This is a genomic window from Microbacterium soli (genome assembly GCF_039539005.1).
Classification (GTDB): Bacteria; Actinomycetota; Actinomycetes; order Actinomycetales; family Microbacteriaceae; genus Microbacterium; species Microbacterium soli.
The window spans coordinates 110,837-168,507 of record NZ_BAABCP010000002.1 but is presented as its reverse complement, the minus strand read 5'-3'; the positions used below and the strand labels follow the sequence as shown (position 1 = coordinate 168,507).

Sequence of the window (57,671 nt, the reverse complement as noted above, 5' to 3'; positions counted from 1 at the left end):
GGGGAAGACGACCCTGGCCCAGGCCATCGCCCGCTCATCCGGACGCCGCTTCATCGAGCTGTCCGCCATCACCGCCGGCGTCAAGGACGTGCGCGAGGTCATGCAGGAGGCGGTGACGCAGCGAGACCTGTACGGCCAGACGACGATCCTCTTCCTCGATGAGATCCACCGATTCACGAAGGCCCAGCAGGACGCCCTGCTGCCGGGGGTGGAGAACGGATGGGTGATCCTCATCGCCGCGACGACCGAGAACCCGTCGTTCTCGGTGATCTCGCCGCTGCTGTCGCGTTCGCTCCTGCTGACGCTGCAGCCGCTCACGGACGAGGACATCGGCGTGCTCGTCGATCGTGCGGTGACCGACGCGCGCGGCCTGGCGGGCGCCGTGACCGTCGCGGCGGACGCGCGCAGTGCGCTCATCCGCCTGGCATCGGGCGATGCGCGGCGCGCGCTGACGGGTCTGGAGGCGGCGGCGGCCGTGGCGGTGTCGCGAGACGAGGGCGATGCCCCCGTGGTCGTCTCCGACGAGGACGTCGCCCAGGCCGTCGACCGCGCCCTGCTCCGCTACGACCGTCAGGGTGATGAGCACTACGACGTCATCAGCGCGTTCATCAAGTCGATCCGCGGATCGGATCCGGATGCGGCCGTGCACTACCTGGCGCGGATGATAGAGGCGGGGGAGGATCCTCGCTTCATCGCGCGGCGCCTGGTCATCTCGGCCTCGGAGGACATCGGGCTCGCCGATCCGCAGGCTCTCGTCATCGCCACTGCGGCCGCGGATGCGGTGGCGTTCATCGGCATGCCGGAGGGGCGCATCCCCCTCGCGGAGGCGACGATCTACCTCGCGACCACAGCAAAGTCCAACGCCGCCTACACCGCCATCGATCGCGCCATCGGCGATGTGCGGGCGGGCGGGTTCGGACGGGTGCCCGTCCATCTGCGCGATGCGCATTACGCGGGTGCGAAGCGGCTCGGCCATGGCAAGGGCTACCGGTATCCGCACGACAGCGACGCCGGCATCCTCGCGCAGCAGTATCTTCCCGACGAGCTGGTCGGGAGGCAGTACTACCAGCCGAAGCAGCTCGGCGCGGAGCGCGACGTGTCGGCCAGGCTCGAGCGGATCAGACGCATCCTCGGCGGAGGATGAGACGATCCGCGCCCCCGGGACACCTCTTGGTGGAGAGGGCGCGCGGGTCGCGCCTGCGAAGGAGGAGCACGGATGCCTGGAATTCGTCGGCGACGAAGTGGCCCCGCCCTTGTGCTCGGAACGATGCTGCTGACCGCCCTGACCGCCTGCGCGACCCCGCCGACCGACGGGCCGGTGCCGGTCGGCGGCGCCGGGCCAGGCGAGCCGGTCACCACCGGCCATGCGGTCACGGTCCTCGACGACGGTGACGGCCCCGAGCTGTGCCTGGGGGCCATGGCGATGTCGTATCCGCCGCAGTGCGGCGGTCCGGCGCTGATCGGCTGGGACTGGTCCGCTCATTCCGGCGATCACGAGGACGCGGCCGGGGTGCGGTGGGGGAGCTTCGTCGTCACCGGCTGGTACGACCCGAAACAGGATCGCTTCACCGTCCGCACCGCCGTGGCGCCCGACGACGCGACGCCTGCTCGCGTCGATGATGCCCTCGAACGGCTCGTCACGCCATGCGAGGCACCGGAGGGAGGCTGGAGCGTGCCGGACCCGGCGCGGACGACATCGACGGCTCTGGACGCCGCGGTGGGCACGGCGATGCGGCTGCCCGGCTACTCCGCCGTCTGGGTCGACCAGTCCCCGAACCCGACGGAGGACCCGGACCGGATGAACGATCCGGAACTGCTGATCCTGAACGTGAAGGTCACGGAGGATGCGGCGGGTGCCGAGGCCGCGCTTCGCGAGCAGTGGGGAGGCATGCTGTGCGTGGCCACGGCAGAGCGCACGGAGAAGGAGCTGATGACGATCGCCGATGAGATCACCGCCGACCACGTCGGCATGCTCTCGGCGGCGCCCGATGGGATCACCGGCACGGTGCGCGTCGACGTCGTCTACGACGACGGGACCGCCCAGCGCGCATACGACCGTGCGTACGGCGCGGGCATCGTGCAGGTCGTCTCCGCACTCACCCCGGTGGACTGACCGCGGTCTGATATCATTGATCGGCTCGAAACCGAGTTTTCGGGCATCCCTCCACTCCTGGAACACTTCTCGACGCGCCCCGGCGTGCGCGACGGGAAGGGGGAACCGAGGCGATACGCCCGCGAGTCGTGAGAGACACGACCGCGTCATGGAAGGAACACTTCGTGGTCACGAAGTCCCAGGACCGCCGCAAGGTCCGTCTCAGCCGTGCGCTGGGCATCCCGCTCACGCCGAAGGCCGCGCGCTACCTCGACAAGCGTCCCTACGCTCCCGGTGAGCACGGCCGCACCAAGCGCAAGGCCGACAGCGACTACGCCGTCCGTCTGCGCGAGAAGCAGCGTCTGCGCGAACAGTACGGCATCCGCGAGAAGCAGCTGCGCATCGCCTTCAACGAGGCCCGCCGCAAGGACGGCCTGACCGGTGAGAACCTGGTCGAGCTGCTCGAGATGCGCCTGGACGCCCTCGTGCTGCGCGCCGGTTTCGCCCGCACCACCGCGCAGGCCCGCCAGCTGGTCGTGCACCGTCACATCCTCGTCGACGGTCAGCTCGTCGACCGCCCGTCCTTCCGTGTGAAGCCGGGTCAGCTCATCCACGTCAAGGCCAAGTCCGAGGGCCTCGAGCCCTTCCAGGTCGCAGCCGCCGGCGGTCACGCCGAGGTCCTGCCCCCCGTTCCGGGCTACCTGGAGGTCGAGCTCGACAAGCTGCAGGCCCGCCTGGTCCGGCGTCCCAAGCGCGCCGAGGTCCCCGTGACCTGCGAGGTGCAGCTGGTCGTCGAGTACTACGCTGCTCGCTGACATCACTCCAGCGGGTCGTCGCGCTCATCATGGCACGCCGACCCGCGCAGGCGAAGAGGCGTCGGGGAATCCCCGGCGCCTCTCGTCGTAGGATGGCGGAATGAAGAATCTGAGCTGGTTCCTGATCGGCGTGATCGGCGGGTTCGTCGTCGCGCACTTCATGAACAAGGATCCCCGGGGTCAGGAGATCCTCGCCGACATCGACGCTCGGATCTCGGAGTTCACCGGCATCCTCGGCGAGGCGTACCGCCAGCAGGAGGCCCGCCTGGCGGATACCTCCGACGACTGAACACGACCCGAATCCCGCCGCGCCCCGAGGGACGCGGCACTTCCACGCAAGGACACCCACGAGCACTATGAGAACTGCGGAGATCGCGCAGCGCTACCTCGACTTCTTCGAGAAGAAGGACCACCTGATCGTCCCCTCCGCCTCTCTGGTCAGCGACGACCCGTCACTGCTGTTCACGGTGGCGGGGATGGTCCCGATGATCCCGTACCTGACCGGCGTCGTCCCCGCCCCGCATCCTCGCATCGCGGATCTGCAGAAGTGCATCCGCACCAACGACATCGAGGAGGTCGGCCGCACGGCGCGCCACGGCACCTTCTTCCAGATGCTCGGCAACTGGTCGTTCGGCGACTACTTCAAGGAAGGCGCGATCCGCTACGCCTGGGAGCTGCTGACCACCTCCGAGTCCGACGGCGGACTGGGCTTCGACGAGAGGGACCTCTGGGTCACCGTCTACGAGACCGACGACGAGGCCGAGGCGATCTGGCGGGATGTCATCGGCCTGAAGCCCGAGCGCATCCAGCGTCTCGGACGCGCGGACAACTACTGGAACACCGGCCAGCCCGGCCCCGGCGGACCCGACTCGGAGATCTTCTTCGACCGCGGTCCGTCGTACGGGAAGGATGGTGGCCCCGCCGCCGACGACACGAGGTTCCTGGAGATCTGGAACCTGGTGTTCATGCAGGACCTCATCGACAACATCCGCGGCAAGACGGAGTTCGACATCACGGGCGAGCTGCCCATGAAGAACATCGACACCGGCATGGGGCTGGAACGCGTCGCCTTCCTCAAGCAGGGCGTCGAGAACATGTACGAGACCGACCAGGTGCGTCCTGTGCTGGACCGTGCCGTCGAGCTGTCCGGGCGCCCGTACGGCGCCGTGCACGAGGACGACGTGCGCTTCCGCGTCGTGGCCGATCATGTGCGCTCCTCGCTCATGCTGCTCTCCGACGGTGTGCGCCCCTCGAACGAGGGCCGCGGCTACATTCTGCGGCGGCTGATGCGACGCACAGTGCGAGCCATGCGCCTGCTGGGCGTGGACGAACCGGCTTTCCCCGAGCTTTTCCTGGCGTCCAAGGAGGCCATGAAGACCGCCTACCCGGTGCTGGAGAAGGAGTGGGCGACGCTTTCGGCGTCGGCCGCCGCCGAGGAGGAGACGTTCCGTCGCACGCTGGCGCAGGGCTCGACGATCCTCGATCTGGCGCTGGACGAGACCAGAAAGGCCGGTGGCTCCACACTCAGCGGCTCCGAGGCCTTCCTGCTGCACGACACCTACGGCTTCCCGATCGACCTCACGATGGAGGTCGCCGAGGAGGCGGGCCTGGACGTGGACCGTCCCGCCTTCGACGAGCTGATGCGTGCGCAGCGCGAGCGCGCCAAGGCCGATGCGCGCAGCCGAAAGCGCCAGCGCGCCGACGTCTCCGTGTATCGTGACCTCCGCGCGGCGGGGGAGACCGTCTTCGCGGGCTACACCGACCTGCGCACGGATTCCCGCATCCTCGGCATCATCGTCGACGGCGTCCCCGTCCAGCAGGCGACCGAAGGTCAGGTGGCGGAGGTCATCCTCGCCGAGACCACCCTGTACGCGGAGTCCGGCGGCCAGGTCGCCGACAAGGGCACCATCGTCGGTGCGGGCTTCGAGCTCGATGTGCTCGACGTGCAGCGCCCCGTCCCGGGGCTGATCAGCCACACCGTGCACGTGGACTCCGGTGGCGTGGCCGTCGACGACCGCGCCACCACCGTCGTGGACGCGGCCAACCGGCACGCGGCGCGCCAGGCGCATTCCGCCACACACCTCATCCACGCCGCACTCCGGGACACGCTCGGGAAGACGGCCACGCAGGCCGGTTCGCTCAACCGCGCCGGCTACATGCGCTTCGACTTCACCTGGTCGCAGCCGTTGTCTCCGGAGACCCGCTCGGAGATCGAGGACATCGCGAACCGAGCCGTCGACGACGCCCTCGAGGTCACCACGCGCGTCGTCTCGCTCGATGAGGCCAAGGAGGCCGGCGCGATGGCGCTCTTCGGGGAGAAGTACGGTGATGTCGTGCGCATGGTCGACATCGGCGGTCCATGGTCCCGTGAGCTGTGCGGAGGCACTCATGTCTCCACCAGTTCCGAGATCGGCCTGGTCAGCGTCGTCGGCGAGTCGTCGGTGGGCTCGTCGAATCGACGCATCGAGGCGTTGGTGGGTCAGAACGCGTTCCGCGAGCTGGCCGCGGAGCGCACGATCGTCTCACAGCTGTCGGCGGCGCTGAAGGCTCCGCGGGATCAGCTCGCAGCGCGCATCGAAGAACTGCAATCCCACTTGAAGGCCGCGGAGAAGCGCATCGCCCAGTTCGAGGCGAAGGAGCGCGCGGGCCGGGTTCCCGCGCTCGCGGACTCCGCCGTGCACGCGGGCTCGTACCGGGTCGTCGCCACCTCGCTGGGCGAGGTCGGCTCCGCCGACGACGTGCGCACTCTCGCGCTGAGCGTGCGGGAGCGGCTCGGATCCGAGGCGGCGGTCGTCGCCCTCGGCGGCGTCGCGGCGGGGCGTCCCGTCGTCGTCATCGCCACCAATGATGCGGCGCGTGCATCCGGGGCGAAGGCGGGCGCTCTCGTCCGACTCAGCGCCGGGGTGCTCGGCGGCGGCGGCGGCGGCAAGGACGACGTCGCCCAGGGCGGCGGCACCGATGCATCCGCCCTGGAGGCCGCGCTCGAGGCCGTGGTCACGGAGCTCACGACAGCGTGATCGGATTCCGTCGCGGTGTGCGTCTCGGCGTCGACGTCGGGAAGGCTCGCGTCGGGATCGCCCGCGTCGACACCGATGGGATGCTCGCGGTGCCGGTGGAGACGGTGCCCCGTGCGAGGTCGCCGATCGACAGGATCGCCGAGATCGTGCAGGAATGGTCGCCGATCGAACTCATCGTCGGTCTGCCGGTGAACCTGCGCGGCGAGGAGACCGGATCCACGACGGATGCCCGCGACTTCGCCGCGCAGCTGGCGAGGAGAACCCGTCTGCCGGTGCGCATGATCGACGAGCGGCTGAGCACCGTCACCGCGCATGCCGCGCTGCGCGCCTCGGGAAGATCCCAGAAGAACTCTCGTAGCATCGTCGATCAGGTGGCCGCGGTCGTGCTCCTCCAGCACGCGGTGGACATCGAGAAGAACACCGGAAGACCCGCCGGTGAGTTGATCGACCTCCCCGAGGAGACGGTTCCCGATGTCTGATCCCGACACGCACCCGCAGACGGACGGGCTCGGCGACCTCTTCGACGACCTGCCCACCGCCGCTTCCCGGCCCGCTCACCGGTCCCCGCGCAGCGAACCCCCCGCACCCGGCTCCCGCCGTGCGATCCGGGAGGCGCGCGAGGCGGCCACCGCCGCGGAATCCGCTTCCCGGCCCGATGCCGCAGACCGAGCACGCGAAGAGCCGCCCACCACCGGCCCGAGCCCGTCCGACGCTCCGTACGGTCGGGAGTCGGCATCCGCGCCGGACACGGCGGGTGCCGAGGATCTCGACGTGCACGCCTCGCTGGAGGCCCTCTTCGCCCCTGAGCAGACCGCTCCCGCGCCACGACGGCGCAAACGCAGACGGGGATGTCTGATCGGGCTCCTCGTCGTGCTCGTCGTGCTCGGCGGGATCGCCGCCGGCGGAGCATGGGTATATCACACCTACAAGCCGCAGATCGACGAGGTCATGGGCTGGGGCGAACCCAAGGACTACGAGGCGGGGCAGGCCACCGGAGAGGCCTTCATCACGATCAAGCAGGGCGACACGGGCTCGCCGGTGTCCACGGCCCTGTACGAAGCGGGCGTCACCAAGACCGACCGGGTGTTCTACGAGTACCTCTTGAAGGAGCACCCGAGCGTGACCTTCTACCCGGGCGTGTACCGACTGCAGAAGATGATGACCGCCGCGGACGCGCTGGCCGCCCTCGAGGATCCGGCCAACCGCATGGAGAACACCGTGCGCATCCCGGAGGGGAGCACCGTCGAGTCCTCTCTGCCGCTCATCGCCGACGGCGTGGGGATCCCGCTCGAGGAGCTGCAGTCGGCCGTGTCGGATCCGTCGGCGTACGGCGTCGACGCCGAACGACTGGACGGCTGGCTGTTCCCGGCCGTCTACGACTTCGACCCGGACGTCACCGCGGAGGACGTCATCGCGCGCATGGTCGACCGCACCAGGGAGTCGTTGCGCAGCGCGGGCGTGGCGGACGCCGATGCCCAGCGCATCCTCACGATCGCCTCCATCATCGAGCGCGAGGCGCGCACACCCGACTTCGGGAAGGTCTCCCGCGTGATCCAGAACCGTCTGGACACGGGCATGAAGCTGCAGATGGACTCCACCGCGCAGTACGGCTACGGCGAGCTCCACGCCGGGAAGGCCAGCACTTCCAAGGAGGCCCAGCACGACCCGAACCCGTGGAACACCTATTACGTGACCGGTCTGCCGGAGACTCCGATCGCGAATGCGGGCGATGCCGCCATCGACGCCGCCATGCACCCCGTCGACGGACCATGGCTGTACTTCGTGACCATCGACTTCAGCACGGGTCAGACGCAGTTCTCCCAGACGCTGGCCGAGCACGAGCAGGGCATCGAGAAGATGCGCGCGTGGTGCCGCGGCAACCCCGGCTACCAGGGATGCTGATGGCGGACGTGACACCGACCGACGGGCGCCGACGACTCGCCGTCTGGGGCGACCCCATCGGACACAGTCGATCACCGGCCCTGCACCGAGCCGCCTACCGGCAGCTGGGACTGGACTGGGAGTACGCAAGAGCGCAGGTCGATGCCGCGGGGTTCGCTGCGTCCCTCGCCGCACTCGACGGCACGTGGCGGGGGCTGTCGCTGACCATGCCTCTCAAGGAGGCCGCGCACGCCGCAGCCGACCGGGTCGACGCGCACGCCCGGCTCACGGGCGCCGTGAACACACTGCTGCTGGGAAAGCGGGTTCTGGGATTCAACACCGATGTCGGCGGCATCGTCGACGCCTTCCGGCACGCGGGGATCGACGGTGTCGGATCGGTGCGGATCCTCGGCGCCGGCGCGACGGCGGCATCCGCCCTGGTCGCGGCCGGTGAGCTGGGCGCACGTCGTGCGGAGGTGCGCGCGAGGCGCCCCGAGTCCGCGGAGCGGATGCGACGCATCGCCGGGGAGCTGGGGATGCCGATCGCCGTGGCGGCCTTCCACGAACCCGCGGATCCCGTCGACGCGACCATCGCCACGCTGCCCAGCGGCACGGTGCTGGACACCGGGATCGCTGCTGCGATGGGCACTCGGGGAGGCGTGCTGTTCGAAGCCGCCTACGCGCCGTGGCCGTCCGCACTGGCGGCGGGGTGGGCCTGCGGCCCCATCATCTCCGGGTTCGAGATGCTGCTGTACCAGGCGGTGCGCCAGATCCGCATCTTCCTGCACGGCACCCAGGACCGCGCGCTGCCGGATGAGGACGTCATCGTTGCTCTCATGCGCTCGGCGACCATGGAAGACTAGAGCCATGCTCCGCGTGCTCACGGCCGGTGAATCCCACGGCCCCGAACTCATCGCCATCATGGAGGGCCTTCCCTCCGGAGTCACGGTCACCGCCTCTGCCATCCAGGCCGACCTTCAGCGTCGCAAGCTCGGCTACGGGCGCGGCTCGAGGATGAAGTTCGAGCAGGACGAGCTGTCGATCTCCGGCGGGGTCCGGCACGGGCTCTCGCTCGGCAGCCCCATCGCCCTGCGCATCGGGAACACCGAGTGGCCCAAATGGACCGAGGTGATGAACCCCGCGCCCACCGAGCTGACCGAGAAGTCCCGCGGGCGCGGCGCGGCACTCACCCGGCCCCGGCCCGGCCACGCAGACCTCGTCGGAATGCAGAAGTACGACTTCGAGGAGGCGCGCCCGGTCCTGGAGCGCGCGAGTGCTCGGGAGACCGCCGCACGAGTGGCGCTGGGCGCCGTCGCGCGGGCGTTCCTCTCGGAGCTGGGCATCCGGCTGGTCAGCCACACCCTCTCGATCGGCCCGATTCGGGTCCCGGAGGGCTCGGCCCTGCCGACGCCGGATGACGTCGGTGCACTCGACGCGGATCCGCTGCGGTGCTTCGACGCGGCGACGTCCGCACTGATGGTGGCCGAGGTGGACGCAGCCCGCAAGGACGGCGACACGCTCGGCGGGATCGTCGAGGTGCTGGCGTACGGCCTGCCGCCCGGGGTCGGCTCTCACGTGCACTGGGACCGAAGACTGGACGGCCGTCTCGCGCAGGCGCTCATGAGCATCCAGGCCATCAAGGGCGTCGAGATCGGCGATGGCTTCGAGACCACGCGTCGGCGCGGCTCCGCCGCCCATGACGAACTCTTCGAGACCGACGGCGGCATCACCCGAGGCTCCGATCGCGCCGGCGGCACGGAGGGCGGCATGACCACGGGGACGGTGCTGCGCGTCAGGGCGGGCATGAAGCCCATCGCGACGGTCCCGCATGCTCTGCACACGGTGGACATCGCCACAGGGCAGGATTCGACCGCGCACCACCAGCGCTCGGACGTGTGCGCGGTACCCGCCGCCGGTGTCGTCGCGGAGGCGATGGTGGCGATCGAGCTGGCGAACTCCGTGCTGGAGAAGTTCGGCGGCGACAGCGTGGGGGAGACCCGTCGCAACCTGGAGGGGTACCTGGCGGCGATCCCCGAGCGGCTGCGCACGGCGCCCGCCTCCGAGGCGGCGCTGCTCGCTCATGATGAGCTCTCCTGAGCCGTCGACGCTCGTGCTCGTCGGCCCCATGGCCGCGGGCAAGACGAGTGTCGGCCGCAAGGTCGCGCGACTGCTGAAGGTGCCGTTCATCGACACGGACAAGCGCGTGGCCGCAGCGCACGGGCCGATCCCTCAGATCTTCGCCGAGCACGGGGAGGTGCGGTTCCGAGAGCTGGAACATGCGGCTGTGGCGGAGGCTCTCGCGGAGGGCGGCGTGGTTTCGCTGGGCGGCGGAGCGGTCACGGATGCCGGCACCCGGCTGCTGCTCACCCGGCATCCGGTGGTGTTCCTCACGGTGGATGCGGAGGCCGTCGCGCACCGCATCGCCGGCCCGGGCCGACCGCTGCTGGCCGGTGAGACCGACCCGCTCGAGCGATGGCAGACGATCTTCGACGCACGCCGAGCCTGGTACGAACAGGTCGCGGACCTCACCGTCGACACCTCTCGCACACCCATGCGAGCACTGGCGGAGAGGATCGCGGCATGGAGGAAGGAACAGCAATGACCGCGGAGACCATCAGCGTCACCGGACAGGCCCCCTACGACATCATCGTGGGGCGGGACATCCTCGACAGGGTCCGCACGGCCCTCGATCCCGCGGTCGCGAAGGTGCTCGTCGTACACCCCCCGACCCTCGCCGACCGCGCCGCCGAGCTGCGCGATCGCCTCATGACGGACGGCTCGCTGCAGGTGCTGCTGGCGGAGATCCCCGATGCCGAGGCGGGAAAGCGCATCGAAGTGGCGGCGTTCTGCTGGCAGGTGATGGGTCAGGCGGACTTCACCCGCACGGACGCCGTGGTCGGATACGGCGGCGGTGCGGTCACGGACCTCGCCGGGTTCGTCGCCGCCACCTGGCTGCGAGGCGTGCAGGTCGTGCAGGTCCCCACCACGGTGCTGGGTCTGGTCGACGCGGCCGTGGGCGGCAAGACCGGGGTCAACACGAGCGAGGGCAAGAACCTCGTGGGTGCGTTCTGGGCGCCGCGCACCGTCATCGGCGATCTCGACGAGCTCAGCAGCCTCAGCGCCAATGAGGCGACAGCCGGATACGCCGAGGTCGTCAAAGCCGGCTTCATCTGGGCACCGGAGATCCTCGACATCATCGAGACGGACCCCGCGCGGGCCGTGGACCCCACCACGGACGAGTTCCGTCGTACGGTGGAGCTGGCGATCCGGATGAAGGCCGAGGTCGTCTCCGACGACTTCCGTGAGGCGGGCCTGCGGGAGATCCTCAACTACGGCCACACCCTCGGTCATGCCATCGAGCACGCCGAGCGCTACCAGTGGCGCCACGGTGCGGCCGTCTCGATCGGGATGATGTACGCCGCGGAGCTGTCCAGGCTGGTCGGCAGGCTGTCCGACCCCGCGGCGGAGCGCCACCGCTCCGTGCTGGAGTCGCTGGGCCTTCCCACCTCCTACCGGGCGGGCGCCTGGAAGGCGCTCCTGGCGACCATGCAGCGCGACAAGAAGGCTCGTGGCGGCATGCTGAGGTTCGTGCTGCTCGACGACCTCGCGAAGCCCACCGTGCTGCAGGCGCCCGACGAGTCACTGATGTTCGCCGCGTACCAGGAGATCGCGGCATGAACGTCCGTCGCCTCCTCCTGGTGAACGGCCCCAACCTCAATCTCCTCGGTACGCGCGAACCGGAGGTGTACGGCACGGCCACGCTGACCGACGTGGAGAAGCTCACGGCAGAGACGGCGGCGGCGCTCGGCTACGAGGTGCGCGCAGTGCAGAGCAATCACGAGGGTGTGCTCATCGACACGATCCACGCCGCCCGCGAGGACTGCACGGGCATCGTCATCAACCCCGGTGGGCTGACCCACACCTCGGTCTCGCTGCGCGACGCGCTCACGGGCGTGGGGATGCCGTTCGCGGAGGTCCACATCTCCGACGTGCACGCACGCGAGTCGTTCCGGCACTTCTCCTATCTGGAGGACGTCGCCGCTGTGCGCGTGATCGGCGAGGGCGTCGACGGCTACGCGCACGCCGTGCGGGAGCTGATCGCGCTCATCGACGCGTGAGGACAGCGGCCAGGGCTTCCCGACGGGATGCCCGCCAAGGTCCGGACGGGCGAGGGTCGACCCGTCGAACCGGCCGAACCCCGGGATCCGATAGAATCGACTCTCGGTCGCTTCTCTGCGCGCATCCGCGCCCGACCGCGGAACCTTCGAAACGAACGGACTCTCACCAGCATGGCATCCACTGCAGACATCAGGAACGGCGTCGTCATCAAGATCGACGGACAGCTCTGGAGCGTGGTGGAGTTTCAGCACGTGAAGCCGGGCAAGGGCGGTGCGTTCGTGCGCACCAAGCTGAAGAACGTCGTCACCGGCAAGATCGTCGACAAGACCTACAACGCGGGCACGAAGATCGAGATCGAGAACGTCGACCGCCGTGACTTCCAGTACCTGTACACGGATGGCGACAGCTATGTGTTCATGGACCAGGAGGACTACGACCAGATCAACGTCCCCGCCGCCACGGTGGGCGACGCCGCGAACTTCATGCTGGAGAACCAGCAGGTCCAGATCGCGCTGAACAACGGCAACCCGCTGTACATCGAGCTGCCGGCCTCGGTCATCCTCGAGGTCACCTACACGGAGCCCGGTCTGCAGGGCGACCGCTCCTCGGCGGGCACGAAGCCCGCCAAGCTGGAGACCGGCTACGAGATCCAGGTGCCGCTGTTCCTCGAGCAGGGCACCAAGGTCAAGGTGGACACCCGTACGGGCGACTACCTCGGACGCGTCAACGACTGACGTCGGCGACCGACTTTGAGCGCACGCACCAAGGCGCGCAAGCGCGCCCTCGACATCCTCTTCTCCGCCGACGTGCGCGGGGAGGAGCTGTCGGTGTCCCTCGCGGCGGCGGCGGAGCGCGCGGCCAACGAACCCGCCAGACTGAGCTCGTGGCTGTACGCGCGGGAGATCGTCGACGGCATCATCGATCACCGTGACGAGATCGACGAGCAGATCACCACGCACAGTCGCGACTGGCGACTGGAGAGGATGCCCGCCGTCGACCGGGCGCTGCTGCGCATCGGCACCTGGGAGCTGCTGTTCAACGACGAGGTGCCCACCGCGGTCACGATCGACGAGGCCGTGGAACTGGCCAAGAGCCTCTCCACAGAGGACTCCGGGGCGTTCGTGCACGGCGTCCTCGCGCGTATCGATCGTTCCCGCTGACTCGCGCGGACACGTGCAGGCCGACCCCGCCGACGTCACACCGTACGTACTCGGCCCTGAAGCCCGTCACCGTCCTCGGCGGATGTCGGAGCCCCGCGGAAGGATGCGCAGATGAGCATTCCCCGGCCCAGCGCCCAGCAGCTGCGCAGGCTGGCGGGCGACGGCGGTTACCAGCGCGGGCTCGACTACGCCCGCCGCGGTCGGGTCAAGCACGTCTCCTGGGACGCCGTCTCCGAGACGCTCACGGCTGAGGTGTACGGCGGTGCGAGCACCCCCTATCTCTGCCGCGCGCAGTTCCGCGGCGGCCAGATCCTCAGCACCAGCTGCACCTGCCCCGTGCCGGGCGCGTGCAAGCACCTCGTCGCCGCCATGCTCGTCGCGCCCGCCAGGGAGGCGGAGGAACAGGCCGTCACGCAGACCCGCAGGGACACCCAGCGCGCGGCCTGGCGCAGCCTCGTCCCGGTGACCCGGCCCGCCGACGCGCTCGTCCCGCTCGCCCTCGGCGTCGAGCTGCGCGTACGACCGCCGCGCACACGGGATCGATGGGGTGCCGCGCCCGCCCGCACCGCCACTCCACGTGCACTGGTCCGCGACCACGGCGAGGTGCAGCTGGCCGTCCGGCCCCTCCTGCGCAGCACCTCCACGGGGAAGTGGATCCACGGCGACGTCACGTGGGACGCGCTGCGTCGCCCCGGCACCCGCTTCGACCCTGCTCAGGCCCGCTGGTTCGTCGACTTCCTCGCCATCGCGCGCGACTCGCTGCTCTCCGGCACGGCCACCGAGTGGATCCCCCTGGACCGGGTCGAATCCCCGCTGATCTGGCAGCACCTGCATTCGCTCGGAAGCATCGGCGTTCCCCTCGTGGCAGTGCAGAAGCACACCACGGTCCGGCTGGCGGACACCGTCACGGCGGGGATCCGAATCGCGGACGACGAGCACGGCGGACTGCGAGTCGGGGCCGACATCCGCTTCGACGGGGAGCAGGCGCCCACGGCATCGGTCCGGCCGGTGGGGATGAGCGGCGTCTACCGCTGGGAGGTCGTCGGCGCGGCGATCGAGGTCACCCTGGCGCCCGTGGCGCTGAGCGCACCCGTGCGCGCGGCCATCACGGCCGCCGAGGACATCGAGGTGTCCGCGGAAGATCGCGATCTGTTCCTCACGGAGGCGTACCCCTCCATCGCCCGGCAGGCGCCCGTCACAGCCGCGGACGGGCTGGAGCTGCCGGATCCGGTCAGACCCGAACCCGTGCTTCGGGTCCACTTCGGCGCCGATGACCGCCTCGAGCACCGCTTCGAGTGGGAGTACCGCGGCCAGGGCGCTGTCCCGCTGACGGTCGGTGAGCCGGTGCCGGCGGACCATGCGTTCCGTGATGCGGAAGCCGAGCTGCAGGCTCTTCACGAGCTGGAGCGCATCTGGGCCTCGGCCACGGACCAGCCCTTCGAGGCGCGGGGCGTGCACCTGGGCGTCGCCACGGCGGAGTGGGCGACGACGGTGCTGCAGGCCTTCGAGGCCGGCGATGTGCGCGTCGTCGTCACCGGCGGGCGCAAGGAGTACCGTGAGCTCGCCGGTGCGCCGGAGATCACCGTCTCCACCGTCGACTCTCCGGACCCGGACTGGTTCGACCTGGGCGTGATCGTCAAGATCGACGGGGTGTCGATCCCGTTCACCCCGCTGTTCACCGCGCTCAGCATGCGGCGCACCAAGCTGCTGCTCGTGGATGGGAGCTGGTTCTCGCTGGCGCATCCCGCACTGCAGAGGCTGCGAGAGCTGATCGACGAGGCCGCCCACCTCGCCGAGTGGGAGACCGGACCGCGGATCAGCCGTTACCAGACCGCGCTGTGGGCCGACTTCGAGGACCTCGCCGATCAGTCCGAGTCCGCTGTCGCCTGGCGTGCGCTGGTCGAGGGCCTCCGCGACGTGGAGCATGTGCCTTCCACGGACATCCCCTCCGGCCTGCAGGCGCGGCTGCGCCCGTATCAGAAGCAGGGCTTCGACTGGCTCGCCTTCCTCTGGTCGCACGGGCTGGGCGGCATCCTCGCCGACGACATGGGCCTCGGCAAGACGCTGCAGCTGCTGTCGCTCATCGTGCACGCCCGCGAACAGGGGGAGCGGCGCCCCGTCCTCGTGATCGCTCCGACGTCCGTGCTGGGCACCTGGCGCAGCGAGGCCGCGCGGTTCGCACCGCGGCTGCGCGTCACGCTCATCCAGGGCACTGCCGCTCGGCGCGACGAGCGGATCGCGGATGCGGCGCGCGACGCCGACGTGATCGTCACGTCGTACACGCTGCTGAGACTCGACGACGACGAGTACGCCGACGTGGAGTGGGCGGCGGTCGTGCTGGACGAGGCCCAGTTCGTGAAGAACCCCTCGACCAAAGCGCACAGGGCCATCGCGGGATTGCGGGCCCGCGTGAAGATCGCCGTCACCGGCACGCCCCTGGAGAACAGTCTCACCGACCTGTGGGCGCTGTTCTCGCTGACAGCTCCGGGCCTGTTCCCCTCGGCACGCAGATTCCGCGAGGAGTACGTGCAGCCCATCGAGAAGGGCAGGGTGCCGGAGACCGAGGAGGGCGGCGACTACCGCCGGCGCAGATTGGAGCGACTGCGCCACCGCATCCGACCGCTCATGCTCCGCCGCACGAAGGAACTCGTCGCCGCCGACCTGCCCGACAAGCAGGTGCAGGAGGTGTTCGTCGACCTCCTGCCCGCGCACCGCGCCCGATACGACGCCGTCCTCCAGCGCGAACGGCAGAAACTGCTGGGGCTGCTGGCGGACCTGGACCGCAACCGGTTCATCGTGTTCCGCTCGCTGACGATGCTGCGGATGCTCGCCCTCGCTCCGGGACTGATCGACGAGGCCGACACCGCCATCCCCTCCGGCAAGCTCGACGTGCTCGTCGACCGCGTGCGCGAGCTGCAGGAGGAGGGCCACCGCGCGCTGGTGTTCAGCCAGTTCACCAGCTTCCTCGACCTCGCCGCGCGGCGGCTGACCGACGCCGGCATCGACCATGCGCGCCTGGACGGGGCCACGCGTCGTCGCGGCGACGTCGTCGACGAGTTCCGGGCAGGCGCGCAGCCCGTGTTCCTCATCAGCCTGAAGGCCGGCGGCTTCGGTCTGACCCTCACGGAGGCCGACTACGTCTTCCTCCTCGACCCGTGGTGGAATCCCGCGGCCGAGGCGCAGGCCATCGACCGCACGCATCGCATCGGCCAGGACCGCCGCGTGTTCGTCTACCGGCTCATCGCCGCCGACACCATCGAGGAGAAGGTGCTGGCGCTGCAGCAGCGCAAGGCACGGCTGTTCACGGCGGTGATGGATGACGAGGCACTGTTCTCCCAGGCCCTGACCGCCGACGACATCCGCGGGCTCTTGGAGAGCTGAGCGGCACGAGCCGATCGATCCGGTCGGCGCACAGCATCCGATCGATACAATCGTCACTGTCCACAGCAGGAGGAGAGACATGCGGATCACTGCGCTCGGTCACGCCGGGATGTTCATCGAGACGGCGGGCGGCAACGTCATCTGCGACCCCGTGATCGGCCCGTCCTTCTTCGGCTCCTGGTTCCCGTTCCCCGACAACCGGGGCCTGGACTGGGAGCGCTTCGGTCGCGACGCCGACTTCCTGTACATCTCGCACCGTCACCGCGACCACTTCGACCCGCGGGCGCTCGAGGCCTACATCCGCAAGGACATCGAGGTGCTGCTGCCGGAGTACGTCACCGACGATCTCGAGGACGACATCCGCGCACTGGGATACGAGAACATCTTCCACGCGCCCGCGGGCGAGGTCTTCCACCGCGGCGATCTGAAGCTCATGATCACGCCGCTTCGGGCACCCAGTGACGGCCCCATCGGCGACTCCTCGCTGAGCCTCGACGACGGCACGGCATCCATCCTCAACCAGAACGACTCGCACCCGCTCGATCTGGACGCACTGCTCTCGTTCGGCAAGCCGCAGGCCTACTTCACGCAGGTGTCCGGAGCGATCTGGTGGCCGATGGTCTACGACCTGCCGCAGGACTCCAAGCAGAATTTCGCCAGGCTCAAGCGCGAGGCGCAGAACAAGCGCGCCCTGTACTACATCGAGAAGGTCGACGCCCCGCACGTCTTCCCGTTCGCGGGTCCGCCGATGTTCCTCCGCGAGGAGCTGTTCAAGTACAACGGCACGGGGCTCGACGACGACGCGATCTTCACCGACCAGAAGCAGTTCCTCGCGCACTTGAAGGAGCAGGCGCCGCAGTACAACGGGCACGTGTTCGTGCCCGGCACGCAGGTCGACGTGAACCACGGGGAGCTGACCGTGACGCAGACGCTGTACACCGACGCGGAGATCGACCGCATCTTCGACGACAAGTGGGCGTACCTCGCCGAGCAGAAGGCCACCCGCCAGCAGGAGATCATCGATGAGGAGGCCACCAGAGCGGAGGTCATCCCTCCGTCCGAGATGCTCGCCGCCATCAAGGAGTGGTGGGAGCCGCTCATCAAGAAGTCCCGTACGATCCGCCTCGGCGTCGGCGGCAACGTGCGCTTCCGCATCGGCGAGTTGGACATGGTCGTCGACTTCCCCCGAGCGAAGGTGCGCGAGTACGCGGGGGAGGAGTGCATCTACTGGTACACGATCCCCGCCGATCTCGTCTCGACCAACATCCGCGACCACGAGATCGACTGGTCGAACTCGATCTTCCTCTCCATGCAGTTCTCGGTGGGTCGCAGCGGCAAGTTCAACGAGTTCCTCACCACGTTCCTGAAGTGCCTCTCGGTCGACCGCATCGAGTACGTCGAGAACTGGTACCAGGAGCAGACCGACCAGACCGAGGACGCCGAGATCGGCGACTGGGTCGTGCAGCGCCGCTGCCCGCACCTGCGCGCCGATCTCACCCGCACGGGGAAGATCGATGAGAACGGCGTGCTCACCTGCAGCATGCACGACTGGAAGTGGGATCTGAAGACCGGGCGCTGCCTGACCACCACCGGACACCCCATCCGGGTCTCGCAGTGCCCGCTGACCGACGAGGCGCTGCGCGCCGGCTGAGTCGCGGCATCCGCTTCTCCGCTTCCGCCTCTCCCGTTCACCGTCACCGGGAACAGGAGATCGCGCGAGAACAGGACCAACTCGTGGCATCCCGTCCTGTGCTCGCCGAATCTCCTGTTCTCGTGCACGCCCTTCTCGGGGCGGGGCTGCGCAGCGTCCCGACAGGGTCCGGCGGAGCGAGTAGAATCAACGCATCACCCATCCTTTAAGCCCGTCCCGTGAGGCGGAGAAGGGAAGTGGCTGTTGTCTGCACGCACTGTGCTGCAGGAAGCCGACATCACACGCGCGCTGACGCGCATCGCCCACGAGATCCTCGAATCCAACCGCGGGGCGGACGGGCTGGTCCTGCTCGGCATCCCGACCCGTGGGGTGACTCTGGCCGATCGTCTCGGAGCGATCGTCTCCGGCATCGCGCAGACGGAGATCCCGGTGGGCTCCCTGGACATCACGCTGTTCCGCGACGATCTGTCCCGGCACCCGACCCGCGCGCCCAAGCGGACCGAGATCCCCGAGGACGGCATCGACGGGCGGACGGTGGTGCTCGTCGACGACGTGCTGTTCTCCGGGCGCAGCATCCGCGCCGCCCTCGACGCCATCCAGTCCGTGGGCCGCCCCTCGGTCGTCCGCCTGGCGATCCTCGTCGATCGTGGGCACAGGGAGTTGCCCATCCGCCCCGACTTCGTGGGCAAGAACATCCCTTCAGCGCGCACGGAGCGCGTGAACGTGCGGCTGCGCGAGCTCGACGGCGCCGACGAGGTGACGATCGAATCATGAGGCATCTGCTCGATACCCGCGCCCTCGACGGGGAGAGCGCTCTGCGCATCCTCGATGTCGCCGAGGACATGTCCGACACGCAGTCACGTCAGGTCAAGAAACTGCCGACGCTGCTGGGCAAGACCGTCGTGAACCTCTTCTTCGAGGACTCCACTCGCACGCGCATCTCCTTCGAGGCGGCCGCGAAGCGCCTGTCCGCGGATGTCATCAACTTCGCCGCCAAGGGCTCCAGCCTCTCCAAGGGGGAGAGCCTGAAGGACACCGCGCAGACGCTGCAGGCCATGGGGGCCGACGCCGTCGTCGTGCGCCACTCCGCTTCCGGCGCACCTCGCACGCTCGCGACGAGCGGCTGGATCTCCGCGGGCGTCGTCAACGCGGGCGACGGCACCCACGAGCATCCCACGCAGGCGCTGCTGGACGCGTTCACGATCCGCAGGCGCCGCTTCGGCGCCACCAGCCGCGGACACGACCTGACAGGCACGCGGGTGGTGATCGTGGGGGACGTGCTGCACTCCCGCGTCGCACGCTCCAACGTCTGGCTGCTCTCCACGCTGGGGGCGGAGGTGAGCCTGGTCGCTCCTCCCACGCTCGTGCCGCAGAACGTCTCGCAGTGGCCGGTGCGGGTGCTCTACGACCTGGATCAGGCGCTCGCGGAGGAGCCCGACGCGGTCATGATGCTGCGCATTCAGGCCGAGCGCATGCATGCCGCATATTTCCCCACTGAGCGGGAGTATTCCCGACTCTGGGGTTTGGACGCATTGCGCGCGGCGACGCTGCCGGAGAGTAGCATCATCATGCACCCCGGCCCCATGAACCGCGGCCTGGAGATCTCATCCGAAGCCGCCGACTCCGCGCGCTCCACGGTGCTGGAGCAGGTCGCGAACGGCGTGTCGGTGCGCATGGCTGTGCTCTACCTGCTGCTGGTGGGAGAGCGTGACGACGAACGAGGGGAAGTGAAGTGAATCAGACCCTCGTCATCACAGGCGCCCGGCTGCTCGGAGACGACAGCTCCGACATCGTGATCGAGCGCGGCGTCATCACCGAGGTCGGGACCGGCCTGACACGCGCCGGAGCGCGTGTCATCGACGCAGCAGGGCTCGTCGCGCTCCCCGGGCTCGTCGACCTGCACACGCACCTGCGCGAGCCCGGGTTCGAGGCGTCCGAGACCGTGCTCAGCGGAACCCGCGCGGCCGCCGCGGGAGGCTTCACCGCCGTGTTCGCGATGCCCAACACCCAGCCCGTCGCCGACACGGCCGGCGTCGTCGAGCAGGAGCTCGCGCTCGGCGAGGCCGCGGGCTACGCCACCGTGCAGCCCATCGGCGCCGTCACGGTCGGCCAGAAGGGCGAGCGACTCGCCGAGCTCGGCGCCATGGCCGGGTCCCGCGCGCGCGTGCGGGTGTTCAGCGACGACGGCTTCTGCGTCTGGGATCCGCTGATCATGCGCCGGGCTCTCGAGTACGTCAAGGCGTTCGACGGCGTCATCGCCCAGCACGCGCAGGATCCCCGCCTGACCGCAGGAGCGCAGATGAACGAGGGCGTCGTGTCCGCCGAGCTGGGGCTGGCCGGCTGGCCGGCCGTCGCCGAGGAGTCGATCATCGCCCGCGACGTGCTGCTCGCGCAGCACGTCGGGTCCCGCCTGCACGTGTGCCACCTGTCCACGGCGGGCTCCGTCGATCTCATCCGCTGGGCCAAGAAGCGCGGCGTGCGGGTCACGGCCGAGGTCACCCCGCATCACCTGCTGCTGACCGACGACCTGGTCCGCGACTACGACGCCCGGTTCAAGGTCAACCCGCCGCTGCGGACCGCCGAGGACGTGCTGGCCGTGCGCGAGGGACTCGCGGACGGCACGATCGACATCGTCGCCACCGACCACGCCCCGCATCCGGCCGAGAATAAGGCCTGCGAATGGCAGGCGGCCGCCAACGGCATGGTGGGGCTGGAGAGCGCGCTCCGCGTCGTGCACCAGTCCATGATCGCCACCGGCCTGCTGGAGTGGAGCGACGTCGCACGCGTGCTCAGCACGGCGCCGGCACGGATCGGCGGACTCGAAGGATTCGGCTCGCTCGAGGTCGGCGGCCCTGCGCACATCACGCTGTACGACCCCGACCTCCCCGGCGTCTTCACCGAGGCCGACCTGCACGGCCGCAGCCGCAACTCGCCCTATCTCGGCCGAGAGCTGCCCGGGCGCGTGCAGTGGACGATCCATGCCGGCGTGCCCACGGTGGAGGACGGCGTGCTCGTCGAGCAGCTCGACGGAAGGAGCGCGGCCCGGTGAGCAGAGAAGCGGCGGTGCTCATCACCGTGGCCATCGCGGTGCTCATCCTCGTGGCCATGTTCATCGGCTGGCGGCGACGACTGCGACGCGACGCCGCGCTGGAGGCTCCGCTCGGCGTGCCCGAGCACACGGAGGTCGTCGCCCGGCACGAGGTGCTCTACGTCGCCACCACGGCGCACGACCAGCCTCTCGAGCGCATCGCGATGAAGCCGCTGGCGTATCGCGCACGCGGTGAGCTGGCGCTCACCGACAGAGGAGTGGCCTTGAGCCTGGACGGATCCCCGACCGTGTTCATCGCATCCTCGACCCTCGTGACGGTCGACCTGGCGACCGTCGCCATCGACCGTGTCGTGGAGACCGACGGGCTGATCCGCCTGGTGTGGCGGGTCGCCGACGGCGTCCTCGTCGATTCATTCCTGCGCACGGTGTCCGTCGGCGCGCAGCAGATCCTGCCGGAGCTGGCGCGGCTGAGCGCCGGCACGGAGAACGGAGAACAGTCTTGATCGGTTCCATCAGCGTGGCGCAGTCCCCGCAGGCATCCGCCGTGCTCGTCCTCGAGGACGGCACGAGGTACAGCGGGCGAGCCTATGGCGCCACCGGCACCGCACTGGGCGAGGTCGTCTTCGCCACGGGCATGTCCGGCTACCAGGAGACCCTCACGGATCCCTCCTACGCGGGCCAGATCGTGCTGCAGACGGCCCCCCACATCGGCAACACCGGCATGAACCACGAGGACAACGAGTCCGGCCGCATCTGGGTGGCGGGCTACATCGTCCGTGATCCCGCACGGCGCGTGTCCAGCTGGCGTGCGGAGGAATCCCTCGACGATGCGCTGGTACGCGACGGCATCGTCGGCATCAGCGGCATCGACACGCGCGCGCTCACCCGCCGCATCCGCTCGGAAGGGGCCATGCGCGGGGGGATCTTCTCCGGCCCGGATGCCGGGCTGGATGCCGACGAGCAGCTGCGCCGTGTCGTGGAGGCGCCCGAGATGGCGGGCCGGAACCTGTCGGCGGCGGTGTCCGTCACCGAGGTGCGCGTGATCCCCGCCACGGCGGAGCGGATCGGGAACCTCGCGGTGCTGGACCTCGGGATCAAGCAGTCCACCCTCGACAACCTCGCGCGGCTCGGCTTCGACGTGCACGTGCTGCCGCAGTCCGCGAGTTTCGCCGACATCCTCGCCACCGATCCGGTGGGCGTGTTCTACTCCAACGGTCCCGGCGACCCGTCCGCGTCCGATGACCAGGTGGCCGTGCTGCGCCAGGTGCTCGATGCCCGGCTGCCGTACTTCGGCATCTGCTTCGGAAACCAGCTGTTCGGCCGCGCGCTGGGTCTGCAGACCTACAAGCTCGCGTTCGGGCACCGGGGCATCAACCAGCCCGTGCTGGATCGGACCACGGGACAGGTGGAGATCACCGCGCACAACCACGGCTTCGCCGTGGACGCGCCGCGCGAGGAGACTTTCGACAGTCCGAACGGCTACGGTGCGGTCGAGGTCAGCCACATCGGCCTCAACGACCAGGTGGTGGAAGGCCTGCGCGCCCATGACATCCCCGCCTTCTCCGTGCAGTACCACCCGGAGGCGGCCGCAGGCCCGCATGATGCCCACTACCTCTTCGCCAGGTTCCGCGACCTGGTCCTCAGTTCTCTCGGCACCGGCCAGGAGCACACCTCAGAAGGAGACGCCAAGTAATGCCGAAGCGCGACGACATCGCATCCGTCCTGGTCATCGGCTCCGGCCCGATCGTCATCGGCCAGGCCTGCGAGTTCGACTACTCGGGCACCCAGGCCTGCCGCGTCCTCCGCGAGGAGGGCGTCCGCGTGATCCTCGTGAACTCGAACCCGGCCACGATCATGACCGACCCCGACTTCGCCGACGCCACCTACATCGAGCCGATCACCCCCGAGGTGATCGAGACGATCATCGCGAAGGAGCGGCCGGATGCCATCCTGCCGACCCTCGGCGGTCAGACCGCGCTCAACGCGGCCATGGCGCTGCACGAGCGGGGAATCCTGGAGAAGTACGACGTCGAGCTCATCGGAGCCAGGGTGGACGCCATCCGCAAGGGCGAGGACCGTCAGATCTTCAAAGAGCTCGTCATCGCGGCCGGCGCTGACGTCGCCGCCTCCCGCATCTGCCACACCATGGACGAGGTGCTCGCCGGCGCCGAGGAGCTCGGCTACCCGCTGGTCGTGCGTCCGTCGTTCACGATGGGCGGCCTGGGCTCGGGCTTCGCCTACGACGAGGAGGATCTGCGCCGGATCGCCGGTGCCGGCCTGCACGACTCACCGACCCACGAGGTGCTCCTGGAGGAGTCGATCCTGGGGTGGAAGGAGTACGAGCTCGAGCTCATGCGCGACACCGCCGACAACACGGTCGTGGTCTGCTCCATCGAGAACGTCGACCCGGTCGGCGTGCACACCGGCGACTCCATCACCGTCGCACCGGCGCTCACACTCACCGACCGCGAGTACCAGAAGCTGCGGGACATCTCCATCGACATCATCCGCGCCGTGGGCGTGGACACCGGCGGGTGCAACATCCAGTTCGCGGTGGACCCGGCCAACGGCCGCGTGATCGTCATCGAGATGAACCCGCGCGTGTCGCGCTCCTCGGCACTGGCGTCCAAGGCCACCGGGTTCCCGATCGCCAAGCTCGCCGCCAAGCTGGCGCTGGGCTACCGTCTCGACGAGATTCCCAACGACATCACCGGTGTCACGCCCGCGAGCTTCGAGCCGACCCTCGACTACGTGGTCGTCAAGGCGCCCAGATTCGCCTTCGAGAAGTTCCCCGCCGCCGATCCCACGCTGACGACCACCATGAAGTCGGTCGGCGAGGCGATGGCCATCGGCCGCAACTACACGACGGCGCTGCAGAAGGCGCTCCGCTCACTCGAGCAGCCGGGCTCGTCGTTCCACTGGGGAAGGGAGGACAGGTCGGTCGAGGAGCTCCTCGAGATCGCGAAGACCCCGGCCGACGGTCGGATCGTCGTGCTGCAGCAGGCGCTGCGCAAGGGCGCGACGATCGAGCAGGCGTTCGACGCCACGGCGATGGATCCCTGGTTCCTCGACCAGATCGTGCTCATCAACGAGGTCGCCGACGCCGTCGCGACGGCGTCGGAGCTGGATGCGCAGACACTGCGCCACGCCAAGGAGCACGGCTTCTCCGACGCCCAGATCGCGCAGCTGCGCGGCATCGCCGAGCCCGAGGTCCGCGGCATCCGTCACGGTCTCGGTCTGCGTCCGGTCTACAAGACCGTCGACACCTGCGCGGGGGAGTTCCCGGCGCTCACGCCGTACCACTACTCGAGTTACGACCTGGAGACCGAGGTGACGCCGTCCGAGCGCACCAAGGTCGTCATCATCGGGTCGGGCCCGAACCGCATCGGACAGGGGGTCGAGTTCGACTACTCGTGCGTGCACGCCTCCTTCGCGCTGTCGGATGCCGGGTTCGAGACCGTCATGGTCAACTGCAACCCGGAGACCGTCTCCACCGACTACGACACCTCGGACCGGCTGTACTTCGAGCCCCTCACTCTCGAGGACGTCCTCGAGGTGCTGGACGCCGAGTCCCGCAGCGGGAAGATCCTCGGCGTGGTGTGCCAGCTGGGCGGACAGACGCCGCTGGGCCTGGCGAAGGGCATCGAAGCCGCCGGCTACACCGTGCTCGGCACCAGCCCCGAGGCCATCGACCTCGCCGAGGAGCGGGAGCTGTTCTCGCGCCTGCTCGACGCGGCGGGACTCGTCGCTCCGCGCAACGGCACGGCGATCGACGTCGAGGGCGCTGTGCGCATCGCCGAGGAGATCGGCTACCCGGTGCTGGTGCGGCCGAGCTTCGTGCTCGGCGGACGCGGCATGGAGATCGTGTACGACACGCCGTCGCTGCGCGAGTACTTCGTGCGCACGGCGGGCAACGTCATCATCGAGGAGGGCAAGCCCCTCCTCGTCGACCGCTTCCTCGACGATGCGATCGAGCTCGACGTCGATGCGCTCTACGACGGGACCGACCTGTACATCGGCGGCATCATGGAGCACCTGGAGGAGGCCGGCATCCATTCCGGCGATTCCAGCTGCACGCTCCCGCCGATCTCTCTGGGTCGCACGGAGGTGGAGCGCGTGCGCCGCGCGACCCTCGCGATCGCGGAAGGCGTGGGCGTGCGCGGACTGCTGAACGTCCAGTTCGCGATCAGCGCCGGCGTGCTGTACGTCATCGAGGCGAACCCCCGGGCCAGCCGCACGGTGCCGTTCGTGTCGAAGGCGCTCGGAGTGCCCATGGCCAAGGCCGCGAGCCGCGTCATGGCCGGCGGCACCGTCGCCGAGCTGATCGCCGAGGGCATGCTGCCCGCGCAGGACGGCTCCAAGGTGCCGCTGGGCGCCCCGATCGCGGTGAAGGAGGCCGTGCTGCCGTTCAAGCGGTTCCGCACCGAGGACGGCAAGGTCGTCGACTCCGTGCTCGGCCCGGAGATGCGCTCCACGGGCGAGGTCATGGGCATCGCCGCGGACTTCCCCACGGCCTTCGCCAAGAGTCAGGCCGCCGCGTACGGCGGCATGCCCACCTCCGGAACGGTGTTCATCTCGGTCGCCGACGTCGACAAGCGCGATGTCATCCTGCCCGCGCATCGACTGCAGCAGCTGGGCTTCTCGCTCATCGCCACCGAGGGCACCGCCGAGATCCTCGCCCGGAACGGCATCGACGTGGCCCTGGCCGCCAAGTTCAGCGACGCGCAGGAGGCCGGTGAGCGCAACATCGTCGACCTCATCAACGACGGTGAGATCGACATCGTGGTGAACACTCCCAGCGGTGGTGCCGCCCGCGCGGACGGCTACGAGATCCGCGCCGCCGCCGTCGCGGCCGACAAGGCGCTGTTCACCACGATGGCGGTGCTGGGCGCAGCTGTCAGCGGCATGGACGCGGCCGGTGAGGGCTTCACCGTCCGCAGTCTCCAGGAGTATGAGCTGGACAGGCGGGCGGCGCTGTGACCGAACCCTTCGGCGCCCGTCTGCGCGCAGCCCTCGATGCCCATGGGCCGCTGTGCGTGGGCATCGACCCGCACGCCGCGCTGCTGGAGCAGTGGGGCCTCGCGCAGAGTGCGGAGGGCCTGCGCTCCTTCGGGCTCGCCGTCGTCGAGGCGGCGGCGAGCCGGGTCGGCGTGGTCAAACCGCAGGTGGCGTTCTTCGAGCGCTTCGGCTCCGCGGGCTTCGCCGCACTGGAGGATGTGATCGCGGCGGCTCGTGCCGCAGGCCTGCTGGTCCTCTCCGACGCGAAGCGGGGCGACATCGGCTCCACCATGGCCGGATACGCGTCGGCCTGGCTGGTCGCCGGCTCACCGCTGGAATCGGATGCCGTGACGGTCAGTCCCTATCTCGGACCGGAATCGCTGCGGGAGACGATCACCACGGCCGTCCGGGAGGGGAAGGGGGTGTTCGTGCTCGCAGGCACCAGCAACCCTGAGGCGGCGGCCCTGCAGACCGCGCGGACCGTCGATGTCGCAGCGGCCGACGACCAGACCGTCGCCGGCCGCGTGGCGCGCGACGTGACATGGGCCAACGGCTCCGAGGCGTTCGAGGGCGACCTCGGACCGGTGGGGCTCGTGATCGGCGCCACTGTCGATCGCATGGGGCTGGGCTTGAGCGACGACGTGCTCGGCGGCGCGCCGATCCTCGCTCCCGGGTTCGGCGCACAGGGCGCCGTGCCGGAGGATCTGCCCACGCGCTTCGGTTCGGTCGCCTCCCAGGTGCTCGCGAGCGAGAGCCGCAGCATCCTCAGCGCCGGGCCCGCGTCCATCGCGGCGAGGATCGCCGAACGCGCCGCACGTTATCAGGAGGTAGTCCGTGTCTGAAGGTCGGGGCGTCCCCGAAGTCGATCGTGCAGCCGCATCGCGTCGCGCGGTGGAACGACGGCGCGGACGGGCGTCGCTCAAACGCGATCTGTCGACACGGGTCACCGCTCCCCAGGAGATCCTGAGGCGGGCGATTCAGGATGCCGATTCCGATGCCGCCACCCTGCGGATCACCGACTTCCTCATGGCGCTGCCCGCGATCGGAGCGGGGAAGCGGGACCGCATCCTGGAGGAGCTGCACATCTCACCGGTCAAGCGTCTGGGCGGTCTGGGTGTGCGCCAGCTGGCCGCGCTGTCGACATGGCTGGACAGCCGTTTCCCCCCTCGTCTCGCACGACCGGGCCGCAGCCGACTGCTCGTGCTCGCGGGCCCGACGGCGGTCGGCAAGGGCACCGTCGCGGCGCGCATCCGGGAGACCCACCCGGAGATCCGACTCTCCGTGTCCGCCACGACAAGGCCTCCACGCCCGGGCGAGGTGGACGGCGTGCACTACTACTTCGTCGACGATGCCGAGTTCGATCGGCTCATCGCCGAGGACCTGCTCCTCGAGCATGCCGTCGTGCACAACCGGTACCGCTACGGCACACCGCGCGGCCCCGTCGACGAGGCGCTGGACGCGGGCGCGACCGTGCTGCTGGAGATCGATCTGCAGGGCGCTCGCCAGGTGCGGGCGGCGGAGCCGTCCGCCACGCTGATCTTCCTGCTCCCGCCGTCCTGGGACGAACTGGTGCACAGGCTCGTCGGCCGGGGCACCGAGGACGCCGAGGAGCGGGCCCGTCGGCTGCGCACCGCGCGCACTGAACTGGCCGCCCAGAACGAGTTCGATCACCTCGTCGTGAACGCCGACGTCGCCACCGCCGCCCGAGAGGTCGTAGAATTGGCCTCGGGTCCCGCGCGCTGAGCGCTCCCGGAGCGCGTACCGGCGACATCCAGACCCATCACCGACTTCGCGGCACACCGTCAGCAGACGACATCGCCGCCTGACCAGGAGGTCCACCATGGCCGGAACCAATCAGGGCATCATCGATCCGCCCATCGACGAGCTGCTCGAGCGCGTCGAGTCCAAGTACGAGCTCGTGATCTACGCGGCCAAGCGCGCCCGTCAGATCAACGACTACTACTCGGACCTGCACGAGGGCAATCTCTTCGACAACGTCGGCCCGCTCGTCGACTCGTCCGTCGAGGACAAGCCGCTCACGATCGCGCTCCACGAGATCCACGAGGACAAGCTGCGCATCCGCCACGCGGAGTGACCTCCCACATCCTGTGAGCCGCCGGCGTCCACACGTGGATGTCGGCGGTTTCCTGCACACTGGCGTCGAGCCCGACCGGGCTCGACGCGATTGATCCGCTTTGGAGCACCGATGAGCGCATTGCGCCTGTTCACGTCCGAATCCGTCACAGAGGGGCACCCTGACAAGATCTGCGACCAGATCTCCGACAGCATCCTCGACGGTCTGCTGACCGTCGATCGCGGTTCGCACGTCGCCGTGGAGACCATGGTCACCACCGGTCTCGTGCACGTCGCGGGCGAGATCCGCTCGGACGGGTACGTGGACATCCCCACGATCGTGCGGGATGTCGTCAACAGCATCGGGTACACCTCCAGCGACACCGGCTTCGACGGCTCGTCCTGCGGTGTGAGCGTGTCCGTGGGGGAGCAGTCCCTCGACATCGCCCACGGAGTGGACCGCGCGCAGGAGCAGCGGGACGGGGGATCCACGGATCCGCGCGACGAACTCGGAGCGGGAGATCAGGGCATCATGTTCGGTTTCGCCACGAACGAGACCCCGCAGCTCATGCCCATGGCGGCTTGGACCGCGCACCGCATCGCGGAGCGACTGACCCAGGTGCGCCGTTCCGGTGAGCTTCCGTTCCTGCGCCCCGACGGCAAGACCCAGGTGACGCTGGGATACGAGGGCAACACGCCCAGAACCATCGACGCGGTCGTGCTGTCCACTCAGCATCGCCCCGAGATCTCCCAGGACGAGCTGAAGGCCCTCGTGCGCGAGAAGGTCATCGATCCCGTCCTGCTGCAGACGGGGCTGGATCTGGCCCCGGAGCTGAAGTACTACATCAATCCTGCCGGCCCCTTCGTCAACGGCGGCCCGAAGGGGGACGCCGGGCTCACGGGTCGCAAGATCATCATCGACACCTATGGCGGCGCCGCGCGGCACGGGGGAGGCGCGTTCAGCGGCAAGGACCCGTCGAAGGTCGACCGCTCGGGCGCCTACGCGATGCGGTGGGTGGCCAAGAACGTCGTCGCCGCGGGGCTGGCGGAGCGCGCCGAGGTGCAGGTCGCGTACGCGATCGGCGTGGCACGACCCGTCGGACTCTACGTGGAGACGTTCGGGACCGGCGCGGTCTCCGACGACGTCATCACCCACGCGATCGATACGGTCTTCGATCTGCGTCCGCAGGCCATCATCGAGGAACTCGACCTGCTCCGCCCCATCTACGCCCAGACCGCGGCGTACGGGCACTTCGGCAGAGACCTGCCGGACTTCACCTGGGAGCGCACCGACCGCGCCGACGAGCTGCGCCGCGCCGCCGGCGTCTGAGTGCGGCATGTCCACGTTGCCCGGGCACGGAGCGGGACGACGCATCGCGCGCGTTCTCATCGACTCGCCGCTCCCGCAGCTGGACAGGCTGTTCGACTACGCCCTCCCGGAGGAGCTCGGCGAGGCGGCGCCGGGGGTGCGGGTCAGGGTTCCGCTGCGCACGGCCGGCCGCGTGGTCGACGGCTACATCGTCGAGCTCGGCGAGGAGCGTGACGGCTCCCGTCCGCTGTCCGACGTCGACAGCATCGTGTCTCCCGTGCCCGTCCTGCCTGCGCGGCTGCACAGGCTCGCCCGCCGCGCGGCCGACCGCGCAGCGGGATCGGCATCCGACATCCTCCGCCTGGCGATCCCCAAGCGACAGGTGCGGGTGGAGAAGTCCTGGCGGCCGCCAACGTCGTCACCTCGTCCGGAGACGGATGCCGTGCGGCGGGCCGACGACATCATCTCGGCGTACGACGGACTCCGTGACGTGCTCGCCACGGGCGGCAGGGCGGCGGTGGAGGCGATCCCGCTCCAGCAGGACGATCATCCCGGGTGGGCGCTGCTGATGGCGTCCGCCGCCGCCCTGCAGCTGGCGCAGGGCCGATCCAGCGTCCTCGTGGTGCCCGACCATCGCGACGAGGACCTGCTGATGGCGGCACTCGCGACGCTGCTCTCCGATGACGCCGTGGTCCGTCATGACGCCAGACAGACGAACCCCGATCGCTACCGGGCGTTCCTGCGCACCCTCAGCGACGTGCCGTGCGTGGTGGTGGGGAACAGATCGGCGGTGTACTCCCCGGTGCACGCCGGGCTCGTGGCGATCTGGGATGACGGGGACCCGCTCCTGGCGGAGCCGCTGGCGCCCTATGTGCACGCACGGGATGCGGCACTGCTGCGCCAGGAGGACGAGCTGGGAGCTCTGCTGCTCGTCGCTCATGCGCGGTCCACGGACGCGGCGCGCCTGGTCGCGAACGGCTGGCTGTCCGAGATCACGGCGACGCGCCGCGTGACCCCTCAGGTGCGGTTGAGCACACCGCAGGAGCTCGAACGTGCGGCGACCAGGCGGGTGCCCTCCAGCGCGTTCGCGACCGCGCGAGCGGCGACATCCGAGGGGCCGGTGCTCGTCCAGGTCGCGAGACCGGGTTTCGCTCCGACGCTGGTGTGCGCCGGCTGCCGTGCACCCGCGCGCTGCGTGCACTGCGGCGGCCCGCTGGGCGCCGCCCGCCGGGGCGCCGTGCCGGTGTGCGGCTGGTGCGGGCGTTCGGCGAACTCCTGGCGATGTGCGCACTGCTCATCCGATCAGGTGCGACTGGCGTCCTCAGGCACGGAACGGACAGCCGACGAGCTGGGACGAGCGTTCCCCGGTGTCCGCGTGATCGTCTCCGACGGCACCCACCCCGTGCAGCGCGTCGATGCCCGCCCCGCCCTCGTGGTCGCCACGCGCGGCGCCGAACCGTTGGCGTCCGGCGGCTACCGCGCGGTCATCCTCCTGGACGGGGTGCGCATGCTGCAGGCTCCCGAGCTGCGCATCGCCGAGGCGTGTCTGCGCTGGTGGACGAACGCGGCCGCGCTGGCCGCGCCGGGCGCTCCCGTCCACCTCGTGGGAGTGGACGGTCCTGTCGCCCGGGCCCTCGCCACCTGGTCGCAGGCCGCCTACGCGCGCACCGAGCTCGAGGCGCGTCTGCCGCTGCGGATGCCCCCGACCGTGCGTGTCGCGCAGATCGAAGGACGACCGGCATCGGTCCGCACGGCGCTCGACGCACTGAGCAGCGCGGGACTTCCGGCCGACGCGGTGCTCGGTCCGCTGCCGGTCGGCACTGAGGGGCGCGTGCGCGCACTGGCGCGCTTCGGCTACGCCGAGGGCCGGCGCGTCGCGGAGACGCTGCGGGCCGTCGTGATCGCCGACGCCGCCCAGGGCCGACGCGGAAGGGACCGACACCGCGTCTCCCTGTCCGTGCACCTCGATATCCTCGAACCGGAGCTCTGACGAGCGACCCGATCACCGATCGCACTCGGCAGCACGTCACACGAGAGGGAGTCCTTCATGCGCCTCGTCTTCGCCGGCACGCCGGCCGCCGCCGTGCCGACCCTGCGCGCCCTCGCGACTCGGCATGAGATCGTCGGCGTCGTGACGCGCCCCGACGCCCCCCTCGGACGCCGGCGCGTCCTCACGCCGTCGCCCGTCGCGGCGGCGGCCGAGGAATCGGGACTGCCCGTCATCAGGGCCGCACGCCTCGATGAACCCGCCACCGAGGCCGTCTCGCGTCTCCGCGCCGAGCTCGGGGTCATCGTCGCCTACGGCGGCATCGTCCGCGAACCCCTGCTGTCCCTCCCCGAGCACGGCTGGATCAACCTGCACTTCTCCCTGCTGCCCGCCTGGCGCGGAGCGGCGCCCGTGCAGCGCGCCCTCATCGCCGGCGACGCGGAGCTGGGTGTGAGCGTGTTCCAGCTGGTCCCCGAGCTCGACGCGGGCGATGTGTTCGCCGCCCGGCCCGTCGCCGTACCCGCAGACGCGACAGCCGATGACGCCCTCACGCTGCTGGCGGGTGAAGGCGCGGCCCTGACCGCCGACGTGGTGGACGCCATCGCCGCGGGCACCGCTTCCGCGACCCCGCAGCAGGGGATTCCCACTCTCGCACCCAAGCTGCGACTCGAGGACGGCCTGCTGGACTGGACCCAGCCGCTGGATTCCGTGTACGCGCGTTACCGCGGCGTGACACCGGAACCGGGCGCGCACACCACCCTCGCCGGTGCGCGATTGAAGATCCTCGCGGCCGCGCCCGCCGACGCGTCCGTCGCGCCCGCACTCTCGCCCGGCGAGATGCGGGGCGAGAAGACCTCGGTGCTCATCGGGACGGCGACGGGTGCGCTCGCGGTCACCAGGGTCCAGCCGGCCGGCAAGGGCCCGATGAGCGCGGCGGACTGGTGGCGCGGACTGCGCACCGCAGCATCCGTGCGGGTCGGATCGTGAGCTCCGCACGCGGCATCCAGCCCGCACGATGGGTCGCGTACGACGTCCTGCGGGCGGTCTCCGACGATGACGCCTACGCCAATCTCCTGCTGCCGGGGCTGATCGGACAGGCACGTCTGAACGCTCAGGACGCCGCCTTGGCGACCGAGCTCACATACGGGACTCTGCGCCGCCGAGGCAGCTATGACGCGGTCATCGCGGAGGCCGCCGGCCGACCTGTGGCGGAGATCGACCCTCCGGTGCTGGATGCGCTGCGCCTCGGGACGCATCAGCTGCTGGGCACCCGCGTCGCGTCTCACGCGGCGGTCAACGAATCCGTGAACCTCGTGGCGGCGGAAGTCGGCCGCGGCGCGGCCGGCTTCGCGAACGCCGTCCTGCGCCGCATCAGCCGGGATGACGCGGATGCCTGGCAGGAGCGCGTCGAGCGTCTGGCGCGCTCCGACGACGAACGGCTCGGGTTGCGCACCGCGCACCCGGTGTGGGTGATCCGGGCCCTGCGCAGGGCACTGGCGGCCGAGGGGCGGGCCGGCGAGCTGGATGCGCTGCTGCAGGCCGACAACGCCGCCCCCGAGGTGACCCTCGTGGCGCTGCCGGGGCTCGCCGAGCCGGGGCGTCCCGCGCGCCCGTATGCGCCGACGGCGTTCGGCTCCCCGGGCGGGGATCCTCGCGCCGTGATCGACGAGTCCGGCGGACTGATCCGCGTGCAGGACGAGGGTTCCCAGCTCGTGGCCCTGGCCCTGGCGGGAGCCGCACCGGTGCGGTCTGGGGAGCGCTGGCTCGATCTCTGCGCCGGACCCGGCGGCAAGACCGCGCTGCTCGCGGCCGTCGCGCATCGCGACGGCGCACGGTTGGAGGCCAACGAGGTCATCCCGCACCGAGCCGATCTGGTGCGGGACGCCGTGCGCCCGCTGCCGATCGAGGTGCCCGTGCACGAGGAGGACGGACGGGAGTTCGCAGCGCGGCATCCGGGCGCCTTCGACAGGATCCTCCTCGACGCGCCGTGCACGGGGCTGGGAGCGCTGCGCCGACGCCCCGAGGCGCGCTGGCGGAAGACCCCGGCGGACGTCCCCGAGCTCGTGACGCTGCAGACGCAGCTGCTGGAGGCCGCACTCGGGGCCCTGGCACCCGGCGGGATCGTCGCCTACGCCACCTGCTCGCCGCACCTCGCCGAAACCTCGGGTGTCATCGCGGAGGTGCTGCGCGACCGCGACGACATCACCGCCCTGGACGCGCGAGCCGTGGTCTCGGACATCTCCTCGGCCCCCATCGACCTCGCCGATGACGGCACGGGTCGCGTGCAGCTGTGGCCGCATCGCCACGGCACCGACGCCATGTTCCTCGCGCTCCTGCAGCGCACATCCCCGGAAGGACGACAGTGAATCTGCCCGACTCGCCCCGCATCAATCCCAGCATCCTCGCCGCCGACTTCGTCAACATGCAGGCGGAGCTCGCGCGCATCGCGACAGCCGACTTCGTGCACGTCGACGTCATGGACAATCACTTCGTCCCGAATCTCACCTTCGGTCCGCAGATGGTCGAGCGCATCCAGGCCACCAGCCCCATCCCGCTCGATGTGCACCTCATGATCTCCGATCCGGATCGCTGGGCCCCCGGCTACGCCGAGCTCGGCGCGGCGAGCGTCACCTTCCACCTCGAGGCCGCGACCGAGCCCGTCGCCCTCGCGCGCAGGCTCCGCTCCATCGGGGCACGCGCGGGCGTCGCCATCAAGCCCGGCACGGCGGGCGAGGAGCTCTACGACATCATGGGGGAGTTCGACCAGATCCTCGTCATGACCGTCGAGCCGGGCTTCGGCGGACAGGGCTTCATGCCCGCCACGATGCCGAAGCTGCGCGCGCTGCGGGACGAGGCCGCCCGTCGCGGCTCCGACGTATGGCTGCAGGTGGACGGCGGGATCTCCGACGCGACGATCGAGCAGGCCGCACGGGCCGGGGCCGACACCTTCGTCGCCGGTTCTGCCGTGTACGGCGCGGATGACGTCGAGGCGGCCGTCACCCGGCTTCGAGAGCTCGCAGGAAAGGCTAGCCTGGAAGCGTGAAGACATTCGACGAGCTGTTCGCCGAGCTCCAGAACACCATCGCGACCCGCCCCGCCGGATCGCGCACGGTCGAGGAGCTGGACCGAGGCGTGCATGCAATCGGCAAGAAGATCGTCGAAGAGGCCGCCGAGGTGTGGATGGCCGCGGAGTACGAGACGCTCGACGCCGCCGCTGAGGAGATCTCCCAGCTGCTCTACCACCTTCAGGTGATGATGCTCGCCAAGGGGCTGAGCCTGGAGGACGTCTACCGACATCTGTGAGCGCGTCCCGCTCCGACCGCTCGAACAGAAGGACATCCATGCTGCGCATCGCCGTTCCGAACAAGGGCTCGCTCTCCCAGACAGCCGCCGACATGCTCGCGGAGGCCGGCTACGCCGGTCGCCGCGACCCGAAGACCCTGCACGTCATCGACGCCGACAGCGACGTCGAGTTCTTCTACCTCCGTCCGCGGGACATCGCCACCTATGTGGCCTCCGGTGCCCTGGATGTGGGGATCACCGGGCGCGACCTGCTGTGCGATGTGCGCCAGGAGGACGCCCGCGAGATCGAGCAGCTGGGCTTTGCCCGCTCGACCTTCCGCTTCGCGGCCCCGCCCGGCCGGTACTCCTCCGTCGAGGACCTCGAGGGCGTCCGTGTCGCCTCGGCGTATCCCGGTCTGGTCGACGACTTCCTCCGCCGTCATGGCGTCAACGCCACGCTGGTGCCCCTGGACGGGGCCGTGGAATCCGCCGTGCAGCTGGGCGTCGCCGACGTCATCGCCGACGTCGTCGAGACCGGCACGACCCTCCGGCAGGCCGGGCTGGAGATCTTCGGACCGGTGATCATCGAGTCCGAGGCCGTCCTCATCAGCAGGCCCGGCGATGCGCCGGGCACGGAGCGCCTGCTGCGCAGGCTGCGGGGCGTGATGGTGGCACGTCGGTACGTGCTGCTGGACTACGACCTGCCCGCGCGTCTGGTCGACCAGGCCACGGCCATCGCGGGCGGACGTGAGTCCCCGACGATCTCCCCGCTGCGCGACCCGGAGTGGGTGGCCGTGCGGGTCATGATCCCGCGCAAGGGCATGAACCAGGTGATGGACGACCTGTACGCGCTGGGGGCGAGAGCCATCCTCGTCACCGCGATCCACGCGGCGAGGCTCTGATGGCTGTCGCCGCGCGCGTCATCCCGTGCCTGGACGTGGCCGCGGGCCGCGTCGTCAAGGGCGTGAACTTCAAGGACCTGCGGGACATGGGCGATCCCGTCGAGCTCGCCGCCCACTACGCCGCACAGGGCGCGGACGAGATCACCTTCCTCGATGTCACGGCCACCGTCGACGACCGCTCGACGACCTTCGACGTGGTGCAGCGCACCGCAGAGCACGTGTTCGTCCCCCTCACCGTCGGCGGGGGAGTGCGCAGCGTCGAGGACGTCGCGCGACTGCTGTCGGTCGGCGCGGACAAGGTCGGTGTGAACTCGGCCGCCATCGCGCGCCCCGAGCTGATCGACGAGATCGCCGACCGCTTCGGCGCGCAGGTGCTCGTGCTCTCCCTCGACGTCAAGCGCGCCCCGAGCACCGCATCCGGGTTCGTCGTGACCACCCACGGCGGGCGCGCCGAGACGACCCTCGACGCCGTCGACTGGGCGCGTGAGGCCATCGAGCGCGGAGCAGGCGAGCTGCTGGTGAACTCCATCGACGCCGACGGCACGAAGAACGGCTTCGATCTGGAGCTCGTGGGCCTCATGCGGGAGGCCTCCGCCGTGCCGGTGATCGCCTCCGGCGGCGCCGGGGACGTGTCGCACTTCGCACCGGCCGTGCAGGCGGGTGCGGATGCCGTGCTGGCGGCCAGCGTGTTCCACAGCGGTCAGCTGACCGTCGGAGACGTGAAGGACGCGCTGCGCGCGGAAGGCGTGGTGGTCCGGTGAGCACCGTGGACGCCGACCTCGCGCGCGTCGCCTGGAACGGCGACGGACTCGCACCCGTCGTCGTGCAGCAGTTCGACACGCGCGAGGTGCTCATGCTGGCCTGGATGGACGCTGAAGCGCTGCGGCGCACTCTCACGGGCGGGCGCGCCGTGTACTGGTCCCGATCGCGCCGCGAGTACTGGCGCAAGGGCGACACGTCCGGCAACACACAGGAGGTGCGCGGAGTCTCCGTCGACTGCGACGGCGATACGATCCTCCTGACCGTCGACCAGCACGGACCTGCATGCCACACGGGCACCCGCACCTGCTTCGACGGTCGCGGGCTCCGGCTCGGGAGCGACGGAGGCGAGCGAGGATGATCCGACGTGCACGCCTGTGCGCCGTGCTGGGCTTCCTCCTGGCCGGCGGCGTCGGCGTGATCTCCGCCACCCAGACGTGGATCTCCGTCACCCGGACGGACGGCGGCGAGCCGCTGCTCGTCCCCGGAGCGGACGCCATGCCGCTGCTGACGGCCCTCTCACTGGCGGTGCTCGCACTCGGCGCGGCGCTGTCCATCGCCGGGACCGTGCTGCGCCACGTGCTCGCCGGGCTCGGGATCCTCAGCGCCGTCGTCCTCGCGACGGGCACGTTCCCGATCATGATCGACCCACCGCTCTCCACAGCCGCATCGGCGCTGACCGCGGCCACCGGACTGAGCGGTGAGACGACGCTGCGATCCATCGTGGACGACCTGCAGCCGGGCGGCTGGCCCGTCGCCGCGCTGTGCGCCTGGGTGCTGCTGCTGGCGTCCTCGGTGTTCGTGCTGGTCACCGGCCGCAGGTGGCGAGTCGGCAGCAGACGCTACGAGCAGCTCTCCGACGGCCGACACACCGACGCCGGGCCGTTGGATGCCGTCGATTCCTGGGACGAGCTGTCGCACGGCTCGGATCCCACCGGACCATCCAGATAGAATGGACGCATCGCCGACCTCCCGGAGGAGAACATGACCAACCCGATCGCCGATCCCGGACACGGACACTCGCCTGCAGCCTGGACCGCCGTCGTGATCATGCTCGTCGGCTTCGCCGCGGGCACCGTCTTCTTCTGCTTCCCCGACGGGTCGGGCGCGGTGGGCGTCTGGATCTCGGGGGCGGTCATCGTGCTCGGCGCGATCACCGGCTGGATCCTCGCCAAGGCTGGCTGGGGCGTGAAGGGCCCGAAGTACACCCCGAAGGCGCACTGATGATCCTCGCCGACCTGACGGCCGGCGCTGTGGAGGATGCCGAACGACGGGCTCTCGCCCGGCCCCTGGCCGAGGTGGAGCGCGCCGCAGGCGCTCAGCCGCCCGCGCAGGACGTCCTGGCGGTGCTCGCTCCGTCCGACCGTGTGAAGATCATCGCCGAGGTCAAGCGCGCGAGCCCGTCTCGTGGCCGCCTGGCGGAGATCCCGGACCCCGCGCTGCAGGCCGCACTGTACGAGCAGGGCGGCGCCAGCGCCATCAGCGTGCTGACGGAGGAGCGCCGGTTCAGCGGGAGCCTGGCCGATCTCGAGGCCGTTGCGAACCGGGTCTCAGTGCCCGTGCTGCGCAAGGACTTCATCGCGACCCCGTACCAGGTCTTCGAGGCGCGGGCGGCGGGAGCGGATCTCGTGCTGCTCATCGTCGCGGGTCTGAGCCGCAGCATGCTGGGGGAGCTTTACGCGCTCGTGCACGACCTCGGGATGACACCGCTGGTGGAGACGCACTCCGCCGACGAGCTCGAGGTCGCGCTGGACCTCGGCGCCGACCTGATCGGCATCAACGCCCGTAATCTGAAGACCTTCGAGCTGGACCGGGACCTGTTCTCCCGGCTCTCCGAGCGGATCCCGGACAGCGCGATCCGTGTGGCGGAGTCGGCGGTGCTCGCGCCGGACGACGTGCGTCGGTACCGCGAAGCGGGAGCGGACGTCGTGCTCATCGGGGAGGCGCTGGTCACCGGCGACCCCGTCGCGACGCTGCAGGGCTTCCTCGCCGCCGGGGACATCCCGGTGCGCCGGGCATCCAGTGAGCATGCGCCGCGCTGAGCGGCCGAAGGGAATCGATGTGGGACTGCGAGATCAGCAGGGGCCGTTCTACGGCGAGTACGGCGGAAGGTACATGCCGGAGTCGCTCATCGCGGCCATCGACGAGCTGACGACCGCCTATGAGGCGGCGCTGGTGGATCCGGGCTTCCGCGCAGAGCTGTCGACGCTGCTGCACTCCTACGCCGGGCGTCCGTCGCCCATCACCGAGGTGCCGCGCTTCGCCGAGCACGCCGGAGGAGCCCGGATCTTCCTCAAGCGCGAGGACCTGAACCACACCGGATCGCACAAGATCAACAACGTGCTCGGCCAGGCCCTGCTGACCAGGCGGCTGGGGAAGACCCGCGTCATCGCGGAGACCGGAGCGGGCCAGCACGGCGTCGCCACGGCGACAGCGGCCGCGCTGTTCGGGCTGGACTGCACGATCTACATGGGCGAGGTCGACACCGAGCGCCAGGCGCTCAACGTCGCCAGGATGCGCCTGCTGGGCGCTGACGTGGTCGCGGTGAAGACCGGATCCCGCACCCTCAAGGACGCCATCAACGACGCGTACCGGGACTGGGTGGCCACCGTCGAGACGACGAACTACGTCTTCGGCACGGCCGCCGGGCCGCATCCGTTCCCGGCCATGGTGCGCGACTTCCAGAAGATCATCGGCGAGGAGGCGCGCGAGCAGCTGCTGGCCGAGGCCGGCAGGCTGCCGGATGCCGTCATCGCCTGCGTGGGCGGCGGCTCCAACGCCATCGGGATGTTCGACGCCTTCCTCGACGACGAGGGTGTGCGGCTGTACGGCGTGGAGGCCGCTGGTTCCGGCGTCGACACGCTCAAGCACGCGGCATCGATCGAGCGGGGCCGCCCCGGCGTGCTGCACGGCGCGAAGACGTACGTGCTGCAGGACGAGGACGGGCAGACGGTCGAGTCGCACTCGATCTCCGCCGGGCTGGACTATCCGGGCGTGGGTCCCGAACACGCCTGGCTGAGCGACATCGGTCGTGCGCAGTACATCCCGGCGACTGACGACGAGGCCATGCAGGCGCTGCGGCTGCTCAGCCGCAGCGAGGGCATCATCCCCGCCATCGAGTCCGCGCACGCGCTGGCCGGCGCCCTGCGCATCGGTCGCGAGCTGGGCCCGGATGCCGTGATCGCCGTCTCCCTGTCCGGGCGCGGCGACAAGGACATGGACACCGCCGCACGATACTTCCACCTGTACGACGAGGAGGACGCGTCGTGAGCCGTGTCGAGGATGCCATCCGCAAGGCGCACGCGGCGGGTCGGGGCGCGTTCGTCGGATACCTCCCCGTCGGATTCCCTGATCTGCAGACCAGCATCGACGCCGCCCTGACGATCGCGCGCAACGGCGCGGACATCATCGAGCTCGGGCCGCCCTACTCGGATCCCGTCATGGACGGCGAGGTCATCCAGCAGGCTACCCAGCACGCCCTCGCGCACGGATACCGCACCCGCGACCTGTTCACCGCCGTGGAGGCGATCACCTCGCAGACCGATGTCCCGGTGGTCGTCATGACCTACTGGAATCCCGTGCTCCAGTACGGTGTCGACCGCTACGCCGATGACCTCCTCGCCGCCGGCGGCGCAGGGCTCATCACCCCCGACATCACGCCGGAGGCCGCAGGGGAGTGGATCTCCGCGAGCACCCGGACGGGACTGGACCGGATCTTCCTCGCCGCTCCGACCTCGACCGATGAACGCCTCGACCTGGTCATCTCCTCGTCCACCGGTTTCGTGTACACCGTCTCGACCATGGGCATCACCGGAGAGCGGGCCGCCCTGGACCAGGCGGCACGCACTCTCGTGCAGCGCATGCGCGCACGGGGAGCACGATCGGCGTGCGTCGGCATCGGCATCTCCAACGCCGAGCAGGTCGCCGGCGTGATCGAATACGCCGACGGCGCCATCGTCGGCACCGCACTGGTGAAGGCGCTCCGCGACGGCGGACTCGACCAGCTCGCACACACCACCCGGGCCCTCACCGGCGGCACGCCGTCGGCGAGATTCGACACAGGAAACTAGACTCTCACTCATGTCCCTCGCGCTTCACGGCCTCACCGCCACCGTGCCCGCCAGCATCCCGAGCCCTCCGGCCAGCACATTCCCGGTGTTCGGACTGACGATCCACTACTACGCGCTGTGCATCATCGCCGGCATCATCGTGGCGGGGCTGATCGCCAACCACCGGCTCACCCGACGCGGTGCGGAGAAGTGGATCGTCATCGACATCGCGATCCTCGCCGTGCCCCTGGCGATCATCGGGGCGCGCATCTTCCACGTGCTCACCCACCCCGGCTTCTACTTCGGGGTGGGGAGCAATCCGTGGAACCCCTTCGAGCACGGCTCGGTGTGGGCGATCTGGGAGGGTGGCATCGCCATCTTCGGCGCCCTCATCGGCGGGGCGATCGGTGCCTGGCTCGGCTGCCGGTGGACCGGCATCCGCTTCTCGGCCTTCGCCGACGCGCTGGCGCCGGGACTGCTGCTCGCCCAGGCGATGGGACGCTTCGGCAACTGGTTCAACCAGGAGCTGTTCGGCCTGCCCACCGACCTGCCCTGGGGCCTGCAGATCGATCCCGCCAACCCCGCCTTCCCCCCGGGGCTCGCAGCCGACACCCTGTTCCACCCGACGTTCCTGTACGAGGTCGTGTGGAACGGTCTGGGCGTGCTCGTGCTGCTCTGGCTCGGCCGCAGATTCACGCTGCAGTGGGGCAGACTGTTCGCCTGCTACCTCATCTGGTACAGCGCCGGGCGCGTCGTGTGGGAGTCCATCCGCATCGACCCCAGCGAGGTTCTCCTGGGGCTGCGCAGCAACGTGTGGGCGGCGATCATCGGCGTCGCGGTCGGCATCGTCATCCTCGTCGTGCAGGGGCGTCGTCACACCGGCGTGGAGCCGTCCGCGTACAGGGACGGCCGACAGCCCGCCGAACCCGTTGTAGACTCTGAGGACGATTCCCACGGTTACGTCGATCTGAGCGAGCCTCCGGCCGACGACATCGACGCAGGAGCAGCCGCCACGAGCACCGCTCCCTAGAGCGGACGCGTCATCGACTCTCGGCGTCCCGCAGCGTTGTGATCCATTCACACTGAACGAGCGGGCCAGCGCTGTCCCCGGTTTCACTCGACACTGAGGACGGTGACTGGTGTACTTCCAGCCTCCCTATGGCGCCTCCGGCGCATACCCCCCTGAGCAGGGGCTCTACAACCCCGCCTTCGAGAAGGACGCCTGCGGCCTGGCCATGGTCGCGACGCTTCGCGGGGAACCAGGCCACGACATCATCGCGCTGGCGCTTCAGGCACTGCGCAACCTGGAACACCGCGGTGCCATCGGCTCGGACGCCGGCACCGGCGATGGCGCCGGCATCCTCACGCAGATGCCGGACGCGTTCCTCCGGTCGGTCACCGACTTCGCGCTTCCCCCGCTCGGCGAGTACGCCGCAGGCCTCGCGTTCCTCCCCCGGGAGTCGAGCGCCCGCCGCGAGCAGAAGGCCGGGATCGAGCGCATCGCCGCGGACGAGGGCCTCAGCGTCCTCGGCTGGCGCGAGGTCCCCACCGCCAACGAACATCTCGGCAGGCTCGCCGACGAGGTGCGCCCGGCGTTCGAGCAGCTGTTCGTCGCCGCCCGCGGCGGGGCCTCCGGCCTCACCCTGGAGCGCCTCGCGTATCGACTGCGCAAGAGAGCCGGCCACGAGCTGGGCGCCTACTTCGTCTCACTGTCCGCGCGCACCCTCTGCTACAAGGGCATGGTGACGACGCTGCAGCTGGAGCCGTTCTACCCCGATCTCCAGGACGAGCGGTTCGTCTCGGAGCTGGCCGTGGTGCACTCCCGGTACTCGACCAACACGTTCCCGTCCTGGCCGTTGGCCCAGCCTCTGCGGATGGTCGCGCACAACGGCGAGATCAACACCGTCAGCGGGAACCGGAACTGGATGCGCGCACGCCAGTCGCAGCTGGAGTCCGAACTCCTCGGGGACATCACCCCGCTGCTGCCGATCTGCACCGAGGGGGCGAGCGACTCGGCATCCTTCGACGAGGTGCTGGAACTGCTCACGCTCACCGGACGCAGCCTGCCTCACGCGGTCATGATGATGGTGCCGGAGGCGTGGGAGAAGCAGCGAGATCTGGATCCCGATCTGCGTGCCTTCTACGAATACCATGCCGCGCAGATGGAGCCCTGGGACGGCCCCGCCGCGCTGATCTTCACCGACGGCGTGCAGGTGGGCGCCACCCTGGACCGCAACGGGCTGCGTCCCGGACGGTGGACGGAGACCACCGACGGACTCGTCGTCATCGGCAGCGAGACCGGAGTCCTGGACTTCGCCCCCGAACGCATCAAGCGACGCGGACGCCTGCGTCCCGGACGCATGTTCCTCGTCGACACCGCGCAGCACCGCATCATCGAGGACGAGGAGGTCAAGCGCGACCTGGCATCCCTGCATCCCTGGCAGGAATGGCTCGACGAGGGCGCCGTGCGCCTGGCGGATCTGCCCGAGCGGGAGCACATCGTGCATCCGGAGGCCTCCATCACGCGCCGTCAGCGCACGTTCGGCTATACCGAGGAGGAGGTCCGCATCCTGCTCACGCCCATGGGGCAGCACGGCGCGGAGCCGCTCGGGGCGATGGGCACCGACACCCCGATCGCCGCGCTGAGCGAGCGCCCCCGCCTGCTGTTCGACTACTTCGTCCAGCAGTTCGCGCAGGTGACCAACCCGCCGCTGGACGCCATCCGCGAGGAGGTCGTCACGAGCCTGCGCCTGGGACTCGGCCCCGAGCGGAACCTGCTGGACTGGGGGCCCGAGCACGCACGCACCGTGAGTCTGGACTTCCCGGTGATCGACAACGACGAGCTGGCGAAGCTCCGGCACATCGATCGGGCCCTGCCCGGTCGCTCCAGTGCCACCATCCGCGGTCTGTATCACTTCGACGCAGGGCCGCACACGCTGCAGGAGCGCCTCGCGCAGATGTGCGAGGAGGCGGATGCCGCCATCGAGCGCGGCGCCGAGCTGCTGATCCTCTCCGACCGGGACTCCAACAAGGATCTGGTCCCGATCCCGTCGCTGCTCATGGTCGCCGCCGTGCACCACCACCTGATCCGCCGGGAGAACAGGATGAAGGTGGGTCTCGTGGTCGAGGCCGGCGACGTGCGCGAGGTGCACCACGTCGCGACGCTCATCGGGTACGGCGCATCCGCCGTCAACCCGTACCTCGCCATGGAGACCGTCGAGCACCTCGTGCGCACCGGCTGGATCACCGGGATCTCCGCTGATCAGGCCGTGCACAACGTGATCCATGCACTCGGCAAGGGTGTGCTGAAGATCATGTCCAAGATGGGGATCTCCACCGTGTCCTCCTATGCGGGCGCGCAGGTGTTCGAGGCCGTCGGGCTCAGCCAGGAGTTGGTCGACGCGTACTTCACGGGCACCCTGACGCGTCTGGGCGGCATCGGCATCGAGGACGTCTTCGCGGAGAACCAGGCCCGCCACGACTTCGCCTATCCGGAGGACTCCGCCGCCCGCGCGCATGAGCGGCTGTGGACCGGCGGCGAGTACCAGTGGCGTCGCGACGGGCCTCCGCACCTGTTCAACCCCGACACCGTGTTCCGGCTGCAGCATTCCACGCGCACGCGCCGGTACGACATCTTCCGGGAGTACACCCGGCTCGTCGACGACCAGTCGAAGGAGCTGAAGACCCTGCGCGGACTGTTCGAACTGCGCACCGGAGAGCGTCCGCCCGTGCCATTGGACGAGGTCGAGCCGGTCAGCGCGATCGTCAAGCGCTTCTCCACCGGGGCGATGAGCTACGGCTCCATCTCCCAGGAGGCGCACGAGACGCTCGCCGTCGCCATGAACAGCCTGGGCGCCAAGTCCAACACCGGCGAGGGCGGCGAGGATCCCGACCGGCTCGTCGACCCGCGTCGTCGCAGCGCCATCAAGCAGGTCGCGTCGGGACGGTTCGGCGTCACGAGCCAGTACCTCACCGAGGCCACGGACCTCCAGATCAAGCTGGCTCAGGGCGCCAAGCCGGGGGAGGGCGGCCAGCTGCCTCCGCAGAAGGTGTACCCGTGGGTGGCCAGGACCCGTCACGCCACACCCGGGGTGGGGCTGATCTCGCCCCCGCCGCATCATGACATCTACTCGATCGAGGACCTCAAGCAGCTCATCTACGACCTCAAGCGGGCCAACCCGAAGGCGCGGATCCACACCAAGCTGGTCAGCCAGTCCGGCATCGGTGCCGTCGCCGCGGGTGTCGCCAAGGCGCTCAGCGACGTCATCCTCGTCGCGGGCCACGACGGCGGCACAGGGGCGAGCCCGCTGAACTCGCTCAAGCACGCGGGCACACCGTGGGAGCTGGGACTGGCGGAGACGCAGCAGACGCTCATGCTCAACGGCATGCGCGACCGTGTCGTGGTGCAGGTCGACGGCCAGCTCAAGACCGGCCGCGACGTCATCATCGGCGCGCTGCTGGGTGCGGAGGAGTTCGGCTTCGCCACGACGCCCCTCGTGGTCAGCGGCTGCATCATGATGCGGGTCTGCCACCTGGACACCTGCCCCGTGGGCGTCGCGACGCAGAACCCGCTGCTGCGGTCGAGGTTCACGGGCAGGCCCGAGTTCGTCGTCAACTTCATGGAGTTCATCGCCGAGGAGGTCAGAGAGCATCTCGCCGCGCTGGGCTTCCGCAGTCTCGACGAGGTCATCGGTCGGACCGACCTGCTGCGCGTGGACGCGGCCGTGCATCAGTGGAAGGCCGCCGGCCTCGACCTCTCTCCGATCCTGCATGGCCCCGCGTTCCCCGCCGGGGAACCGCGCAAGAGCGTGCGCGGCCAGGATCATGAGCTGGGCAAGCACTTCGATTCGGCGCTCATCGCGCTCTGCGGCGACGCCCTCGATCACGGCGAGCCGGTGCGGATCGACCTTCCCATCCGAAACACCGACCGCGCGGTGGGCACGATGCTCGGCCATCACGTCACGACCGCCCACGGTGCCACAGGGCTGCCGAGGGAGACGATCGACATCACGCTGCGCGGAACGGCGGGACAGTCGTTGGGCGCCTTCCTGCCCGCCGGCATCTCGCTGCGCCTGGAGGGCGATGCCAACGACTATGTCGGGAAGGGCCTCTCCGGCGGAGACATCGCGATCCGACCGCCCCGCGGAGCCGTCTTCGCTCCGCATCGCAATGTCATCGCGGGCAATGTCATCGGTTACGGTGCGACGGGCGGCAGCCTGTTCATCTCGGGAATCGTCGGGGAGCGCTTCCTCGTGCGCAACTCCGGCGCCACCGCCGTGGTGGAGGGCGTGGGCGACCACGCACTGGAGTACATGACCGGTGGCACCGCGGTGCTGCTGGGCCGTGCTGGACGCAACCTGGGTGCCGGCATGTCGGGGGGCGTCGCGTACGTGCAGGGCCTGCGGGAATCGCAGGTCAACGCGGATGCGCTGGCATCGGGAGAGCTCCGGCTCCTCGAGCCGGACGATGACGACGTGGCGCTGCTGCGGCGTCTGCTGACCGAGCATGTCGAACGGACCGGCTCGCCGCTGGCATCCGAGCTGCTGGCCGATGTGGCGGGTCTCCGCGCCGCGTTCGTCAAGGTGCTGCCGCGCGACTACGCGGCCGTGCAGGAGATCCGTCGAGAGGCGGAGGCCGTCGGGGAGGACCCTGACGGTGAGGGTGTCTGGAACCGGATCCTGGAGGTGACCCGTGGCTGATCACAAGGGTTTTCTGAAGACGACGGAGCGTGAACTGCCCGCGCGCCGGCCGGTTCCCGTGCGGATCATGGACTGGGAGGAGGTGTACGAACCGACCGACCACGACATGCTGCACCGGCAGTCCGGCCGCTGCATGGACTGCGGCGTGCCGTTCTGCCACTCCGGGTGCCCGCTGGGCAATCTCATTCCGGAATGGAACGACCTGACCTGGCGCGGCGAGGGCCGCGCGGCCAGTGACAGGCTGCACGCCACCAACAACTTCCCGGAGTTCACCGGGCGGCTGTGCCCGGCGCCGTGCGAGAGCGCCTGTGTGCTGGGGATCAACCAGCCTCCTGTCACGATCAAGCGCATCGAGCAGACCATCGCCGACGACGCCATCGACAACGGCTGGGTGCAGCCGCAGCCCCCGCAGCGCCTCACCGGTCGGACGGTGGCCGTGGTCGGGTCCGGGCCGGCGGGACTCGCGGCCGCTCAGCAGCTCACCCGCGCCGGGCACACCGTCGTCGTGTACGAGCGCGACGACCGCATCGGCGGGCTGCTGCGCTACGGCATCCCGGACTTCAAGATGGAGAAGCATCTCGTCGACGGACGCGTCGCGCAGATGGAGGCCGAGGGCACGCGCTTCCGCACCGGCGTCGAGATCGGCACGGACATGTCGTGGGCCGAGCTGCGCGCCCGTTACGACGCCGTGCTCGTCGCGACGGGCGCGACCGAGCCGCGCGACCTGCCGATCCCCGGCCGTGACCTGCCGGGGGTGCACTTCGCGATGGAGTACCTCGTGCAGGCCAATCGTGTGGTCGCCGGCGACGAGGTCCCGGAGCAGATCAGCGCCGCGGGGAAGCATGTCGTCGTCATCGGCGGCGGCGACACCGGATCGGACTGCATCGGCACCGCTCACCGGCAGGGTGCGCTGAGCGTCACCAACCTCGCCATCGGTCGCAGACCCGCCGACGAGCGCACCGAGCAGCAGCCCTGGCCCACGCATCCGAACCTTTTCGAGGTGCAGTCCTCGCACGAGGAGGGCGGCGAACGGACGTACCTCGCCTCCACCGTGGAGTTCCTCGCCGACGAGCACGGTGCGCTCCGCGCACTGCGCGTGGCCGAGACGAGCTTCGTCGACGGACGACGGGTGCCGCGCAGCGGCACCGAGCGGGAGATCCCCGCCGATCTGGTCCTGATCGCGATGGGCTTCACGGGGCCCGACGCGGACGTCCTCGGCACGGACGCGCCGGTGACCGGGCGCCGCGGCCTGTACCGCCGCGACGGCCGTTTCGCATCCACGCAGCCGGGCGTGTACGTCGCCGGCGATGCCGGCCGCGGACAATCCCTGATCGTGTGGGCCATCGCGGAGGGCCGTGCTGCCGCGGCGACGATCGACCGCGACCTGCGAGGCTCGACCTCGCTGCCCGCCCCGGTCTCTGCAACGGATGTCGCACTCCGTGTCCGGCCCGCGTAGGCTGGTCGCGGCGACATCGCCGAATCCCCCCTTCACCCTTCCCACCCTGGAGATGCCGTTGAGACGCGCGAAGATGGTGGCCACGCTCGGGCCTGCGACCTCGACCTATGAAACGGTCCGTGCATTGATCGAGGCCGGCGTCGACGTGGCCCGGCTCAACCTCAGTCATGGCGATTACGCGGTGCACGACGCGAACTACGCGAACGTGCGCCGCGCGGCCGACGATGCGGGGCGCGCCGTGGCGGTGCTGGTCGACCTGCAGGGGCCGAAGATCCGCCTGGGCAGGTTCGAGGACGGCCCGTACGAGCTCGCCGTCGGCGACATCTTCAAGATCACCACGGAGGAGATCACCGGAAACCGGGAGATCTGCGGCACGACGTTCAAGGGCCTTCCTCAGGACGTCAAGCCCGGTGACTTCCTGCTCATCGACGATGGCAAAGTGCGCGTCCAGGTCGTGGACACCGACGGCACGGTCGTCACCACCCGTGTGGTCGTCGCCGGTGCCGTGTCCAACAACAAGGGCATCAACCTGCCCGGTGTCGCCGTCAACGTCCCCGCTCTGAGCGAGAAGGACGAGGCGGACCTGCGCTGGGGGCTTCGCACGGGGGCCGACCTCATCGCGCTCTCCTTCGTGCGCAACGCCGCCGATGTGGATCGGGTGCACGAGATCATGGCGGAGGAGGGCGTCCGCGTGCCCGTCATCGCCAAGATCGAGAAGCCCCAGGCCGTGGAGGCACTGGAGGAGATCGTCGACGCGTTCGACGGCATCATGGTCGCTCGCGGGGACCTGGGCGTCGAGCTGCCGCTCGAGGCCGTGCCCATCGTGCAGAAGCGCGCTGTCGAGCTGGCGCGCCGGATGGCCAAGCCCGTCATCGTCGCCACGCAGATGCTCGAGTCGATGATCTCGAGTCCCGTGCCCACCCGCGCGGAGACGTCCGATGTCGCCAACGCCGTCCTCGATGGTGCGGATGCCGTGATGCTGTCGGGCGAGACCAGCGTGGGGGAATACCCGGTCGTGGTGGTCGAAACCATGGCGCGCATCATCGAGTCCACCGAGGAGCACGGTCTGGAGCGGATCTCCCCGCTGACGAACAGGCCGCGCACCCAGGGCGGCGCCATCACGCTCGCGGCCCTGGAGGTCGCGGAGTTCGTCGAGGCGAAGTTCCTGTGTGTGTTCACGCAATCCGGTGACTCCGCCCGCAGGCTCTCGCGTCTGCGCTCACGGATTCCCATGCTGGCGTTCACGCCCGAGCCCGGCATCCGCCGTCGCATGGCGCTGACCTGGGGCATCAGCTCGACGCTGGTCGACATGGTGCAGCACACCGACAGTATGTTCCACCAGGTGGACGAGTACCTGCTCCGCACCGGTCTGGCGCAGGAGGGCGACCGGGTGGTCGTCATCTCCGGATCTCCTCCGGGGATCGTGGGCTCCACCAACGACATCCGCGTCCACAAGGTCGGGGATGCCGTCGGCGGGGCGGCGCCGGTGTACAAGAGCGGCGTCTGAGAAGCGCGATCGAGGGGCGGGCCCGCACGGCCCGCCCCTCGATCGCGTCCGGGCAGGGGACCCTGCGGTGCCGGACCGACGCGCTCGGCCCGGCACCGCGGATGCGGTAGGGTCGATCCGGGCCGGCGTGGCGGAATGGCAGACGCGGAGCACTCAAAATGCTCTGTCCGAGAGGGCGTGTGGGTTCGAGTCCCACCGCCGGCACATGCGTGGGGGACGGCGCCCGGAGGGTGTCGTCCCCCACGCATTCCCATGGAGAGGGACTCGAACCGCGGGCGAAGCCCGCATTGCGAAGCATCGGACTCGAAGCAGGATCGACCCCGATAGTATGTATCCGTGACAGAAGAACAGGCTGAGCAGTCCACGGCATCCGTCCCGCCGCGACGAGTCGTCGTCGCCGAGGACGAGTCGCTGATCCGACTCGACATCGTCGAGATCCTGCGCGACAACGGCTTCGACGTCGTGGGGGAGGCCGGTGACGGCGAGACCGCGGTGCAACTGGCGACCGAGCTCCGTCCCGATCTGGTGGTCATGGACGTGAAGATGCCGCAGCTCGACGGCATCAGCGCCGCCGAGCGGCTGCACAAGGCGAACATCGCCCCCGTCGTGCTGCTGACCGCGTTCAGCCAGAAGGAGCTCGTCGAGCGCGCCAGTGAAGCAGGGGCACTGGCGTACGTCGTCAAGCCGTTCACCCCCAACGACCTGCTCCCGGCGATCGAGATCGCCCTGGCGCGACACGAGCAGATCATCACGCTCGAGGCCGAGGTCTCGGACATGGTCGAGCGTTTCGAGACCCGCAAGCTCGTCGACCGTGCCAAGGGACTGCTCAACGAGAAGATGGGCCTGACCGAGCCGGAGGCGTTCCGTTGGATCCAGAAGGCGTCGATGGACCGGCGTCTGACCATGCAGGACGTCGCGAAGGCCATCATCGAGCAGCTCGCACCGAAGAAGTGAGACCACGGCCGGTCGACACCACGCGCTGACCCGACCGGCCCCGTTCCGACTCCCGAGGGCTCGGATGCACGGCATCCGAGCCCTCGATGTCCATTCGCCTCAGGCGGGGATGTCGCGGATCGTGTTCGTGATGCGGATGGTCGAGCAGCGTCTGCCCTGCTCGTCGCTCACGACGATCTCGTGCACGGTCATGCTCCGACCCAGATGCAGCGGCGTGCACACGCCCGTGACGACTCCGGAGGACACGGACCGGGTGTGCGTGGCGTTGATGTCCACCCCCAGCGCGACACGACCGGGCCCGGCGTGAAGTGCTGCCGCCACGGAGCCGAGGGACTCACCCAGCACCACATGTGCGCCGCCGTGGAGCAGGCCGACAGGCTGCGTGTTGCCCTCGACGGGCATGGTGGCCACGCATCGCTCGACGGTGAACTCGGTGAAGACGATGCCCATCTTCTCCGCCAGCGCCCCCATGCCGTACTCGGTGATCCACTCGGGGATCGCCGACTGCACCTGATCCGCCACACATCCTCCTCGGCAGGTGTCCGTCACTCTCGTTAGGCTTGCACCGTGACGGACTCCGAAAAGCCTACTCTCATGGTCGTCGACGGCCATTCGCTCGCATACCGGGCGTTCTTCGCCCTGCCGGTCGAGAACTTCACGACCAGGGACGGGCAGCACACGAACGCCATCTACGGATTCCTGTCGATGCTCGTCAACCTCATCAAGGCGGAGAAGCCGACGCATCTCGCGATCGCCTTCGACACCTCGCGGCACTCGTTCCGTACCGACGAGTATCCCGAGTACAAGGCCACTCGCTCGGAGACGCCGCAGGAGTTCCGCGGCCAGATCCCACTGCTTCAGGACTGCCTGACGGCCATGTCCATCCCGGTGCTGACGAAGGAGGGCATCGAGGCCGATGACATCCTCGCGACGCTCGCCGCGCAGGGCTCCGCGAAGGGCTACGACGTCCTCGTGGTCTCCGGCGACCGCGACAGCATCCAGCTCGTCAACGATCGGGTGACGCTGCTGTACCCGTCGGTGCAGGGCGTGTCGCAGCTGAAGCGTTATGATCCGGCGGCCGTCCAGGAGCGTTACGGCGTCCGGCCGGAGCAGTACCCCGACGTCGCGGCGCTCGTCGGTGAGACCAGCGACAATCTCCCCGGCGTGCCCAAGGTGGGGGAGAAGACGGCAGTCAAGTGGCTCGCCCGGTTCGGCACGCTGGACGAGATCCTCGCGCGCGCCGATGAGATCAAGGGCGTCGTCGGCGGGAACCTGCGCGAGCACCTCGACGACGTCCGCCGCAATCGCCGACTCAATCGCCTGCTCGACGACGTGGAGCTGCCGCTGGGCCCGGACGACCTGGCCGTCGCGCCGATCGATGCGGCGGCACTGCGGGACATCTTCGCGCGGCTGGAGTTCCGCACCCTGCTGCCTCGAGTGTTCGACGCAGTGGGCGCGGCCGACGAGGCCGTGCACGAGGCGCCGGCGATTCAGGTTCCCGAACCCGTCGAGGCCCCCGCGGACCAGCTGGCGACGTGGCTCGCCGCGCAGGAGGGCGAGATCGGTCTCACCCTCGTCCTGTCCGGAACATCGCCCACCCGCATCGGGGTCGCGACGGCGTCGGAACTGCGCGAGTGCGACTGGGACGATGCGGCCGCCGCCGCGCTGGGACCCTGGCTGGAGTCGAGAGCGCCGAAGGTGATGAACGACGCCAAGCCCGCCGTCAAGGCACTGCTTCGTGACGGCATCCGGCTCGGCGGACTGGCCTACGACACCCTGCTGGCGGGTTGGCTGATCCGGCCGAGCTTCCCGGACAAGACGCTCGCACACCTCGTCGCCCGCTACCTCGACGAGAAGCTCCCCGAGGCCGATCCCACCCAGCTGGTGCCCGAGGACGAGGGGGCGACGCCCTCGCAGGAGGCGTGGTTCACGCTGCGCACCGCCGCCGCGATCCGGGAGAGCATGCCCGGTCCCGTCGCCTCGGTGCTCATCGACATCGAACTGCCCACGCTGGCCGCCCTCGCCGACATGGAAGTCGCCGGCATCGCCGTCTCCCATGACGTCCTCAGCGCGTTCTCCGGCGAGCTGCTCCAGCGCACCGACGCCATCGCCGCCGATGCGTTCGCCCTGGTCGGCCGGGAGTTCAACCTCGGCTCGCCGAAACAGCTGCAGGAGGTGCTGTTCGAAGACCTCCGGCTGCCGAAGACCCGCAAGACCAAGACGGGATATTCGACGGATGCCGCCGTGCTGGCCGATCTGCAGGAGACCAATCCGCATCCGTTCCTCGATCTCCTGCTGCAGCACCGCGAGGCCACCAAGCTCCGGCAGATCATCGAAACGCTGGACGCGACGATCGACGACAACCAGCGCATCCACACCACCTACGTGCAGACCGGCAGTCAGACCGGGCGCCTGTCCAGCACGGACCCCAACCTGCAGAACATCCCGGTGCGCACCGAGGAATCCCGTCGCATCCGCAGCGCCTTCCAGGTGGGGGAGGGTTATGAGACGCTGCTGACGGCGGACTACTCGCAGATCGAGATGCGCATCATGGCGCACCTATCCGGCGATGCCGGTCTCATCGAGGCGTTCAACGCGGGGGAGGACCTGCATCGCTTCGTGGGCTCGCAGGTCTTCGGGGTGGAGCCTCAGGACGTCACGGCGCAGATGCGCACGAAGGTCAAGGCCATGTCGTACGGACTGGTGTACGGACTCAGCGCGTTCGGTCTGAGCAAGCAGCTTCGGATCCCTCAGGCTGAGGCCAAGCAGCTGATGATGGAGTATTTCGCCCGGTTCGGCGCGGTGCGCGACTATCTGCGCGCGTCCGTGCTGCAGGCCAAGGAGGACGGCTACACCGAGACCATCTTCGGGCGACGTCGACCCTTCCCCGATCTCACCAGCCCGAACCGGGTGCTGCGGGAGAACGCCGAGCGGGCCGCACTGAACGCTCCCATCCAGGGGAGCGCGGCCGACATCATGAAGCTCGCACTGTTCCGCATCCACTCCGACCTGAGAGAGGGCGGGCACGCATCGCGCGTGCTGCTGCAGATCCACGACGAGCTCCTCGTCGAGATCGCACCGGGGGAGTGGGATGCCGTGGAGGCGATCGTGCGCACCCGGATGTCGGATGCGGCGGAGCTCAGCGTCCCCCTGGATGTGCAGGTCGGGCGTGGCCGGGACTGGAACGAGGCGGCGCACTAGGCTCGACCCCATGGCTGCTGAACCGCGCACCCCGTCGGCGATCGATCGTGTCGCTGAACGCTGGGTGGACACGCTCGTCGAACTGTCGCCCGTGCTGGGCACCTACATCGGCCGCAATGAGGTCAACGGCATGCTCGACGACCTCAGCCCCGAAGGGCACGAGGAATCGGCGGCCGCCGCACGACGTGCGCTCGCGGAGCTGAACGCGCTCGAACCGGCCGATCCCGTCGACGAGGTCACGAAGACCGACCTGTCCGCGGAGCTGCGACTGCACCTCGAACTGCACGACGCCCGCTGGCATCTTCGCGATCTGAACGTGATCGCCTCCGCGCCGCAGGACATCCGGCAGGCGTTCGACCTGATGCCGACGGCGGACGCCGACGACTGGGCGGTGATATCGCGACGACTCGCCGCCGTCCCTGCGGCGCTCACCGGTTACACGCGCACGCTGCGGGAGGGCGTCCGTGAAGGCGTCGTCCCTGCGCGACGCCAGGTTCTCGAAGTCGCGACGCAGATCTCCCGGTACACGGCCGACGACGGATTCTTCGCCTCGTTCGTCGCCGATGCCGCCCCGGAGGACGGAGAGCTGCCGGCCTCGCTCGCGAAGGACCTCGCGGATCGCTCCGCCGCTGCGCGCGTCGCGTACGACCGGCTGCGCGCGTTCCTCATCGGGGAGCTGGCGGCCAGCGCGTCTGCGGAGGACGCCGTGGGCCGCGAGCTCTACGCGCTGAACTCCCGACGATTCCTCGGCGCGACGATCGATCTGGACGAGACGTACGAGTGGGGCCGCGAGGAGCTCGACCGGATGATCTCGGAGCAGAACTCCATCGCCGAGGAGATCCTGCCCGGTGCGAGCGTTGCCGAGGCCGTCGCCCATCTGGAGGCGGACCCGTCGCGCAAGCTGCACGGCACGCAGGAGCTGCAGCGGTGGATGCAGGAGACCAGCGACAGGGCGATCGCCGATCTGGGGGCGACCCACTTCGACATCCCGGAGCAGATCCGCGAGCTGGAGTGCATGATCGCCCCCACTCAGGAGGGCGGGATCTACTACACCGGGCCCACCGACGACTTCTCCCGGCCCGGGAGGATGTGGTGGTCGGTGCCCGAGGGCGTCACCGAGTTCGACACCTGGCGCGAGCTGACCACCGTCTACCACGAGGGTGTTCCCGGTCACCACCTGCAGATCGCCCAGGCCACCTACAACCGTGCCGAGCTGAACACCTGGCGACGCGTGCTGGCGGGCACCTCCGGTCATGCCGAGGGATGGGCTCTGTACGCCGAGCGTCTCATGGAGCAGCTGGGCTACCTCGACGACCCGGCCGATCGCCTGGGTATGCTCGACGGTCAGCGCATGCGCGCCCTGCGCGTCGTGCTCGACATCGGCGTGCACCTCGGCAAGCCCCGCCTGGACGGCGACGGCGTGTGGGACCACGACTACGCGCTGGAGATGATGCGACGCAACGTGAACATGTCGGACGAGTTCCGTCGCTTCGAGGTCAACCGATACCTCGGGTGGCCCGGGCAGGCTCCCTCCTACAAGGTCGGGCAGCGGATCTGGGAGCAGGTGCGCGACGGCGTACGAGAGCGCGAGGGCGACGCCTTCACGTTCAAGGAGTTCCACAAGCGTGCGCTCGACCTCGGCGGCGTGGGCCTGGACACTCTGCGAGGGGCTCTGCTGGGCTGAGCCGGCGGCGACGGCCGACGGCGCGTCGCGCCGTCGTCATGCGGGAGCCCACCGTCCGCACGCGGTCCTAGCATGAGAGCATGTCAGGACCGACGCTCTCGAGCAGTTCAACACTCGCCGCACGTCTGGATGCGCTGCCGTTCACCAGATCGCACCTGCGCGTGCTGACCGGGTCCGGCGTCGGGTGGGCACTGGACGCCATGGACGTCGGGCTCATCTCGTTCATCATCGCCGTGCTCGCGCAGCAGTGGCATCTCACGCCCGAGGAAGCGGGGTGGATCGCCTCGATCGGCTTCATCGGCATGGCCATCGGCGCAGGCGTCGGCGGCCTGCTGGCCGACCGCCTCGGCCGACGGCAGGTGTTCGCCCTGACGCTGCTCGTCTACGGCATCGCGACAGGCGCCAGCGCTCTGGTCGGCGGAGTGGCCATGCTCCTCGTCTTCCGCTTCTTCGTGGGCCTGGGGCTGGGCGCCGAGCTGCCCGTCGCCTCGACGTACGTGAGCGAGTTCGCGCCGGCGGCGATCCGCGGCCGCCTCATCGTCATCCTGGAGGCCTTCTGGGCGATCGGGTGGACGGCGGCGGCAGTCATCGGGTATCTCGTGGTACCGGTGTCCGACGTCGGCTGGCGCTGGGCGTTCGCTCTGGGCGCCGTGCCCGCCGTCTATGCGATCATCGTGCGCTGGGGCCTTCCGGAATCGCCCCGTTGGCTGGCATCACGGGGGCGGCTCGCACAGGCGGAGCGCATCGTCAAATCGCTCGAGACGCGAGCAGTTCTGGGGCGTCCGCTCCAGCCGCGTGCGCAGTCCGCGCTCCCCGCTCTCGCGCTGACGTCCTCGGCGCGGCTGCGTGCGCTGTGGGCACCGGAGTTCCGGCTGCGCACACTGAGCGTGTGGGCGGTATGGTTCTGCGTGAACTTCGCCTACTACGGTGCGTTCATCTGGATCCCGAGCATCCTCTTCAGCGCCGGCTACGATCTGGTCAAGTCGTTCGGCTTCACTCTGCTGATCACCCTCGCCCAGCTGCCCGGCTATGCCGCGGCGGCGTGGCTCATCGAAGTGTGGGGCAGGCGTCTGACCCTGTCGGTCTTCCTCGCCGGCTCTGCGGTCTCGGCCGTCCTGTTCGGGATCGCCGACAGCGAGGCGACGATCATCATCACGGGCATGGCCCTGTCGTTCTTCAATCTGGGCGCATGGGGTGCCTTGTACGCCGTGACGCCGGAGATCTATCCGACCTCGTTGCGCGCCACGGGGGCGGGGTGGGCGGCGGCGGTCGGCCGGATCGCCTCCATCGTCGCCCCGCTGGCCGTCCCCGTCCTGCTCGCGCAGGGCGGCGCGCCGCTCGCCTTCGTCGTGTTCTCGGCCTTCTTCGCCATCGCGACGGCAACGGCCTGGGGTCTCGTGGACCGGCGCGGAGCGGCTCTCGATGACCGCTGACACTCTTCCACGGCCGCGGCGGTCATAGGCTGGACGCATGACGCATGTGCGCTTCGTCGCGATAGGGGACTCGTTCACCGAGGGAGTCGGCGACGAGCGTCCCGACGGCACGGTGCGCGGCTGGGCGGACATCGCCGCACAGGGCTGGGCGGATGCCACCGGGCAACCGGTGCATTACGCGAACCTCGCCATCCGCGGGCGTCTGGCCTGGCCGATCGTCGAGCAGCAGCTGGAGCCCGCCCTCGCCCTGAGGCCGACGCATCTGTCCTTCAACGGCGGCGGCAATGACATGCTCCGGCCCGGCGTGGACGTCGAGCACATCGCCGATGCGTTCACGCGGGTGCTGAGACGCTGCGATGAGGAGGGCGTGCGGTTGATCGTGCTCTCCGGTGCGAATCCGAGTGCGCGTCTGCCGCTGGGAGGGCTGGTGCAGCGTCGTGGAGATCTGCTGTCGGACGCCGTGCTCCGCAGGATCGAGGGGCGTCCCGACGTCGTCCGCGCGCTGAACTGGCCGGATGCGGAGCTCTCCCGGCCCGCATACTGGTCGGAGGACCGCCTGCACATGAACGCCTTCGGGCACCATCGCGTGGCCGCACGCGTGCTGGACGCTCTCGGTCTCGAGCCCCCGGCCGCGTGGTGGACGGCCCCGACGAGCGCGCCGGTCGGGCCCCGCGGGCTGGCGTACTATCGCCGGTTCGTGGGCCCGTGGATCAGACGACGGATCACCCGCACGTCATCCGGCGACGGTCGAGCGGCGAAACTCGCGGACTGGGCCGAGCTGAGCCCACGATGAGCCGGATGCGAGGGCGCAGACTGCGGCGGCGGGTGCCGCAGCTGCTGATCGGGCTGTTCCTGTACGGCATCGGGATCGCGTTCATCATCCGCGGGGTCATCGGTGCGGCACCGTGGGACGTGCTCTCCCAGGGCATCGCCACGCACATCCCGCTGACGTTCGGGACCATCACCGTGATCGTCAGCGGAATCGTCCTGCTGATGTGGATCCCGCTGCGGCAGAGACTCGGTATCGGCACCGTTCTCAACGCGCTGCTGGTCGGCCCGGCCGCGGACGTGGGCTTCCTGCTGATCCCGGTCGTGGACGCGCTGTGGGTGCGCATCCTCTTCTTCGCGGTCGGACTGACCATCCTGGCGGCGGCGACCGGGCTGTACATCGGCGCGCGCTTCGGCCCCGGTCCGCGTGACGGACTGATGACCG

At 69.7% G+C, this 57,671-nt stretch carries 50 protein-coding genes and 1 tRNA gene (2 of these 51 running past the window's edge); 50 read left to right on the top strand and 1 reads right to left on the bottom strand.

The genetic code is table 11. The annotated features are described in order from the left end of the window. The 45 genes from ABD770_RS12950 to ABD770_RS12730 all read left to right on the top strand — a co-directional run. Positions 1-1,144: the 3' portion of a replication-associated recombination protein A gene (locus ABD770_RS12950; RefSeq protein WP_344820089.1), read on the top strand. Its footprint begins 188 nt before the window's first position; only the last 1,144 of its 1,332 coding nucleotides appear in the window; the start codon falls outside the window, past its left edge; the stop codon is at positions 1,142-1,144. A gap of 72 nt (positions 1,145-1,216) precedes the next feature. Next, positions 1,217-2,113 (top strand): hypothetical protein, encoded by an 897-nt coding sequence (locus ABD770_RS12945; protein ID WP_344820087.1) that lies wholly within the window; start codon positions 1,217-1,219, stop codon positions 2,111-2,113. Positions 2,114-2,277: 164 nt separating this feature from the next. Continuing rightward, entirely contained in the window at positions 2,278-2,907 is a 630-nt protein-coding gene (gene rpsD, locus ABD770_RS12940) for a 30S ribosomal protein S4 (protein WP_344820086.1), read from the top strand. A gap of 100 nt (positions 2,908-3,007) precedes the next feature. Beyond that, the gene (locus tag ABD770_RS12935) at positions 3,008-3,196 is read left to right on the top strand and encodes a hypothetical protein (RefSeq protein WP_344820085.1); all 189 of its coding nucleotides are present in this window, start codon (positions 3,008-3,010) and stop codon (positions 3,194-3,196) included. A 67-nt stretch (positions 3,197-3,263) separates the two neighbouring features. Further along, complete coding sequence (gene alaS / locus ABD770_RS12930) at positions 3,264-5,924, top strand: alanine--tRNA ligase (protein WP_344820084.1); 2,661 nt, start codon at positions 3,264-3,266, stop codon at positions 5,922-5,924. Continuing rightward, positions 5,921-6,403 (top strand): Holliday junction resolvase RuvX, encoded by a 483-nt coding sequence (gene ruvX, locus ABD770_RS12925; protein ID WP_344820082.1) that lies wholly within the window; start codon positions 5,921-5,923, stop codon positions 6,401-6,403. Before alaS ends, ruvX begins: the two co-directional genes overlap by 4 nt. After that, on the top strand, positions 6,396-7,826 hold the full coding sequence (gene mltG / locus ABD770_RS12920) for an endolytic transglycosylase MltG (RefSeq protein WP_344820081.1): 1,431 nt from the start codon (positions 6,396-6,398) through the stop codon (positions 7,824-7,826). Before ruvX ends, mltG begins: the two co-directional genes overlap by 8 nt. Then, positions 7,826-8,668 carry a shikimate dehydrogenase family protein gene (locus tag ABD770_RS12915; RefSeq protein ID WP_344820080.1) on the top strand — a complete coding sequence of 281 codons (843 nt, stop codon included), beginning with the start codon at positions 7,826-7,828 and terminating at the stop codon, positions 8,666-8,668. Before mltG ends, ABD770_RS12915 begins: the two co-directional genes overlap by 1 nt. A 4-nt stretch (positions 8,669-8,672) precedes the next feature. Beyond that, positions 8,673-9,902 carry a chorismate synthase gene (aroC, locus tag ABD770_RS12910; protein WP_344820079.1) on the top strand — a complete coding sequence of 410 codons (1,230 nt, stop codon included), beginning with the start codon at positions 8,673-8,675 and terminating at the stop codon, positions 9,900-9,902. Continuing rightward, positions 9,889-10,407: a shikimate kinase gene (locus tag ABD770_RS12905; protein WP_344820078.1), complete on the top strand. Its 519-nt coding sequence runs from the start codon at positions 9,889-9,891 to the stop codon at positions 10,405-10,407. The genes aroC and ABD770_RS12905 overlap by 14 nt, the downstream gene beginning before the upstream one ends. Then, on the top strand, positions 10,404-11,483 hold the full coding sequence (gene aroB / locus ABD770_RS12900; protein ID WP_344820077.1) for a 3-dehydroquinate synthase: 1,080 nt from the start codon (positions 10,404-10,406) through the stop codon (positions 11,481-11,483). The genes ABD770_RS12905 and aroB overlap by 4 nt, the downstream gene beginning before the upstream one ends. Further along, the gene (locus ABD770_RS12895) at positions 11,480-11,923 is read left to right on the top strand and encodes a type II 3-dehydroquinate dehydratase (RefSeq protein ID WP_344820076.1); all 444 of its coding nucleotides are present in this window, start codon (positions 11,480-11,482) and stop codon (positions 11,921-11,923) included. Before aroB ends, ABD770_RS12895 begins: the two co-directional genes overlap by 4 nt. Before the next feature lie 171 nt (positions 11,924-12,094). Beyond that, entirely contained in the window at positions 12,095-12,658 is a 564-nt protein-coding gene (efp, locus tag ABD770_RS12890; RefSeq protein ID WP_344820075.1) for an elongation factor P, read from the top strand. A 15-nt stretch (positions 12,659-12,673) separates the two neighbouring features. After that, positions 12,674-13,084, top strand: coding sequence for a transcription antitermination factor NusB (gene nusB / locus ABD770_RS12885; RefSeq protein ID WP_344820074.1), 411 nt, complete (start codon positions 12,674-12,676; stop codon positions 13,082-13,084). 111 nt (positions 13,085-13,195) lie between these two features. Further along, positions 13,196-16,465 (top strand): DEAD/DEAH box helicase, encoded by a 3,270-nt coding sequence (locus tag ABD770_RS12880; RefSeq protein ID WP_344820073.1) that lies wholly within the window; start codon positions 13,196-13,198, stop codon positions 16,463-16,465. A gap of 79 nt (positions 16,466-16,544) precedes the next feature. After that, positions 16,545-18,116, top strand: a complete 1,572-nt coding sequence (locus tag ABD770_RS12875) for a Rieske 2Fe-2S domain-containing protein (protein ID WP_344820072.1) — start codon at positions 16,545-16,547, stop codon at positions 18,114-18,116. Between the two features lie 243 nt (positions 18,117-18,359). Next, positions 18,360-18,890 (top strand): bifunctional pyr operon transcriptional regulator/uracil phosphoribosyltransferase PyrR, encoded by a 531-nt coding sequence (gene pyrR, locus ABD770_RS12870; protein ID WP_344820071.1) that lies wholly within the window; start codon positions 18,360-18,362, stop codon positions 18,888-18,890. After that, positions 18,887-19,852, top strand: a complete 966-nt coding sequence (locus ABD770_RS12865) for an aspartate carbamoyltransferase catalytic subunit (protein ID WP_344820070.1) — start codon at positions 18,887-18,889, stop codon at positions 19,850-19,852. Before pyrR ends, ABD770_RS12865 begins: the two co-directional genes overlap by 4 nt. Then, positions 19,849-21,165: a dihydroorotase gene (locus ABD770_RS12860; RefSeq protein WP_344820069.1), complete on the top strand. Its 1,317-nt coding sequence runs from the start codon at positions 19,849-19,851 to the stop codon at positions 21,163-21,165. The genes ABD770_RS12865 and ABD770_RS12860 overlap by 4 nt, the downstream gene beginning before the upstream one ends. Further along, positions 21,162-21,668, top strand: a complete 507-nt coding sequence (locus tag ABD770_RS12855; protein ID WP_344820068.1) for a PH-like domain-containing protein — start codon at positions 21,162-21,164, stop codon at positions 21,666-21,668. Before ABD770_RS12860 ends, ABD770_RS12855 begins: the two co-directional genes overlap by 4 nt. Continuing rightward, positions 21,665-22,858 carry a glutamine-hydrolyzing carbamoyl-phosphate synthase small subunit gene (gene carA, locus ABD770_RS12850; protein WP_344820067.1) on the top strand — a complete coding sequence of 398 codons (1,194 nt, stop codon included), beginning with the start codon at positions 21,665-21,667 and terminating at the stop codon, positions 22,856-22,858. The genes ABD770_RS12855 and carA overlap by 4 nt, the downstream gene beginning before the upstream one ends. Continuing rightward, positions 22,858-26,145, top strand: a complete 3,288-nt coding sequence (gene carB, locus ABD770_RS12845) for a carbamoyl-phosphate synthase large subunit (protein ID WP_344820066.1) — start codon at positions 22,858-22,860, stop codon at positions 26,143-26,145. The genes carA and carB overlap by 1 nt, the downstream gene beginning before the upstream one ends. Next, positions 26,142-27,005, top strand: coding sequence for an orotidine-5'-phosphate decarboxylase (gene pyrF, locus ABD770_RS12840; RefSeq protein ID WP_344820065.1), 864 nt, complete (start codon positions 26,142-26,144; stop codon positions 27,003-27,005). The genes carB and pyrF overlap by 4 nt, the downstream gene beginning before the upstream one ends. Then, complete coding sequence (gene gmk, locus ABD770_RS12835; RefSeq protein ID WP_344820064.1) at positions 26,998-27,906, top strand: guanylate kinase; 909 nt, start codon at positions 26,998-27,000, stop codon at positions 27,904-27,906. The genes pyrF and gmk overlap by 8 nt, the downstream gene beginning before the upstream one ends. 97 nt (positions 27,907-28,003) lie before the next feature. Beyond that, the gene (rpoZ, locus tag ABD770_RS12830) at positions 28,004-28,258 is read left to right on the top strand and encodes a DNA-directed RNA polymerase subunit omega (protein ID WP_344820063.1); all 255 of its coding nucleotides are present in this window, start codon (positions 28,004-28,006) and stop codon (positions 28,256-28,258) included. A gap of 111 nt (positions 28,259-28,369) precedes the next feature. After that, positions 28,370-29,566 (top strand): methionine adenosyltransferase, encoded by a 1,197-nt coding sequence (gene metK / locus ABD770_RS12825; RefSeq protein ID WP_344820062.1) that lies wholly within the window; start codon positions 28,370-28,372, stop codon positions 29,564-29,566. A gap of 7 nt (positions 29,567-29,573) precedes the next feature. Further along, complete coding sequence (locus tag ABD770_RS12820; protein ID WP_344820061.1) at positions 29,574-31,535, top strand: primosomal protein N' family DNA-binding protein; 1,962 nt, start codon at positions 29,574-29,576, stop codon at positions 31,533-31,535. Between the two features lie 57 nt (positions 31,536-31,592). Then, entirely contained in the window at positions 31,593-32,519 is a 927-nt protein-coding gene (fmt, locus tag ABD770_RS12815; RefSeq protein ID WP_344820060.1) for a methionyl-tRNA formyltransferase, read from the top strand. After that, the gene (locus ABD770_RS12810) at positions 32,516-33,898 is read left to right on the top strand and encodes an RsmB/NOP family class I SAM-dependent RNA methyltransferase (RefSeq protein WP_344820059.1); all 1,383 of its coding nucleotides are present in this window, start codon (positions 32,516-32,518) and stop codon (positions 33,896-33,898) included. The genes fmt and ABD770_RS12810 overlap by 4 nt, the downstream gene beginning before the upstream one ends. After that, a complete protein-coding gene (rpe, locus tag ABD770_RS12805; RefSeq protein ID WP_344820058.1) occupies positions 33,895-34,575 on the top strand; it encodes a ribulose-phosphate 3-epimerase in 681 nt (226 codons plus the stop codon). Before ABD770_RS12810 ends, rpe begins: the two co-directional genes overlap by 4 nt. After that, positions 34,572-34,835, top strand: coding sequence for a phosphoribosyl-ATP diphosphatase (locus tag ABD770_RS12800; RefSeq protein WP_344820057.1), 264 nt, complete (start codon positions 34,572-34,574; stop codon positions 34,833-34,835). The genes rpe and ABD770_RS12800 overlap by 4 nt, the downstream gene beginning before the upstream one ends. Before the next feature lie 38 nt (positions 34,836-34,873). Further along, a complete protein-coding gene (gene hisG / locus ABD770_RS12795; RefSeq protein ID WP_344820055.1) occupies positions 34,874-35,716 on the top strand; it encodes an ATP phosphoribosyltransferase in 843 nt (280 codons plus the stop codon). Further along, on the top strand, positions 35,716-36,477 hold the full coding sequence (gene hisF / locus ABD770_RS12790) for an imidazole glycerol phosphate synthase subunit HisF (RefSeq protein WP_344820054.1): 762 nt from the start codon (positions 35,716-35,718) through the stop codon (positions 36,475-36,477). The genes hisG and hisF overlap by 1 nt, the downstream gene beginning before the upstream one ends. Beyond that, positions 36,474-36,836 (top strand): phosphoribosyl-AMP cyclohydrolase, encoded by a 363-nt coding sequence (hisI, locus tag ABD770_RS12785; protein WP_344820053.1) that lies wholly within the window; start codon positions 36,474-36,476, stop codon positions 36,834-36,836. The genes hisF and hisI overlap by 4 nt, the downstream gene beginning before the upstream one ends. Then, on the top strand, positions 36,833-37,426 hold the full coding sequence (locus ABD770_RS12780; RefSeq protein WP_344820052.1) for a Trp biosynthesis-associated membrane protein: 594 nt from the start codon (positions 36,833-36,835) through the stop codon (positions 37,424-37,426). The genes hisI and ABD770_RS12780 overlap by 4 nt, the downstream gene beginning before the upstream one ends. A 33-nt stretch (positions 37,427-37,459) precedes the next feature. Next, positions 37,460-37,699 (top strand): HGxxPAAW family protein, encoded by a 240-nt coding sequence (locus ABD770_RS12775; protein WP_344820051.1) that lies wholly within the window; start codon positions 37,460-37,462, stop codon positions 37,697-37,699. 2 nt (positions 37,700-37,701) lie between these two features. Continuing rightward, the gene (gene trpC, locus ABD770_RS12770; protein WP_344820439.1) at positions 37,702-38,517 is read left to right on the top strand and encodes an indole-3-glycerol phosphate synthase TrpC; all 816 of its coding nucleotides are present in this window, start codon (positions 37,702-37,704) and stop codon (positions 38,515-38,517) included. After that, the gene (gene trpB / locus ABD770_RS12765; RefSeq protein ID WP_425562769.1) at positions 38,504-39,745 is read left to right on the top strand and encodes a tryptophan synthase subunit beta; all 1,242 of its coding nucleotides are present in this window, start codon (positions 38,504-38,506) and stop codon (positions 39,743-39,745) included. The genes trpC and trpB overlap by 14 nt, the downstream gene beginning before the upstream one ends. Next, the gene (trpA, locus tag ABD770_RS12760) at positions 39,742-40,545 is read left to right on the top strand and encodes a tryptophan synthase subunit alpha (protein ID WP_344820048.1); all 804 of its coding nucleotides are present in this window, start codon (positions 39,742-39,744) and stop codon (positions 40,543-40,545) included. Before trpB ends, trpA begins: the two co-directional genes overlap by 4 nt. Positions 40,546-40,555: 10 nt before the next feature. Next, on the top strand, positions 40,556-41,554 hold the full coding sequence (gene lgt, locus ABD770_RS12755) for a prolipoprotein diacylglyceryl transferase (protein WP_344820047.1): 999 nt from the start codon (positions 40,556-40,558) through the stop codon (positions 41,552-41,554). A gap of 109 nt (positions 41,555-41,663) precedes the next feature. Beyond that, positions 41,664-46,223 carry a glutamate synthase large subunit gene (gene gltB / locus ABD770_RS12750; protein WP_344820046.1) on the top strand — a complete coding sequence of 1,520 codons (4,560 nt, stop codon included), beginning with the start codon at positions 41,664-41,666 and terminating at the stop codon, positions 46,221-46,223. Next, positions 46,216-47,679, top strand: coding sequence for a glutamate synthase subunit beta (locus ABD770_RS12745; RefSeq protein WP_344820045.1), 1,464 nt, complete (start codon positions 46,216-46,218; stop codon positions 47,677-47,679). The genes gltB and ABD770_RS12745 overlap by 8 nt, the downstream gene beginning before the upstream one ends. Before the next feature lie 58 nt (positions 47,680-47,737). Beyond that, complete coding sequence (pyk, locus tag ABD770_RS12740) at positions 47,738-49,186, top strand: pyruvate kinase (RefSeq protein WP_344820438.1); 1,449 nt, start codon at positions 47,738-47,740, stop codon at positions 49,184-49,186. Positions 49,187-49,307: 121 nt separating this feature from the next. Continuing rightward, a tRNA-Leu gene (locus ABD770_RS12735) sits at positions 49,308-49,390 on the top strand. Between the two features lie 132 nt (positions 49,391-49,522). Continuing rightward, positions 49,523-50,140 (top strand): ANTAR domain-containing response regulator, encoded by a 618-nt coding sequence (locus ABD770_RS12730; protein WP_344820044.1) that lies wholly within the window; start codon positions 49,523-49,525, stop codon positions 50,138-50,140. Positions 50,141-50,239: 99 nt separating this feature from the next. Here ABD770_RS12730 and ABD770_RS12725 read toward each other — a convergent pair whose 3' ends face one another. Next, on the bottom strand, positions 50,240-50,611 hold the full coding sequence (locus tag ABD770_RS12725; RefSeq protein ID WP_344820437.1) for a hotdog fold thioesterase: 372 nt from the start codon (positions 50,609-50,611) through the stop codon (positions 50,240-50,242). Between the two features lie 96 nt (positions 50,612-50,707). On the opposite strand from ABD770_RS12725, the gene polA reads away from it, so the two are divergent. The 5 genes from polA to yczE all read left to right on the top strand — a co-directional run. Next, positions 50,708-53,341, top strand: coding sequence for a DNA polymerase I (polA, locus tag ABD770_RS12720; RefSeq protein ID WP_344820043.1), 2,634 nt, complete (start codon positions 50,708-50,710; stop codon positions 53,339-53,341). 10 nt (positions 53,342-53,351) lie between these two features. Continuing rightward, complete coding sequence (locus ABD770_RS12715; protein ID WP_344820042.1) at positions 53,352-55,025, top strand: DUF885 domain-containing protein; 1,674 nt, start codon at positions 53,352-53,354, stop codon at positions 55,023-55,025. Between the two features lie 80 nt (positions 55,026-55,105). Next, a complete protein-coding gene (locus ABD770_RS12710) occupies positions 55,106-56,458 on the top strand; it encodes an MFS transporter (RefSeq protein ID WP_344820041.1) in 1,353 nt (450 codons plus the stop codon). 37 nt (positions 56,459-56,495) lie between these two features. Then, positions 56,496-57,251 carry an SGNH/GDSL hydrolase family protein gene (locus ABD770_RS12705; RefSeq protein WP_344820040.1) on the top strand — a complete coding sequence of 252 codons (756 nt, stop codon included), beginning with the start codon at positions 56,496-56,498 and terminating at the stop codon, positions 57,249-57,251. A 5-nt stretch (positions 57,252-57,256) separates the two neighbouring features. Then, a protein-coding gene (gene yczE, locus ABD770_RS12700) for a membrane protein YczE (RefSeq protein ID WP_344820039.1) crosses the window boundary here: on the top strand, positions 57,257-57,671 show its 5' portion. 233 nt of this gene lie beyond the right edge of the window; 415 of the gene's 648 nt are visible here — the first part of the coding sequence; its start codon is at positions 57,257-57,259; its stop codon lies off the right edge, out of view.

Coding starts and splice junctions, on each gene's coding strand:
- ABD770_RS12945 (WP_344820087.1), top strand. CDS start 1,217: ATGCCTGGAATTCGTCGGCGACGAAGTGGCCCCGCCCTTGTGCTCGGA.
- ABD770_RS12935 (WP_344820085.1), top strand. CDS start 3,008: ATGAAGAATCTGAGCTGGTTCCTGATCGGCGTGATCGGCGGGTTCGTC.
- alaS (WP_344820084.1), top strand. CDS start 3,264: ATGAGAACTGCGGAGATCGCGCAGCGCTACCTCGACTTCTTCGAGAAG.
- mltG (WP_344820081.1), top strand. CDS start 6,396: ATGTCTGATCCCGACACGCACCCGCAGACGGACGGGCTCGGCGACCTC.
- ABD770_RS12915 (WP_344820080.1), top strand. CDS start 7,826: ATGGCGGACGTGACACCGACCGACGGGCGCCGACGACTCGCCGTCTGG.
- aroC (WP_344820079.1), top strand. CDS start 8,673: ATGCTCCGCGTGCTCACGGCCGGTGAATCCCACGGCCCCGAACTCATC.
- ABD770_RS12905 (WP_344820078.1), top strand. CDS start 9,889: ATGAGCTCTCCTGAGCCGTCGACGCTCGTGCTCGTCGGCCCCATGGCC.
- aroB (WP_344820077.1), top strand. CDS start 10,404: ATGACCGCGGAGACCATCAGCGTCACCGGACAGGCCCCCTACGACATC.
- ABD770_RS12895 (WP_344820076.1), top strand. CDS start 11,480: ATGAACGTCCGTCGCCTCCTCCTGGTGAACGGCCCCAACCTCAATCTC.
- efp (WP_344820075.1), top strand. CDS start 12,095: ATGGCATCCACTGCAGACATCAGGAACGGCGTCGTCATCAAGATCGAC.
- ABD770_RS12880 (WP_344820073.1), top strand. CDS start 13,196: ATGAGCATTCCCCGGCCCAGCGCCCAGCAGCTGCGCAGGCTGGCGGGC.
- ABD770_RS12875 (WP_344820072.1), top strand. CDS start 16,545: ATGCGGATCACTGCGCTCGGTCACGCCGGGATGTTCATCGAGACGGCG.
- ABD770_RS12865 (WP_344820070.1), top strand. CDS start 18,887: ATGAGGCATCTGCTCGATACCCGCGCCCTCGACGGGGAGAGCGCTCTG.
- carB (WP_344820066.1), top strand. CDS start 22,858: ATGCCGAAGCGCGACGACATCGCATCCGTCCTGGTCATCGGCTCCGGC.
- rpoZ (WP_344820063.1), top strand. CDS start 28,004: ATGGCCGGAACCAATCAGGGCATCATCGATCCGCCCATCGACGAGCTG.
- metK (WP_344820062.1), top strand. CDS start 28,370: ATGAGCGCATTGCGCCTGTTCACGTCCGAATCCGTCACAGAGGGGCAC.
- ABD770_RS12820 (WP_344820061.1), top strand. CDS start 29,574: ATGTCCACGTTGCCCGGGCACGGAGCGGGACGACGCATCGCGCGCGTT.
- fmt (WP_344820060.1), top strand. CDS start 31,593: ATGCGCCTCGTCTTCGCCGGCACGCCGGCCGCCGCCGTGCCGACCCTG.
- hisG (WP_344820055.1), top strand. CDS start 34,874: ATGCTGCGCATCGCCGTTCCGAACAAGGGCTCGCTCTCCCAGACAGCC.
- hisF (WP_344820054.1), top strand. CDS start 35,716: ATGGCTGTCGCCGCGCGCGTCATCCCGTGCCTGGACGTGGCCGCGGGC.
- ABD770_RS12780 (WP_344820052.1), top strand. CDS start 36,833: ATGATCCGACGTGCACGCCTGTGCGCCGTGCTGGGCTTCCTCCTGGCC.
- ABD770_RS12775 (WP_344820051.1), top strand. CDS start 37,460: ATGACCAACCCGATCGCCGATCCCGGACACGGACACTCGCCTGCAGCC.
- trpB (WP_425562769.1), top strand. CDS start 38,504: ATGCGCCGCGCTGAGCGGCCGAAGGGAATCGATGTGGGACTGCGAGAT.
- lgt (WP_344820047.1), top strand. CDS start 40,556: ATGTCCCTCGCGCTTCACGGCCTCACCGCCACCGTGCCCGCCAGCATC.
- ABD770_RS12725 (WP_344820437.1), bottom strand. CDS start 50,611: ATGGGGGCGCTGGCGGAGAAGATGGGCATCGTCTTCACCGAGTTCACC.
- ABD770_RS12715 (WP_344820042.1), top strand. CDS start 53,352: ATGGCTGCTGAACCGCGCACCCCGTCGGCGATCGATCGTGTCGCTGAA.
- ABD770_RS12710 (WP_344820041.1), top strand. CDS start 55,106: ATGTCAGGACCGACGCTCTCGAGCAGTTCAACACTCGCCGCACGTCTG.
- ABD770_RS12705 (WP_344820040.1), top strand. CDS start 56,496: ATGACGCATGTGCGCTTCGTCGCGATAGGGGACTCGTTCACCGAGGGA.